Origin of the sequence: Pilibacter termitis (genome assembly GCF_900167335.1) — a bacterium.
Lineage (GTDB): Bacteria > Bacillota > Bacilli > Lactobacillales > Streptococcaceae > Pilibacter > Pilibacter termitis.
The window spans coordinates 1-53,015 of the sequence record NZ_FUXI01000011.1 but is presented as its reverse complement, the minus strand read 5'-3'; the positions used below and the strand labels follow the sequence as shown (position 1 = coordinate 53,015).

Annotated in this window: 47 protein-coding genes, 1 riboswitch and 1 other annotated feature; of the genes, 1 reads left to right on the top strand and 46 read right to left on the bottom strand. The window is 38.5% G+C overall.

The genetic code is table 11. From position 1 onward, the window contains the following. Positions 1-178: 178 nt before the first annotated feature. The 40 genes from B5D30_RS05895 to B5D30_RS05710 form a co-directional block, all read right to left on the bottom strand. Complete coding sequence (locus tag B5D30_RS05895; RefSeq protein ID WP_078807124.1) at positions 179-1,399, bottom strand: argininosuccinate synthase; 1,221 nt, start codon at positions 1,397-1,399, stop codon at positions 179-181. Positions 1,400-1,417: 18 nt separating this feature from the next. Continuing rightward, positions 1,418-2,275, bottom strand: coding sequence for an acetylglutamate kinase (gene argB, locus B5D30_RS05890; protein ID WP_078807123.1), 858 nt, complete (start codon positions 2,273-2,275; stop codon positions 1,418-1,420). Between the two features lie 10 nt (positions 2,276-2,285). Beyond that, positions 2,286-3,218 (bottom strand): ornithine carbamoyltransferase, encoded by a 933-nt coding sequence (gene argF, locus B5D30_RS05885; RefSeq protein ID WP_078807122.1) that lies wholly within the window; start codon positions 3,216-3,218, stop codon positions 2,286-2,288. Next, entirely contained in the window at positions 3,211-4,362 is a 1,152-nt protein-coding gene (locus tag B5D30_RS05880) for an acetylornithine transaminase (RefSeq protein ID WP_078807121.1), read from the bottom strand. The genes argF and B5D30_RS05880 overlap by 8 nt, the downstream gene beginning before the upstream one ends. 20 nt (positions 4,363-4,382) lie before the next feature. Next, positions 4,383-5,543 carry a bifunctional glutamate N-acetyltransferase/amino-acid acetyltransferase ArgJ gene (argJ, locus tag B5D30_RS05875; RefSeq protein WP_078807120.1) on the bottom strand — a complete coding sequence of 387 codons (1,161 nt, stop codon included), beginning with the start codon at positions 5,541-5,543 and terminating at the stop codon, positions 4,383-4,385. 170 nt (positions 5,544-5,713) lie between these two features. Next, positions 5,714-5,916, bottom strand: a binding site (T-box leader). Between the two features lie 82 nt (positions 5,917-5,998). Beyond that, on the bottom strand, positions 5,999-7,030 hold the full coding sequence (argC, locus tag B5D30_RS05870; RefSeq protein WP_078807119.1) for an N-acetyl-gamma-glutamyl-phosphate reductase: 1,032 nt from the start codon (positions 7,028-7,030) through the stop codon (positions 5,999-6,001). Positions 7,031-7,069: 39 nt separating this feature from the next. Next, entirely contained in the window at positions 7,070-7,921 is an 852-nt protein-coding gene (gene pheA / locus B5D30_RS05865; protein WP_078807118.1) for a prephenate dehydratase, read from the bottom strand. Beyond that, a complete protein-coding gene (locus B5D30_RS05860) occupies positions 7,918-8,436 on the bottom strand; it encodes a shikimate kinase (RefSeq protein WP_078807117.1) in 519 nt (172 codons plus the stop codon). The genes pheA and B5D30_RS05860 overlap by 4 nt, the downstream gene beginning before the upstream one ends. Positions 8,437-8,535: 99 nt before the next feature. Then, positions 8,536-8,673: a hypothetical protein gene (locus B5D30_RS13575; protein WP_159443221.1), complete on the bottom strand. Its 138-nt coding sequence runs from the start codon at positions 8,671-8,673 to the stop codon at positions 8,536-8,538. Between the two features lie 481 nt (positions 8,674-9,154). Further along, positions 9,155-9,310, bottom strand: coding sequence for a hypothetical protein (locus B5D30_RS13570; RefSeq protein ID WP_159443229.1), 156 nt, complete (start codon positions 9,308-9,310; stop codon positions 9,155-9,157). A gap of 74 nt (positions 9,311-9,384) precedes the next feature. After that, positions 9,385-10,665: a 3-phosphoshikimate 1-carboxyvinyltransferase gene (aroA, locus tag B5D30_RS05855; RefSeq protein ID WP_078807116.1), complete on the bottom strand. Its 1,281-nt coding sequence runs from the start codon at positions 10,663-10,665 to the stop codon at positions 9,385-9,387. A 23-nt stretch (positions 10,666-10,688) separates the two neighbouring features. After that, entirely contained in the window at positions 10,689-11,786 is a 1,098-nt protein-coding gene (locus tag B5D30_RS05850) for a prephenate dehydrogenase (protein ID WP_078807115.1), read from the bottom strand. 22 nt (positions 11,787-11,808) lie between these two features. Further along, entirely contained in the window at positions 11,809-12,975 is a 1,167-nt protein-coding gene (aroC, locus tag B5D30_RS05845; protein WP_078807114.1) for a chorismate synthase, read from the bottom strand. 51 nt (positions 12,976-13,026) lie between these two features. Beyond that, a complete protein-coding gene (aroB, locus tag B5D30_RS05840; protein WP_078807113.1) occupies positions 13,027-14,097 on the bottom strand; it encodes a 3-dehydroquinate synthase in 1,071 nt (356 codons plus the stop codon). Between the two features lie 88 nt (positions 14,098-14,185). Next, positions 14,186-15,205, bottom strand: coding sequence for a 3-deoxy-7-phosphoheptulonate synthase (gene aroF, locus B5D30_RS05835; RefSeq protein ID WP_078807112.1), 1,020 nt, complete (start codon positions 15,203-15,205; stop codon positions 14,186-14,188). A 674-nt stretch (positions 15,206-15,879) separates the two neighbouring features. Beyond that, positions 15,880-17,127: a glutamate-5-semialdehyde dehydrogenase gene (locus tag B5D30_RS05830; protein ID WP_078807110.1), complete on the bottom strand. Its 1,248-nt coding sequence runs from the start codon at positions 17,125-17,127 to the stop codon at positions 15,880-15,882. Between the two features lie 11 nt (positions 17,128-17,138). Further along, positions 17,139-18,731 carry a DNA/RNA helicase domain-containing protein gene (locus tag B5D30_RS05825; protein ID WP_078807108.1) on the bottom strand — a complete coding sequence of 531 codons (1,593 nt, stop codon included), beginning with the start codon at positions 18,729-18,731 and terminating at the stop codon, positions 17,139-17,141. Positions 18,732-18,748: 17 nt separating this feature from the next. After that, positions 18,749-19,546, bottom strand: coding sequence for a glutamate 5-kinase (gene proB / locus B5D30_RS05820; protein WP_078807152.1), 798 nt, complete (start codon positions 19,544-19,546; stop codon positions 18,749-18,751). 7 nt (positions 19,547-19,553) lie between these two features. Beyond that, a complete protein-coding gene (locus B5D30_RS05815; protein WP_078807106.1) occupies positions 19,554-20,714 on the bottom strand; it encodes an aminotransferase class I/II-fold pyridoxal phosphate-dependent enzyme in 1,161 nt (386 codons plus the stop codon). Positions 20,715-20,730: 16 nt separating this feature from the next. Further along, complete coding sequence (locus B5D30_RS05810; RefSeq protein WP_234984626.1) at positions 20,731-21,855, bottom strand: M20 metallopeptidase family protein; 1,125 nt, start codon at positions 21,853-21,855, stop codon at positions 20,731-20,733. Beyond that, a complete protein-coding gene (locus B5D30_RS05805; RefSeq protein ID WP_078807104.1) occupies positions 21,836-23,185 on the bottom strand; it encodes an aspartate kinase in 1,350 nt (449 codons plus the stop codon). Before B5D30_RS05805 ends, B5D30_RS05810 begins: the two co-directional genes overlap by 20 nt. A 71-nt stretch (positions 23,186-23,256) precedes the next feature. Further along, positions 23,257-24,243, bottom strand: coding sequence for an aspartate-semialdehyde dehydrogenase (locus B5D30_RS05800; protein ID WP_078807102.1), 987 nt, complete (start codon positions 24,241-24,243; stop codon positions 23,257-23,259). Between the two features lie 45 nt (positions 24,244-24,288). After that, positions 24,289-24,984, bottom strand: a complete 696-nt coding sequence (gene dapD / locus B5D30_RS05795; RefSeq protein ID WP_078807150.1) for a 2,3,4,5-tetrahydropyridine-2,6-dicarboxylate N-acetyltransferase — start codon at positions 24,982-24,984, stop codon at positions 24,289-24,291. Positions 24,985-25,051: 67 nt separating this feature from the next. After that, a complete protein-coding gene (gene dapB, locus B5D30_RS05790; RefSeq protein ID WP_078807101.1) occupies positions 25,052-25,762 on the bottom strand; it encodes a 4-hydroxy-tetrahydrodipicolinate reductase in 711 nt (236 codons plus the stop codon). Between the two features lie 509 nt (positions 25,763-26,271). Next, positions 26,272-27,147, bottom strand: coding sequence for a 4-hydroxy-tetrahydrodipicolinate synthase (gene dapA, locus B5D30_RS05785; RefSeq protein WP_078807099.1), 876 nt, complete (start codon positions 27,145-27,147; stop codon positions 26,272-26,274). A gap of 319 nt (positions 27,148-27,466) precedes the next feature. Beyond that, positions 27,467-28,279: a diaminopimelate epimerase gene (gene dapF / locus B5D30_RS05780; protein WP_078807097.1), complete on the bottom strand. Its 813-nt coding sequence runs from the start codon at positions 28,277-28,279 to the stop codon at positions 27,467-27,469. Continuing rightward, positions 28,266-29,525 (bottom strand): diaminopimelate decarboxylase, encoded by a 1,260-nt coding sequence (lysA, locus tag B5D30_RS05775; protein ID WP_078807096.1) that lies wholly within the window; start codon positions 29,523-29,525, stop codon positions 28,266-28,268. Before lysA ends, dapF begins: the two co-directional genes overlap by 14 nt. Positions 29,526-29,605: 80 nt before the next feature. Next, a riboswitch (Lysine riboswitch) is annotated at positions 29,606-29,764 on the bottom strand. Between the two features lie 145 nt (positions 29,765-29,909). Further along, a complete protein-coding gene (locus tag B5D30_RS05770) occupies positions 29,910-31,076 on the bottom strand; it encodes a phosphoglycerate dehydrogenase (RefSeq protein WP_078807095.1) in 1,167 nt (388 codons plus the stop codon). 9 nt (positions 31,077-31,085) lie between these two features. Further along, the gene (gene serC / locus B5D30_RS05765) at positions 31,086-32,174 is read right to left on the bottom strand and encodes a 3-phosphoserine/phosphohydroxythreonine transaminase (protein WP_078807094.1); all 1,089 of its coding nucleotides are present in this window, start codon (positions 32,172-32,174) and stop codon (positions 31,086-31,088) included. A 915-nt stretch (positions 32,175-33,089) separates the two neighbouring features. Then, on the bottom strand, positions 33,090-35,477 hold the full coding sequence (locus B5D30_RS05760; RefSeq protein ID WP_078807093.1) for a homocysteine S-methyltransferase family protein: 2,388 nt from the start codon (positions 35,475-35,477) through the stop codon (positions 33,090-33,092). Between the two features lie 10 nt (positions 35,478-35,487). Beyond that, entirely contained in the window at positions 35,488-36,177 is a 690-nt protein-coding gene (locus B5D30_RS05755) for a methionine synthase (protein ID WP_078807091.1), read from the bottom strand. Between the two features lie 34 nt (positions 36,178-36,211). Beyond that, on the bottom strand, positions 36,212-36,868 hold the full coding sequence (gene serB, locus B5D30_RS05750) for a phosphoserine phosphatase SerB (RefSeq protein WP_078807089.1): 657 nt from the start codon (positions 36,866-36,868) through the stop codon (positions 36,212-36,214). Positions 36,869-36,880: 12 nt separating this feature from the next. After that, positions 36,881-37,459, bottom strand: a complete 579-nt coding sequence (gene pdxT, locus B5D30_RS05745) for a pyridoxal 5'-phosphate synthase glutaminase subunit PdxT (RefSeq protein WP_078807088.1) — start codon at positions 37,457-37,459, stop codon at positions 36,881-36,883. 21 nt (positions 37,460-37,480) lie between these two features. Next, on the bottom strand, positions 37,481-38,356 hold the full coding sequence (gene pdxS / locus B5D30_RS05740; protein ID WP_078807086.1) for a pyridoxal 5'-phosphate synthase lyase subunit PdxS: 876 nt from the start codon (positions 38,354-38,356) through the stop codon (positions 37,481-37,483). 273 nt (positions 38,357-38,629) lie between these two features. Continuing rightward, positions 38,630-39,490 carry a cysteine ABC transporter substrate-binding protein gene (locus B5D30_RS05735; protein WP_078807084.1) on the bottom strand — a complete coding sequence of 287 codons (861 nt, stop codon included), beginning with the start codon at positions 39,488-39,490 and terminating at the stop codon, positions 38,630-38,632. Positions 39,491-39,523: 33 nt separating this feature from the next. Further along, positions 39,524-40,261 (bottom strand): amino acid ABC transporter ATP-binding protein, encoded by a 738-nt coding sequence (locus tag B5D30_RS05730; RefSeq protein WP_078807083.1) that lies wholly within the window; start codon positions 40,259-40,261, stop codon positions 39,524-39,526. Beyond that, complete coding sequence (locus B5D30_RS05725) at positions 40,258-40,935, bottom strand: amino acid ABC transporter permease (RefSeq protein ID WP_078807082.1); 678 nt, start codon at positions 40,933-40,935, stop codon at positions 40,258-40,260. The genes B5D30_RS05730 and B5D30_RS05725 overlap by 4 nt, the downstream gene beginning before the upstream one ends. Continuing rightward, positions 40,916-41,563 carry an amino acid ABC transporter permease gene (locus B5D30_RS05720; RefSeq protein WP_078807149.1) on the bottom strand — a complete coding sequence of 216 codons (648 nt, stop codon included), beginning with the start codon at positions 41,561-41,563 and terminating at the stop codon, positions 40,916-40,918. The genes B5D30_RS05725 and B5D30_RS05720 overlap by 20 nt, the downstream gene beginning before the upstream one ends. Before the next feature lie 235 nt (positions 41,564-41,798). Beyond that, positions 41,799-44,063: an ABC transporter permease gene (locus tag B5D30_RS05715; protein WP_078807081.1), complete on the bottom strand. Its 2,265-nt coding sequence runs from the start codon at positions 44,061-44,063 to the stop codon at positions 41,799-41,801. Next, positions 44,063-44,758 (bottom strand): ABC transporter ATP-binding protein, encoded by a 696-nt coding sequence (locus B5D30_RS05710; protein WP_078807080.1) that lies wholly within the window; start codon positions 44,756-44,758, stop codon positions 44,063-44,065. The genes B5D30_RS05715 and B5D30_RS05710 overlap by 1 nt, the downstream gene beginning before the upstream one ends. Before the next feature lie 100 nt (positions 44,759-44,858). Between B5D30_RS05710 and B5D30_RS13565 the strand changes: the two genes are divergently transcribed. Further along, positions 44,859-44,996, top strand: a complete 138-nt coding sequence (locus B5D30_RS13565) for a hypothetical protein (RefSeq protein ID WP_159443228.1) — start codon at positions 44,859-44,861, stop codon at positions 44,994-44,996. A 164-nt stretch (positions 44,997-45,160) separates the two neighbouring features. Here B5D30_RS13565 and B5D30_RS05705 read toward each other — a convergent pair whose 3' ends face one another. The 6 genes from B5D30_RS05705 to B5D30_RS05680 form a co-directional block, all read right to left on the bottom strand. Then, positions 45,161-45,772, bottom strand: a complete 612-nt coding sequence (locus B5D30_RS05705) for a response regulator transcription factor (RefSeq protein ID WP_078807079.1) — start codon at positions 45,770-45,772, stop codon at positions 45,161-45,163. Continuing rightward, positions 45,747-47,540: an ATP-binding protein gene (locus B5D30_RS05700; RefSeq protein ID WP_078807077.1), complete on the bottom strand. Its 1,794-nt coding sequence runs from the start codon at positions 47,538-47,540 to the stop codon at positions 45,747-45,749. The genes B5D30_RS05705 and B5D30_RS05700 overlap by 26 nt, the downstream gene beginning before the upstream one ends. Positions 47,541-47,687: 147 nt before the next feature. Continuing rightward, positions 47,688-49,199 (bottom strand): glycerol kinase GlpK, encoded by a 1,512-nt coding sequence (glpK, locus tag B5D30_RS05695; protein WP_078807075.1) that lies wholly within the window; start codon positions 49,197-49,199, stop codon positions 47,688-47,690. A gap of 122 nt (positions 49,200-49,321) precedes the next feature. Continuing rightward, on the bottom strand, positions 49,322-50,356 hold the full coding sequence (locus B5D30_RS05690) for an FUSC family protein (RefSeq protein WP_078807074.1): 1,035 nt from the start codon (positions 50,354-50,356) through the stop codon (positions 49,322-49,324). A gap of 72 nt (positions 50,357-50,428) precedes the next feature. Beyond that, a complete protein-coding gene (locus tag B5D30_RS05685) occupies positions 50,429-50,674 on the bottom strand; it encodes a type B 50S ribosomal protein L31 (protein ID WP_078807073.1) in 246 nt (81 codons plus the stop codon). An 88-nt stretch (positions 50,675-50,762) separates the two neighbouring features. After that, a complete protein-coding gene (locus tag B5D30_RS05680) occupies positions 50,763-52,610 on the bottom strand; it encodes a DUF4435 domain-containing protein (protein WP_078807072.1) in 1,848 nt (615 codons plus the stop codon). Between the last annotated feature and the right edge of the window lie 405 nt (positions 52,611-53,015).

The following is a 53,015-nucleotide window of genomic DNA, read 5'->3' as shown; positions in this document are numbered from 1 at the left end:
AAGTAAACGGCACGGCTCACTGCCACAGACTTCAGAACACCCCTCGTAGCTTTTCTTTGTCTAGCTGTGAGGGGCAGAAGTTTGGTCGCTGTTCGCAGTGCCACTTGAAACTAAAGTTTCAAGCAAGTAAATGTCACGGCTCACTGCGACAAACTCCTGAACGCCCCTCGTAGCTTTTCTAGTTCAACGTAATTTTTGTTTGTGTGTTTTTTTCTTGTACTTGGGCGTTTACCTTTGTTGGTAGGCCGTATAGTTTGATAAAGCCGATTGCTGCGTCTTGGTCAAATTCGTCTGCTGAAGTGTAGGTTGCAAGATTTTCGTTGTATAATGAGTTTTCTGATTTACGACCTTCACAAATGGCATGACCTTTGAAAAGTTTTACTCTTACAATTCCGCTCACATTTTTTTGCGTTTCATCAATATATGCTTTCAGTGCGTCTGTTGCTGGATTATACCAGAGTGCATTGTAAATATGGTTGGCTAATTCATTTTCAATGACCGCTTTGAAATGACTCACTTCACGAACAAATGTCAAATCTTCCAAGTCTTTGTGGGCTTTCATAATTGTCAGTGCTGCTGGGCATTCATAGACTTCACGTGATTTGATTCCTACTAGACGGTTTTCAATATGGTCAATTCTTCCAACCCCATGCTTACCTGCAAGAGCATTTACTTCTTGGATAAGCTCATGAAGTGGCATTGCTACACCATTTACTGCAATAGGCAAACCTTTTTCAAATTCAAGCTCAATAATTTCTGGTACATCCGGTGCATCTTCAATGGCAACAGTCATCTCAAACGCATCTTCTGGACAAACTTCCCAAGGATTTTCTAAAATTCCTGCCTCAATCGCACGTCCCCAAAGGTTCATGTCAATAGAATATGGATTTTCCTTGTCTGCTGGTACTGGCACACCATGTTTTTCAGCATAATCAATTTCTTCCTCACGGCTCCATTTCCATTCACGAACTGGAGCGACTACTTCGATATGCGGAGCAAGCGAGTGAATCGCCACATCAAAACGTACTTGGTCATTTCCTTTACCTGTGCAACCATGAGCAATCGCTGTCGCCCCTATTTCTTCTGCCAACTCTACAAGTTTTTTGGCAATAAGTGGACGAGAAAGTGCTGAGATGAGTGGATATTTTTGCTCATAAAATAAATTCCCTTTGATTGCATACCCGACATACTCCTCTGCAAATTCCTGTCTTACGTCTAACACATAGCTATCAACTGCCCCGACTGTCAAGGCTTTTTTCTGGATAAAATCAAGGTCACGCCCTTCACCGACATCTAAGCAAACTGCGTAAACATCATAATTTTGTTCAGATAAATATTTAATTGCGACCGAAGTATCCAGTCCTCCAGAATATGCTAAAATCAATTTTGTCTTTGTCATAGTAATTTCCTCCGTTTTTTATTCGTCTTTTTTTATCAACGTTCCAATGCCCACATCGCTAAAGAGTTCCAGTAAAATGGAATGTTTAATTCTTCCGTCGATAATGGTCATTTCTTTTAGTCCATTTTGCATTGCATGAATCCCTGCTTGTACTTTTGGAATCATACCTCCTTGAATTGTTCCGTTTGCAATAGATTCTTTTACTTCGCTAACCGTCATTCGTGGAATAAAGGTTTCTGGGTCGTCCTTGTCTTTCATTACGCCACGCACATCTGTGAGCAAAATAAATTTTTCAGCCTTTAGAGCAGCTGCAATCTCAACTGCAGCAGTATCGGCATTGACATTGAGTAAGTCGCCGTTTTTATTCATCGCAATCGGTGCGATAATCGGAATAAATTTATTAGAAAAGGCAATTTCAATAACTTCTGGGTGAATGTTGGTAATTTTACCGACATAGCCGAGTTTTTCATTCAACTGAGTTGCCTCAATCATGCGACCGTCTACACCAGAAAGTCCTAATGCTTTGGCTCCTTTTTCAGATAAATATTGCACCAAACTTTTATTGACTTGCCCAATAAGCGTACTTGCAACAACTTCCATTGCCTCTTTTCCTGTCACACGCAAACCGTCTAAAAATTGGTGTTCAATTTTATGCAAATCAAGAGCTTTAGAAATCGCCGCTCCGCCACCGTGTACGATAACTACATTCACACCAATCATTTGTAAAAGTATGATGTCTTGCATGACACTTTTTTTCAATTCTTCGTTGCTCATTGCACTACCGCCATATTTGATGACAATGGTTTTGCCGTCAAAGCGTTGCATATAGGGCAAGGCTTCTATTAGTATTTTTGCTTGTAGCTGTCTTTGTTCCATTCTTCTCCTCCTACGCTATCAACAATTTATACAACAAAGCATTTTGTGCGTGCATTCTGTTTTCTGCCTCTTGGTAGATGAGCGAATGTTCACCGTCTATAATAGATGACGTAACTTCTTCTTCACGGTGAGCAGGTAAGCAGTGCATGAAATGATAATCACTTTTTGCCACTTTTACCAGTTCATCATTCACTTGATAAATCGTTTGGAATGCTTTCTCTCGCTCGTTTTGTTCGTGTTCACTTCCCATGCTTGCCCAGACATCTGTGAAAATGAAATCGGCATCTTTACACGCAACAAATGGATCTGTTGTAATTTCAATTGTTGCACCACTTTTTTCTGCAAGTTTCATTGCTTTTTTCACGATTTCCTCTTGTGGCTGATAAGCCGTAGGGGTGGCAATGGAGACGTTGATTCCTAAGATTGCACTTCCTAAAATATATGAATGTGCCATATTGTTTCCGTCACCAATGTACGCAATTTTCAAGTCTTCTAAACTTCCTTTGACTTCAAGCATTGTCTGGAAATCTGCTAAAATTTGGCAAGGATGATGACCGTCAGTCAAACCGTTGACAACGGGAATACTTGCGTGTGTCGCTAATTCTTTGACCATTTCATCACTAAATGTACGAATCATAATCGCATCAGCATAGCGACTCATTACATTTGCCGTGTCAAGAATTGGCTCTCCACGCCCCATTTGCGTGTTTTTAGAATCTAGGACAATCGCGTTCCCGCCTAAGCGATACATACCACTTTCAAAAGAAATCCGTGTACGTGTTGAAGATTTTTCAAAAATCATGATTAACGTTTTCCCTTTTAAAACTTCGCTATATTTTTCACGATTGTTTTTCATATCAATTGCCGTGTGTAAAATGTCTAAAAATTCTTCTTTGTTCAACTCCGTTAAGTCTAGTAAATCTTTGTTGTATAAGCTATTCATTCTCTATTTCCTCCAATACTTGAATAATTGCTGCAAGTCCACTTTGTAATTCTTCGTTTGCAATCGTAAGGGGTGGCAATAAACGTAACACATCATTTCCTGCGCTTAATGCTAAAACGTGTCGTTCTCGTAATTTTTGCAATGCCTTTTGCAGAGTGTCGCTTGAATCTAAAGCAATGCCAATCATCAATCCTTTTCCACGAATGGCTTTTACGTGTTTGTTTTTCGCCAAACCTTTTTGTAAAACGTCAAATGCCAAGGTACTTTTTTCTTGAACTTCTGTTAAAAATTCTTCTTGGTTGACTAGCTCAATCACTTTTTCTGCGACACTTAACGCTAGACGATTGCCACCAAAAGTTGTACCGTGGCTTCCTTGTGAAAATACTTCGCCTAATTCTTTTTTTCCAAGCATGGCACCGACTGGCACACCATTTCCCAAACCTTTTGCAAGGGTGAAAATGTCAGGAGAAATGCCGTAATCGCACCAAGCATAAAACGTACCTGTTCGTCCAATTCCTGTTTGTACTTCGTCAATGATAAGCAACGCACCATTGTCTTTTGCCACCTTCGCCAGCATTTGCAACCACTCTTTTTCTGCAGGAAGAACGCCGCCTTCGCCTTGAATAACTTCCACCATTACTGCCGCTACACTCTCGTCAATCTTCAACAAATCATCGAAAGAATTGTAGGTTAAATAGTCAAATGTTGGTAAAAGTGGAGCGAAACCTTGATGAATTTTTGCTTGCCCTGTTGCACTCATTGCACCAAACGTTCTGCCATGAAATGATTGTTTAAAGCTAAAAATTTTCTCTTTTCCTGTCGCTTTTCTAGCAAGTTTTATCGCCGCCTCGTTCGCCTCCGCACCGCTATTGCAGAAAAATGCTAGATAATCTTGCTCTATCGCTAGTAGTTTCGCCACTTTTTCTTGCAGTTCGCTCTCATAGAGGTTCGGAATATGCCAAATTTTCTCCACTTGGTCGTGCAATACTTTGACTAATTCTGGGTGGTTATACCCTAAATTTGTCACCCCAATGCCACTTGTCAAATCTAAATACTCTACGTTTTCTTTATCAAAAATTTTTGTCCCACTTCCTTTTTGAAACTCCAGTGGTAATCTTGCATAGTTTGGAAATAAATCGCTCATATTTTCCCCTCTCTTAATCACTATGTCGTGTAATGTCCGTTAATTTCAACGTATTCTTCGGTTAAATCACAACCATAAACGGTGTGTTCTTCTACTCCTGTATTCATCATCACCGTTATCTTAATTTCATCATTTTTTTGCAAATATTCCTTGGATTTTTCGAAATTTTCTGTTATCTCCTGTTGATTCTGAAAGATGATATGCTCCCCTAACTTGATAATGAGCTTATCCTTATCCAAATGAGCCTCTTCAACTTTTCCGATTGCCATAATAATTCTACCCCAGTTTGGGTCAGCTCCATAGACAGCGGTTTTCACCAAAGGAGAATTAACAATAGACTTTCCAATTATTTTCGCCTCTTTCTTTGAGATACAATTGGTTACCGTCACCTCAATCGTATGTTTTGCCCCTTCTGCATCTTTAACAATTTCCTTGCAAAGCGACAAACAAAGCTCGTCTAATGCTTTAGCAAATGCCTCTTTTTTCACCTCGTAAAGATTGCTTGTCATAAGTGCTACGGTATCACTTGTCGAAGTATCTGTATCAATGCTCATGCTATTAAAACTTTTCTCAACGCTATTGGAAAGTAACTCATGAATCTCCTCTTTTTCAACCACCGCATCACTCATTAAATACACGAGCATAGTTGCCATATTCGGCTCAATCATGCCACTTCCTTTGGCAATTCCTAAAAGTGTCGCCCCGCCAACTTTGATTGAGTGCATTTTCACTTTCGTGTCCGTTGTCATAATTGCCTCGGCAAATTCTTTTGCATTTAGCCGTGAAAGATTGTCACCTACCCCGTCCATGCCTGTGAGAATCGTATCAATTGGCAATTGAGGACCAATAATTCCTGTTGAGGAAGGAAGAATATTTTGGCTTGGAATTTCTAGCTCGTTTGCTAATTTGTCCACTATTTTCTGAGCGTTCGCTCGTCCTACTGCTCCAGTTGCAACGTTGGCAATCCCGCTTGTGACAACAAATGCTTGTAGACATTTATCTTTAATTGCCTCTCGACCTATCGGAATTGGCTCTCCGCAAAATTGGTTTTTTGTAAACATTGCACTTGCACTACATTCTTCTGGCGAATAAACCACGCCGAAATCTTTTTTTTGTTTTTTAATGCCTATATGTTTCCCTAAAAAGTAAAAACCTTTTGGGATTGCAATCGTGTTTTCCATGACTGTCTCCTCGTTCTTTCGATTTTTTTGTTTTTTCTTCTGTTTTTTTATTATCCTAAACTTCCTCGTCGTTTTACGGATATTTCCATGTGTTTCTTATTTGCTAGATTCATTGTTTGTTTCATCAAAATCTCCTCCTATACTAAAAAGTCCCTCAGCATACAATGATGCTAAGGGACGAAAGTTCATTTTTCGCGGTACCACTCTTGCTTGAGCTATAAAAGCTCATCTCTGGCTTGTAAAGTAAGCAACCCTCCGCTTATAAAAAGCAGCTCTCGAAAGTGCGGTTCATTTACGTCTGTTTGTTAATCTCACACCAACATTAACTCGCTAGAAAACATCTGTAAACTACTCTCTTTCTCAAAGAAAACGTATATTTAATAATATTTCTTTATACTCTAATCGTTTTTCTTGCTCTTGTCAACAAAAATTTGCAACTTTTTTATTAAATAACATCAAGGGAACACTGGAGCAAGCTGTAAACCTAGTGTTTCATCCATTCCAAAAAGCTGATTGAAATTCTGAATTGCTTGCCCTGCGGCACCTTTTATCAAGTTGTCAATCACTGAAACCACCGTCAAAACGTGTGTCGTAGAGTTGTAACTAAGCCCTATATCACAATAATTTGAGCCTACTACCTGTTTCATACTAGGTAAGGTATTTTTATTTTGCAGGCGAATGAATTTTTTCCCCTTGTAAACACGTTCATACCAATCATAAATGTCCTGCTCACTGAGTTCTTTTTTCATCTTAATATAACATGAAATAAATATCCCCCGAGTCGCTGGAACGAGCGTTGTTTGAAATTGAATGTAAGGAATTTCTTCATTCCACGTCTGTAATTTTTGCACAATTTCTGGAATATGCTGATGTTGATTTTGTTTGTAGAGGAATAAATTGTCCGAAATAAAACTAAAATGCGAGGTCTCTGACAATTTTTTTCCCGCACCTGACAAACCACTTTTCGCATCCACAATAATACTTTCCACATCAAACCAGTCCGTTTGAGCAATCGGGTGAAGTGCTAACAACGTTGCAGTTGCGTAACAACCCGGATTGGCAATATAGTGTTTTTCTGCACGCTCAAGGTCTGCCAAGGAATATTGAGCTTTATCCAGATACTTCTGCTCACAAGCGGGAGAATGGTACCATTTTTCATATTCTTCTTGATTTAACCGAAAATCTCCTGACAAATCAATGACAGGAAAATCGGCTTGGATAAAGGAAATAGCATCTTTTTTACTTACACCACTTGGGGTAGCAAAAAAGACAGCATCATTTTCTTCCATAATTTTCTTGGCATCAAACACTTGAATTTCTTGTTCACAAATAGAACTTAAACTTGGATATTGCTCGTTCATCAGTTGACCAGCAGTAGAATGTGCGTAAAGCCCATTGATTTCAACGCTAGGATGTGTCAACAATAGACGAACTAGCTCGACACCGCTATATCCAGTAACACCGACAATTGCGACTTTTTTTTTCATAAATGCCTCCTGAGTTAGTTTTAAATTCCCCCTATTATATCACACACCATAAATCGTATGTATCCCATATTTCCCAAAAATTTTCACTTCACCGCCTAGTAGACGGATTTCTTCTAAGGCAAACTCAATTAGCTCTAGTGGTTTGTCTACCACTAGGTCGATAAGGAAAAAATATTCTCCTAAGGACGTTTTTAATGGACGTGACTCGATTTTGCTTAGATTGATTTCTCGCCAACTGAAAGCGGAAAGAGCTTTGTAGAGGGAGCCGGGCATATTGCTTGGCATGGTAATGGCAATGCTCATTTGCTCACGTTCGACAGGAAGATAAGGCAAATGTGCCTCGTCTTTTCCGATAATCCAAAATCTTGTGTGATTACTCGCAATGTCTTGGATATTTTCTTTCACAATCTCCAAATCATACTTTTCAGCCGAAGCTCGCGGGGCAATCGCAGCAATTTTCTCCTGCGGATGTTCTGAGACAAAACTTGCTGCATAGGCAGTTGAAGGAGTTTGCTCCAAATCTGCATTTGGGAAATATTGACGGATAAACTCTTGTGATTGAGCCAATGCCTGAGGGTGCGAGAGAATTTTCGTTACTTCTTCCCAACGCTCCTTATTTTCCTTGCTAACCATTAATTGCTGATAAATTGGCAAGACAATTTCCGCCCCGACAGGAATGGTGCTTTGGTGAAATAAATAATCTACCGTTGTATTCACAGAACCTTCCAATGTATTTTCAATCGGCACAATCGCAAGGTCTACTTCGTGAAATTCCACCGCTTTGATACAGGCGGGAATGGAGCGATAAGGCACTAAATATTCACTAGGAAACGCATTAACCGCCGCCGTATGTGTAAAAGAACTTTCTGGACCTAAATAGCCAATTTTCATTTGTTCACCTCCTCGTAAATTTCATTTTTTTGAAACAAAATTTCTTCTGCTATTTCTTCAGGTGTTTTATTTTTCGTTTCAATAATCACACTTGCACTTTCCTCATAGAACGGCAATCGCCCTTCAAGAAGTGCCTGTATCTCCTCAGGTGTTTTATCTTGAGCAAGCGGACGAATATTTTTCTTATCATTTTGCAAACGTGAAATAAGCTCGTTTGTGTCAGTCGATAAAAAAATAACATCTTTTCTATTTTTCAATAACTTGCGATTTTCCTCACGCAACACAATCCCACCACCTGTGGAAATGACTGCTTGAGCGTGGCTGTATTTTGCCAATAACTCACTTTCTTTCTGGCGAAACGCATTTTCTCCGTGCAAAGCAAAATACTCCGAAATGCTCATTTCAAGATTTTCCACTAATTTTTCATCAAGGTCAAACTGTGGAATGGCTAATTTTTCAGCTAAAATTCTTCCAACGGTTGTCTTTCCAGAACCCATAAAGCCAATTAAAATCATTTTTTCACCGTGTTTTCCTTTTGTTCTAATTACAGGGCACCTCTAAAAACTCACGATTATCCAAAATTGCTAGTTTTCCGATTTTCTTCGTCAGTCTCCTCAACCTTGTCTAGCTAGGAGGGGCAGGAGTTTGGTCGTTGTTCGCAATGCTACTTGAAACTTCGTTTCAAGCAAGTAAATAGCATGGCTCACTACGACAAACTCCTGAACACCCCTCTTAGCTTTTCTATGAACCACATAGCTTTCGTCGATTTCCTCGAAAATCGAAAAACTAGTTAATTTTGGCTTAACCGGAGTTTTTAGAGGTGCCCTACATTATTTTGTTAATTATTCACAATATCGCTCGAAACTGCGTTTTAGATAATGTTCAAAACGTACTGATTCGCTTTTCTTTGTCTAGCTGTGAGGAGCTGAAACTTGGTCGCTGTTCACAACAGCACTTGAAACTAAAGTTTCCAGCAAGTAAATGCTGTGGCTCACTACGACAAGTTTCAAACCGCTCCTCTCCGCTTTTCTTATTGTCTAGCTACAAGGGGCAGGAGTTGGGGGACTGCTCTCAACGTCGCTCGCAACGTAAGTTGCGAGTAAATAAACGACGTGGTTCGCTGTCGCCAACTCCTGAACGCCCCACTTCGCTTTTCTATGTCTAGCTACAAGGGGCTGAAGTCTGGTGGCTGTTCACAGTGCCGCTCGAAACTTGCGTTTCGATGCTAGTCTTTCAAGAATCTTTGATTCTTAGAAAGACTGTATGCGAAACGAAGTGTAGTAGCAAGTAAACGGCACGGTTCACTGCCACAGACTTCAAAACGCCCCTTTTCGCTTTTCTGTGTCTAGCTACAAGTGGCAGGAGCTTGGTCGCTGTTCGCAACAGCACTGGAAACTAAAGTTTCCAGCAAGTAAATGCTGTGGCTCACTACGACAAGCTCCTGAACGCCCCTCTTCGCTTTTCTATGTGTACAATTTTTCTAAGTCATTGAAGAAATTTGGGTAGGAGACTGCTATTGCTTCTGCTTTTTCTAGTTCGATTGTTCCTTCTTTGACGAGTAGAGCGGCGATTTGTAACATCATTCCAATGCGGTGATCGCCATAGCTTGTTACCACACCGCCATTCAATGCAGTTTTTCCTTGAATAATCATTCCGTCATCTGTCGGCGTTATATTTGCTCCAAGGCGATTCAATTCGTTTGCCACCGCATCAATTCGGTTGGTTTCTTTCACTTTTAGCTCCTCGGCATCTTTAATCACGGTCACACCGTTTGCTTGTGTTGCCATTAAGGCAATAATTGGCAGTTCGTCAATCAATCGTGGAATAATTTCACCTTTAATCTCAATTCCTTTCAAATTACTCGTTTCCACGGTAATTTTACCAGACTTGTTATTTTCTCCTACTTCTTCAATGGTAATTTTCCCACCCATCTCCTTGATAACATCAATAATTCCTGTACGTGTTGGATTTAATCCGACATTTTCAAGTGTTATTTTACTATTTGGCACAATTAAACCAGCCACTAAAAAGAAAGCGGCAGATGAAATGTCCCCCGGCACAACCACTGTTTGTCCGTGAAGTGTTTGAGGGCCTTTGATACGAATTTCTTTGTCGTCCACTTCAATTGCCCCACCGAATTGCAAAATCATGTCTTCCGTATGGTCACGAGTTTTTTCTTTCTCAATCACCACCGTTTCACCGTTTGCTTGCAATCCCGCAAAAAGAATCGCAGATTTCACTTGAGCACTGGCAACTGGCATTTCATAGCGAATAGGCTGCAAATTTTCTGAACCCGTAATCGTAATTGGTGGATATTCTCCGCCGTCTTTTCCTGTGCATTTTGCCCCCATTTTATTGAGAGGGTTCATCACACGAGCCATTGGTCTTTTGGCAATGGAATTATCGCCATACATTTCCGTTGAAAAATTACTTCCCGCTAAAATGCCACTTGTCAAACGAATTGTCGTCCCAGAATTGCCGATATTTATCGCTGCACTCGGTTTTTGCAACCCTTCAAATCCTTTGCCGTGAATGGTAATCACCTCACCATCATCTTCAATTTTCACCCCTAACGCACGAAAAGCCTCCAGCGTACTCAAACAATCTTCTCCACGTAAAAAATTGTGAACACGTGTTACACCATGAGCAATCGCACCAAACATAATGCCTCGATGTGAAATTGACTTGTCACTCGGCACACAAAGCGTTCCTGATAATCCTTGTTTATTCGTTGTTAACTTCACAATATCATTCCTACTCTCTAGTTTTATTCCTCATAACACAAATAGCTCGTTTCATTTCGCAAAATTTCCATTGCACGTTTCAAATCGCCTTGTCGCTTAAACGTTAATTGCAAAATACCAAAAATATCTTCTCTCGTTTCAAGGATTTTCAGATTCACCAATGATAACTCGTGTTTTCCTAAAATCCCTGTCACTTCGGCAATAACCCCGGGAATGTCTGGCACGTCCACGAATAAATCATAAAACGCTGGCAACGCCCCTTCTTTATGCACGGGCATTTGATTTCTCGTTTTCTTTGCCGTGGCAAAAAATTCAAAAATCGCCTCTTGATTTTCCATTTTCAGCCATTTTTTCACGCCATTCATCACTTCTTGCCATTCTTCGATTAGCTCGAACAGCACTTCTTTGTTGTTTAGCAAAATATCCGTCCACATTCTAGGATCAGAGGAGGCAATTCTCGTTAAATCACGAAACCCACCCGCTGCCAAACGCTTTGCTCCTTGATGTTGTTCGTTAAACTCCTTGCTTTGATTAACCAAACCTGCTGCAATCACATGAGGAAGATGACTCAACATTCCTGTAATTTTATCATGTTCTTCACTCTCAAGCGTGACAAATTTCGCTTTTGTACCTGACAAAAGTGTTTGCAACTCCTCTATTTTTTCTTTTATCGTATCTTTTTGCGGAGTCAAAATATAATAAGCATTTTCAAATAACCGCTCATCTCCTGCTGAAACACCCGACTTGTGCGAACCAGCCATTGGATGTCCACCGATAAAATTTTTCAGTCCTAATACATTTGCTGTATCGACAATTTCTTTTTTTACACTTCCCACATCACTTATCAAAACATTCGATTGCAGGGGGAGTTTGCTCAATTTGACCAACTGACTTTTCACTGTTTCAACAGGTGAGCAAAGTAAAATAACATCAGAAATAGGGGCAACGTCCTCGAGTTTTCCACCTATTTCATCAATCATCCCTCTTTTCAAAGCAAATTCTTCTGAACTTTTTTGAATATCCAAGCCAATAATTTTCACATTTGGATGTTCTTTTTTTATCGCTAGAGCTAAAGAAGAACCAATTAGCCCTAAACCAACGATAAGCACTTTCTTTCCCATGTCGTCACGCTCCTAAAATAGTTTAAAACTGCTGAACATAACGACGATAGCTTTGAATTTCAGCTTTCATTTGCTCAAAAGAATCACTATCAAATTTTTCTATGAGGGCATTGGCAATTTCTGTTGCGACCACTGCCTCGCAGACTACACTTGCTGCTGGAACAGCGGTACTGTCTGAACGTTCTACGCTTGCTTTGTACGGCTCTTTCGTATCAATGTCTACACTTTGCAAAGGTTTATATAGCGTTGGGATTGGTTTCATCACCCCACGAACGATAATCGGCTGACCATTTGTCATGCCGCCTTCAAACCCGCCAAGATTATTGCTAAGTCTAGTATAGCCAACTTCTTTCTCCCAAACAATTTCGTCCATCACTTCACTGCCGAATTTGTTCCCCATATCAAATCCCGTACCAAATTCAACCCCTTTAAACGCATTAATACTCAAAACTGCTTGTGCAATTTTTGCATCTAGTTTTTTATCCCATTGCACAAAACTACCAAGTCCAACAGGCACCCCTGCTACTAGCACTTCAACAACGCCACCAATCGTGTCGCCGTTTTGCTTTGCTGTATCAATCAAGTTTTTCATTGACTCCTCAACACTCTCGTCAATGATACGCACTTCGGATTGCTCGGATTTTTCTTTAATCTCTTGAACACTTATCCCTTCTGGAATGGTCACGTTGATTCCACCAAGCGTTACCACGTGACCTGCTACTTCTATCTCAAGCTCACGCAATAATTTTTTCGCTACTGCACCAATTGCCACTCGCATAGTCGTCTCTCTTGCTGAGGAACGCTCCAAAACATTTCGCAAATCGCTATGACCGTATTTAATCCCACCCACTAAGTCAGCGTGACCCGGTCTAGGATGTTTCACTCGGCGAAGTTTCGCATCCTGTTCAGAAACTTCTTCAGACGACATAATCGTCTGCCAATTTTTCCAATCCTTGTTCTCCACAATCATTGTAACAGGAGAGCCAAGCGTTTTGCCGTGACGAACACCAGACGTAAATCGTACTCTGTCACTTTCAATTTTCATTCTTCCGCCTCTGCCATAGCCTGTCTGACGGCGGGCTAACTCAAGGTTAATATCTTCCGCACTAAGTGGCAATCCCGCAGGAAGCCCTTCAATAATAGCGGTCAATTCTGGTCCATGGGATTCTCCAGCTGTAATAAATCTCAAATTCCTACACCTCATCTCTTATTTCAAAGAAAGCCTTTGCGTTTTTGGAAATTAGTTGCTTTCAACTTCCAAATACTCTCGCATTTCTTCGGTATGAATATTTACAATCTTCGCCTGACCAATGTTTTCAAGCAAAATAATTTTCAGTTTTGCACCACGTGTTTTTTTGTCGTGGGTTAAGGCTTGGAAAAGTAATTCTTTCTCCCAATTTTCATAAGAAATTGGCAAACCAAATTTTTGAAGTTGTTCGATTAACTCCCTCGTTACACCTTTTGGTGTTAATCCTTTTTGCTCAGCGATACGGTTGATTTGCACCATGCCAATCGCTACTGCCTCGCCATGACTTACTACACCATACCCTGCTGTATTTTCAATCGCATGACCAATCGTATGCCCAAAATTCAAAATCAAGCGAATCCCGTTATCCAATTCATCTTCTTCAACAACTCTACGTTTAATCTTCAAACACTCGGTAATAATTTCCACTGAATGTTGGAGCAAATCTGCTGGGCTTTCTAATTCGTTCAACTTTTCCCAAAGATCTTTGTTGGCAATTGCAGCTGATTTTACAATTTCAGCAATCCCCTCTTTTACTCGACGAGATTCTAAAGTATTTAAAGTATTTGGGTCGATTAATACGCCGTCAGGTTGCCAAAATGCACCGACAAGATTTTTTGCATTTTTTGTGTTCACACCTGTTTTTCCGCCGATACTACTGTCAACTTGAGCAAGCAAGGTGGTAGGAACTTGTAAAAAATGAATCCCTCGCATATAAGTTGCAGCCGCAAATCCCGCCAAATCTCCAATAACTCCGCCACCAAGAGCTAGAATACCGTCTGTTCTCGTAAATTGATTTTCTGACAAATGGTCATAAATCTTCTCCGCATTTGCCAAAGATTTGCTCGGCTCTCCAGCTGCCACAACAAATTTTGTCGCCTCAAAGCCTTGTGCCTTTAATTGCTCCAAAACAAGCGAACCGTAAAGAGCGTCAACTGTCGTATCTGTAATAATGGCTATCCTTTGTTTTTTCCAAAGAGAAGAAACCCATTCTCCTACTTGCAAAAGACTATTCTTTTCAATGATAATTTTGTATTCATGATTTGGTAATTGAACACTTAGCATATCGTTCCCCCTCGCCTTTAGCTGAAAGTCTTGCTTACTCTCTAAAAATAACAAAGAGAGTAAGCAAACTAACAATAGTTACAATATATTACAATGCTTTAATTTCCTGCATTGCTTTTTCCATAATGTGTACTTCTTGCATCATTCTCATGTAAGTTTTTTCATTCAATGATTGCGGTCCGTCACTCCAAGCATTTGCTGGATCTGGGTGGATTTCGACAATCATTCCGTCAGCACCAGAGGCAACACCTGCTCTTGCCATAGGTGGCACCAAATCCCAAATTCCCACACCATGACTTGGGTCAACAATGATTGGGAAATGACTTAATTTTTTCATCAATGGTACAGCACTCAAGTCAAATGTGTTACGTGTTGCAGTTTCGTAAGTACGAATCCCACGTTCAATGAAAATGACATTGCTATTGTTTTGAACGGCAATGTACTCTGCTGCGTTCAACCATTCATCAATCGTTCCAGAAATCCCACGTTTTAAACCAATTGGTTTCCCAGTTTTTCCAACAGCACTCAATAACTTGAAGTTCTGCATATTTCTCGCACCGATTTGCAAAATATCACTGTATTCTGCAACCATGTCGATATGTCCTTCGTCCATAACTTCTGTGATCACTTTCATTCCAAGTTCATCAGCCGCTTGGCGAATGTATTTCAACCCTTCTTCTTCAAGTCCTTGGAAAGCGTATGGTGAAGTTCTAGGTTTAAATGCTCCACCACGCAAAATTTTCGCTCCGCCAGCTTTGGCAATTCTTGCACATTCACGAATTTGATCCAATCCCTCGATTGAACAAGGACCTGCCATTGTCACAAATTCCCCTCCACCAATTTTCACACCGTCAACGTCCACGATTGTGTCTTGTGGGTGAAATTCTCTTGAAGTCAATTTGTAAGTATGTGAAATACGCACCGTATTTTCAACACCTTCGTAGCTATTGAATGCAACATCTTGCATTTTACGTGTGTCGCCTAACAATCCGATAACAACTTGTTCTTCGCCACGATTGATTTGAACATCTAATCCTTCTGCCTCTACACGTTTAATTACTGCGTCCACTTGTTCTTTTGTTGCGTTGTTTTTCATAATAATAATCATAATTTTTTATCCTGCTTTCTTTTTTTTAATTTTTTTATTACACGTTTTGTTCATTTTTTTAGAGCAAGCTCTAAATTTCCTTCCTTTCTCCCTATGAATAAGAAAACATACTCTTAAACCTAGAAATAACAAAATAATAATTCTTCGTTTTTTCAAGTTCGTTCTCTGTTATCCTTATACAAAAAGCAAGCTACCTCACGTAAATTTTAGAAAAAATCTACGGCGATACCTTGCAAAAAGATAAATGAAAAAGCCACCATAGATTTTTTTATCTACGTGGCTTGAAAGTCATAGGGAAAATCCTTAGCCATCATAGATACAAACTTACGTTTTCGCCGTTTGTATCCATGATTTCACATGAACACAAACTATCTAAAATAGCTAAAGTAATACTTATTCAGTTGTGATTGTTTTTGTGTAAGATTTTTCATAATTTCCACTCCACATACTGTTTTATTTTAAGGATTGATATAACTATATCTCAACTTTTATTGGTTGTCAACTATTTTCTATTTCTTTTTTTAACATTCTCTATTAACAGAAAATAGAAATAAAAAATTCCCTTATACCATAAAGAAAACGAACCTTTTTTAATACCTCATGTCTATACATTGAATTAAGGAAAACTATCCATTCGATAGCTTTCCTTAATTTTTTAGGTCAAACGTTTCTCATCACCCACGAATTTGTCCGTTGCCATAAATAATGTATTTTTGGCTCGTCAAAGCGGGTAAGCCCATAGGTCCACGTGCGTGAAGTTTTTGCGTAGAAATGCCGATTTCTGCTCCAAATCCAAAAACAAATCCGTCAGTAAATCGAGTAGAGGCATTGACGTAGACTGCCGCAGAGTCAATTTCCTTGAGAAATTTTTGTGCAAACGTATAATTTTCCGTCACAATCGCCTCGCTATGACTGCTAGAATAGTAGTTGATATGTTCAATTGCCTCGTCAAGATTGCCAACGGTTTTGATTGCCAAAATATAATCTAAAAACTCCGTCTTATAATCTTCTTCTGTCGCTGGAACGGAGTGTTTCAAACATTTGCCCGCTTTCTCATCTGCTCTCAATTCAACGGAATATTTCGCAAGTCTCTCCTCCAATTTTGGCAAGAAAGCGGGGGCGATTTTTTCATGAACTACGAGCGTTTCCATTGAGTTACATACGCTAATTCGTTGAGTTTTGGCATTTTCGACAATATTCAAGCCCATTTCAATATCGGCAAATTCGTCAATATACACGTGACAATTGCCCACACCTGTCTCAATCACTGGCACACGTGCCTCACGTTTTACAGCCTGAATGAGACTGGCACTACCACGAGGGATAAGGCAATCTAGAATTTCCGTTGCGGTAAACATTTCCTGTGTACTCGCTCGTGTCGTATCATGAATAAGCTGAATACATTCACACGGCAAACCGCACGTTTCAAGCGTTTCCTGCATAATTTTCTCAAACGCACGATTCGTATAAATCGCCTCTTTTCCGCCACGAAGAATCACGGCATTGCCAGACTTAAAGCACAATGCTGCCGCATCAATCGTCACATTTGGACGGCTTTCATAAATCATGCCAATCACACCAAGTGGCACACGTTCTATACCAATTTTCAAACCGTCCTCATTTATCCACATTTTTTCGACAAGACCAATTGGATCTTCTAAATCAATGATTTTCCGAACGCCTAAAGCAATGTCCTCCAATCTCTCCTGCGTCAAATGCAAACGGTCAAGCATTCCCTCACCCATTCCATTCTCTTTTGCGACAAGAATATCTTTTTGATTCTCCTCAAGCACCCACTCGCTTTGTTCAAGTAAAGCCTCAGAAAGCAAACGTAAATAATTATTTTTCTCTTTTGTCGTAAGCGTGGCGAGAATTTTACTCGCTTTTTTTGCTTGGGTTCCTTTTTGGGTTGTTTCGGTCATTTGGTTGCTCCTTATTTTTTTTCTGAAGTCACATAAGTAAGTATAGATGAAATTTTCTCAAACATATCTTCATTATTTACTATACAAATTAGAAGTTTCTTTCTTACTCTTGATATATTTTGAAAAAGCATATTCCTACCAGAATAATAAGAATTAGCATTGCAGCAAATTCCATATTTTGTTTTTTTTTCATTTAATCTATACTCAAAATGTTGATCAAGCATCACCAACACATTATCAAATTCTTGCCCTATTACACGATGAGAGTTCTTCTTAACTGTGTCATTCTTATCTGATATTTCTTTTAAAGGATTGTCTCCATGGATATCTGCTGTGAATCTAATAGATGTATATTTTCTTTCCTCTGCTTGACAAATAAATTCTTCCATTCGCTGATAATTGTCAAAATATTTTATTTGTATTTCATTCTTATTATTTTTAATTCCATTAATTTCATTCAAATCAACAGGTAATGAAAACAAATATTGAATAAATTTCCTCATGCTAATGTTATTCCTACGTTTTTCCTTTAACTCTCTTTTATATTGACCATTTTTCTGTATATAGTCTAATAACTTATTTTTTATTTTTGCTTTATCTTCACTTATTTTCAATGTCTGTTCACTATCAATAGAAAAAATAAATTTTTTATCATGATTCGAAAGTTTCTCCTCAAGAATTTTAAACTGTTCTTCTTTCAGACGTTGTGTTTCGTCAATTAGTAGGAAATCAAAGTTTTCTTCTTGCAAAACACTCTCTATTGACTTAATCCCCCTTATATCAAACCCTTTCTTTTGGAGTGCTTCATGTCCTTTATTTAGGTATCCACAATGAAAAATTTTTACCTTTGACAAGTTGTATTCTGGATTGCTAATTAGCTCTTTTGCAATATCATAAAGCAAGAGTGATTTTCCTGTTCCAGCTTTTCCTTCGATCATGTGAACCGATTTATCCCCCTTTAGTATTTCTTTCTTCATTTGTTGTTGCTCCTTTGTCAATAGATATTTACCGTTATAAAAATCTTCTACATCATTAAAAGGAGAAACTAAGTAGTTATCAATGTTAAACAAAAGATTATAATCTTGAAAATTTGGTTTATCATATTTTTTTTGCTCCTTTAGATCATCTATAAAGCTGTAATTTAGCTCAACTTCCGATTTTTCGACTTCTCCTGTCTTTGAAATATATACTTTAATAAAAGTTTCAGTATCCGCCGAAAAAGAATAGAAATAAATAGGTTTTCCCAAAAACGTTAGATAAAAATAATTATTTTTTAATTGTTCTAACATTTTTTCTTCAGTGGCAGAAGATTTTAATTCTATATTTACAATACTATTTTCCCCTATCCTAAGTAAATCAAATTCTTTACCTATTTGAGGTATTACGTAACCAAAATTAAAGTAATCTGTTTCTAATAACAAATCTACCTCAGAAACTTTGTTTTTTAATAAAAATGAAATAAATGAATAAAAAACCTCTGCTTCACTTTTTGCACCATACTCTTTAGAACCATTGTTTTTAAACTCTACTCCATATGTGTCTATTATCCTCTGTGTATCAAACTCGCATAATTCAATTCCCTTTTTTAATGTTAAAAAATCCATTTTATTCCCTCCATGTATTATTTACCAAAAAACGTCCCAATCTCTTCCCCAGCAACCACATCAAACAAAACTCGTGGTTCGACGCCGCTTGTTAAAATCATGCCTTTTTCGTTGTTCAACAGCAATTTTGCACATTCTAACTTGCTGAGCATACCGCCTGTGCCAAATCTTGAGCCACTTCCTCCTGCTTGTTTCATGATTTCATCAGTGATTTTTGGTACGTGGGAAATCAATTTCGCACGTTTGTTGGTCAACGGATTGTCCGAATAAAAACCGTCAATGTCGCTTAGCATAATCAACAAATCCGCATCTGTTAAATTTGTAACAAGAGCTGCGAGCTTGTCATTGTCGCCAAACTTCGTCTCGTGATCTAGCTCATCTACACTAACCGTGTCATTTTCGTTGATAATCGGGATAATTTTTTCCTTGAAAAGCATTTCAAAAGTGTTGGTTACATTTTTTCGACTTTCTGGGTACTCAAAAACATCTTGTGTCAGCAACACTTGCCCAATCACTTGGTTGTAGCTGGAAAATCTTGCGTTGTAAATGTTCATCAGCTCCATTTGCCCAACGCTTGCAACCGCTTGTTGCATGGCAATTTCTTTTGGACGCTTGTCCAAACCAAACTTAGAAAGCCCTGCCCCCATTGCTCCACTTGACACAAGAGCGACTTCATAGCCCTTATGCACCAAATCACTTAGCACAAAGGCTAAATCATCAATCGCCTTGAGGTTCATTGCTCCCGTGCTGTAAACAAGGGAGCTTGTACCTACTTTAACAATTACTCTTTTTGCTTTTTTTACATTTTCTCTCACCATAATCTTACCTAGCTTTTCTCAAAAATTCTCCAAATTGAGCAATAAATTGCTCTAAAACGTCCATGCTACTTGCGTAGGAAATACGGAAATATCTATCTCCACTTTCTCCGAAAGAAATGCCGGGAATAATCGCCAATTTCGCTTCATTGGCAAGTCGTTTACCAAATTCCCAACTGTTTTCAGAATAAATATCAGGGATTTTACAGAACAAATAAAACGCACCGTCTGGCGAAACATATTCCACATCTAAACGAGAAAGTTCTTTCATCAAGTAATTTCTTCTCACCAAATATTCCGCACGCATTTTCTCCACATCTTCTTGACACTCTGTAAGTGCAACAATCCCCGCTTTTTGGCTCATCGTTGTCGCAGCCGTCACCAAATATTGATGTACTTTGATAATTTCGTCAATGATTGTTTTTCTGGCAAAAATAAACCCAATTCTCCACCCCGTCATCGCATGAGATTTCGATAAACCATTTAGCACAATCGTTTTTTCTGGCAAAAATTCTGCAATAGATGTATGTTCTTTTTCATAAATCAACTCAGAATACACTTCATCACTCACAATGAAAATTTCTTTTTCACTCAACGCTTCTGCAATCGCCTTGATTTCGTCTCTTGACAAAACTTTCCCTGTCGGATTGCTCGGGTAATTCAAGATAATCGCCTTGATTTTTTCGCCATATTTTGCAAAGGCAGTTTCTATCTGCTCTTTTGTCAATACAAAATTCGTTTCACTCGTATCAATGCCAACAAGCGTTGCTCCTGCAAGTGTAATCGTTGGCTCATATCCGGGATAAGCAGGGGTCGGAATCAACACCACGTCCCCTTCTTCTAAAATCGAAAGTAAGGTTGCTGAAATCGCCTCGGTCACCCCAACTGTCGTTAAAACTTCCGTTTGAGCATCATAGCTTAAATTGTATTTTTCCTTTTGAAACGCACAAGCTGCCTCACACAAGGCAGGCAAACCACGCATTCCTGTATAATGTGAAAAATTTTCCGAAATAGCTTGAATCCCCGCCTGTTTAATTTTCTCAGGCGTATCAAAATCAGGCTCGCCCAACGTGCATTTTAAAATATTGGGAATACTTGAGATTTCTTGGTCAAACAAACGAATGCTTGACACGTGAATATTCTCTAATCTTTTTTGAAATGTTGTCATATCTTCTCCCTCAAAATCAGTAATTTTCTATCTCTAATAACGCTTTGTAAAACTCTAATCCATTGTCTAATACATCCATGTTAAAGTCAAATTTTGGATTGTGCAACGCTGGCACATCTCCCACACCTAAAAAGAAAAAGACACACGGGAAATGTTCAGTGTAAACACCAAAATCTTCTGCTTGTAAAACAGGGTGTTCAAGAACTCTCAATGTTGAGATTGATTTTATTTTATCAAATAGCTCTGAATTATTCAAAACGGCAGGGTAGCCGTCATTGTAAATAAACTCTATTTTCGCTTGAAATTCTTCTTCAAAACGATTGGCAATTTTTCTCAAAGAATCTTTGATTTCTTGCTGATGAAGTGGACTATACGAGCGAATACTGCCTTTTATCGTCACTTCTTGAGCTAATACATTGCGAATCACACCGCCGTGTATTTCGCCAAATTTTAGCAAGTGGAGCATTTCTTCTGGCAGTTTTTTCTCATAATCATAAATTTCACTCATCAAGCGAACGGCAACTTCTAGGCTATCAATCCCCTCAGAACTCGAGGCGATATGTGCAGACTTTCCAAAAATTTGAATATCCGTTTCACTACTTTGAGCCATAAGCGGGCCTGATTTAGAAAAAACAGCTCCTTCCTCAAGCGTTGGCCACAGATGAAACCCGAAAATCGCCTGCACTTGATAGTGTTGGAGAAGTCCTGAGTCTAAAATACTTTTCGCTCCTCCTGCAATTTCTTCTGACGGTTGGTAAATCAATACGATATTGTATTTCATTTTCTCACGATTTTTGGCAATATAATCCGTCAAACCTAAGAGCATCGCCATATGTCCGTCATGCCCACAAGCGTGCATAAATCCCTCTCTTTTTGAGGCGAACGGCAATCCTGTTTCCTCCAAAATTGGCAAAGCGTCAATGTCCGTTCGAAATGCAATTGTTTTTTCTTTTTGATTGTCAAAATATAACACCAAACCTGTTTCGCCTACTTCATGCACAACAGCTCCGCAATTTTTTACTTGTTCGTACAAATACGCTTTCGTTTGAAACTCTTGAAAGCCAATTTCAGCGATTTGGTGAAGATTCATTCGATGATTTTTCATGCTTACACTACTTTCTTTAGTTGAAATACGTCTCATACAACGCACGAATTGCCGCTTTTTCCTTATCTGATTTTATCCCAAACATAACGGAAACTTCGCTACTTCCTTGGTTGATTAGCTCAAGGTTAATTCCTCTTTTTGACAAAGCAGTCGTTCCTTTTGCTGTCACCCCAATTTTTTCACGCATTCCCTCACCAACAATCATCAAAATAGAGAGATTATGCTCAAAATAAATTTCATCTGGAGCTAATACTTTCTTTATTTCTTCTAAAATCAACTGTTCTTTTTCTTCCGTCAAATATCGCTCACGCATAATAACGGAAATATCGTCAATCCCTGAAGGCATATGCTCAAAACTAATGTCAAATTTCTCCAAAATTTCTAGCACTTTTCGACCAAAACCTAATTCTCTATTCATCAAATATTTGCTAATATTCAAAGAGGCAAAACCGTCATCACCTGCGATTCCAACAACCGCAAGCTCTTTTTCCGTTCGACTTGCCAAAATTTTTGTTCCTGCGTGTGTTGGGTTATTTGTGTTTTTTATCACGACAGGGATTTTCGCTTGATACACAGGGAAAAGTGCCTCATCATGAATAACGGTGAATCCCGCATAAGCAAGTTCTCGCATTTCTTTATAAGTCAACTCCTGAATACTCATTGGCTCATGGACTACTCCGGGGTGAGCAGCAAAAATACCGTCCACATCTGTAAAGTTCTCGTAAAGTTCCGCCTCTACTCCTGCCGCTAAAATAGAACCTGTCACATCACTTCCCCCACGAGAAAACGTGCAAACATTGCCCGTTTCTGTCACACCAAAGAATCCCGGAATAACAAGCACTTCCTCAAAATTTTTGAGTTTTGCAAGATTGGCATAGCTACTTTCTAGCACACGAGCATTTGACGGCTCGCTTGTCACGATTAACCCTGCTTCTTTTGGTGAAATATAACGAGATTTCACTCCTCTTGACTGGAAAAAGACCGCAATTAATTTCGCTGAATTGTCCTCACCTGCCGATAAAAACGTATCACGCAAATAAGGATTGTCTCCTCTTTCTAACGTTGCCAGTCCTTTGATAGATGTGGCAATATCTTCTAAGACACTTTTCTCAATTTGCAATTCTTCGACCATTGATGCATAACGCTGAATAATTTTTTCAATAATTTCGGTTGTATCTTGCTCACTTTCGTACAAGTCGTAATACTCAATAAGCAAGTCAGTTACTTTAATATCTGCCTCCGTCACTTTTCCCGGTGCAGAAACAATGACAATTTTTCTTTTTTCGTCACTTTTCACAATATCTAAGACTTTTTCTAATTGCACAGCGTTCGCTACGGAACTACCGCCAAATTTCACTACTTTCATAAATCTAGCCCCCTCATTTTAGTTATTGGGTAGTCCTACATATAAAAAATCGTAGAACTACCCGTATTTTGTTATTTTTTTGAAAAAATCGCATGAGCAATTTGGACTGCGTTTGCTGCTGCACCCTTGCGAATATTGTCAGCAACTGTATAAAGTAAAAGTCCATTTTCACAAGAAGTATCTTTGCGAAGTCGTCCTACATAGACCTCATTCGTTCCATTTGCCAGCGTAGAAGTTGGGTATTGATGTTTTGCTCCGTTATCCACTACGACAATTCCCTCGTAGTCTGCTAGAGTTTTGCGAACTTGCTCTAAAGTAAATTCTTTCTCTAATTCAACAGCGATACTCACGCCATGACCATTTCTCACAGGTACACGCACGCACGTTGCGGTAACTGGAAGAGTATCGTCATGCAAAATTTTCCTTGTTTCATTGATCATTTTTCGCTCTTCTTTTGTATAGCCGTCCTCTAAAAAGACATCAATTTCAGGGATAGCCGTCTCGCTAATTGGGTAAGGATAAAATTCTGGGTCTTCACCTTTTTCAGTACGTTCTAAATCTTGAATCCCTCTAATCCCGCTACCAGAAACCGCTTGGTAAGTGGAATAGCTCACACGTTTTAATCCAAAGACATCTTGCAAGGCCTTGAGTGGCAAAACAGATTGAATGGTTGAGCAATTAGGATTGGCAATCAAATTATTTTTGCTGAAATCTTCCAAATTGACTTCAGGCACAATCAAGGGAATTTCCACATCTTCTCGCCATGCAGAAGAATTGTCAATCACGACCAAACCTTTATCTCTTGCAATCGGTGCAAATTTCTTTGAAACCCCTGCACCTGCTGAAAAAAGTGCCAAATCAAAGCCGTCAAAGGAATTTTCCGTTAATTCTTCAATCACATATTCTTTTCCTTTAAACAACACCGTTTTGCCTGCGGAACGAGCAGACGCCAAAGGTTTTAATTCTCCGACTGGAAAATTCAATTCTTCCAGCACTTTCAACATTGTTTGTCCTACTAAACCACTCGCTCCAACAACACAAGTTTTTACATTTTGCATTTTTTATTCCTCATCATTCATTTTTATTTAAATTACTTTCTCTTATTATAACTCACGCAAAGCACTAATGAGTGCAGTATTTTTTTCTGTTTTTTCGTCTACTTTTTTTAACACTCTGGCAGGAATCCCGCCGACTACGACATTTTCTGGTACATCTTCTAACACGATTGCTCCTGCTGCGACAACGGAATTTTTACCAATTTCCACCCCTTCTACCACGACCGCATTCGCTCCCACTAGCACGCCGTCATGGACGATAACTGGCTTGGCACTGGCTGGCTCAACCACTCCCGCTAACACTGCACCCGCTCCAATGTGACAATTTGCACCAACTGTTGCACGTCCGCCAAGCACTGCATTCATGTCAATCATCGTGCCACTTCCGATTACTGCTCCAATATTAATCACAGCCCCCATCATGACCACCGCATTTTCGCCGATTTCCACCTGATCACGAATAATCGCACCCGGCTCAATTCTCGCCTTGATGTCTTTCATATCAAGCAATGGCACAGCGGAATTTCTCGTATGGTTTTCAATTTCAATTTCTAAAATTTTCTCTTGATTTTCTTCAAGAACAGGTGAAATTTCCTCATAATCTCCAATCACTACACAAGAAGTATCCTCGCCAAACACTTTAGCATTTGGAAAGTGAATTTTCTCCTTTGTGTTCAAGTAAACCTTCACAGGTGTTTTCTTTTTGGCTGTTTGTATAAATTTAATTATTTCTTCTGCGTTCATTGTTGTTCCTTTCTGCGAGCTTCGTCCGCTCAAAGTCTTTTCTGCGAAATCACTTATAAAATCTTCTTTATTTAAATAAAACATCTTCCATTGTATAAAGTCCGTTTGGTTTGCCTACTAGCCAAGTTGCTGCATGAACTGCTCCTTCTGCAAATATTTTATTGGAAAATGCCTCATGCTTTACACTTAATACTTCGTCTATTCCCATGAAACATACTTCATGCTCTCCAGAAAGTGTGCCACCACGAAGAGAATGTACACCAATTTCTTCTTTTACTCTCTTAGAACTCCCTTCTCGTCCATAAACAAGCTCTGCCTTGCGATCGTTGAGTATCGTATTCAAAAATAAATTCGCTGTACCGCTTGGAGCGTCTACTTTTTGATTGTGATGTTTTTCTATTACTTCCACATCCCAATCCAGCAACACACGGTTTGCCTCTGCAACTAATTTGTTCATCAAAATCACACCGAGCGAATAATTTGCACTATATATCACAGGAGAATAATGTGCCATTTCCTCGATCATTTTGAAATGTTCATCACTCAATCCTGTTGTACCAATGACTACTGCCGTGTTATTTTTCTTCACATACTCAAGAATTTTAGAAATATTATTCGGGTGAGAAAAATCAATCATTCCCTCTATTTTTTCATCAAAAGCAAGTGGCTCCTCTGTAAATAAATCATTCGTTGGCAATACAAGTGTTTCGCCATTTTTCTTAACTACTTCTTGAATGACACCACCTGTTTTCCCGTTTCCTATTACTGAAAAAATCATTTTGTCTCCTTTTTTATTTAGCTACGAGGGGCAGGAGTTAGGTCACTGTTCGCAGTGTCGCTCGAAACGAAAGTTTCGAGCAAGTAAACGACACGACTCACTGTGACAAACTCCTTAACGCCCCTCTACGCTTTTATTTTTATCTAGCTATGAGGGGCTGAAGTCTGGCAACTGTTCACAATGTCGATAGAAACTTACGTTTCTAGTAAATAAACGACATGGTTCACTGTTGCAGACTTCAGAACACCCCTCTACGCTTTTATTTGTCTAGCTACGAGGGGCAGGAGTTAGGTCACTGTTCGCAGTGTCGCTCGAAACGAAAGTTTCGAGCAAGTAAACGACACGACTCACTGTGACAAACTCCTTAACGCCCCTCTACGCTTTTATTTTTATCTAGCTATGAGGGGCTGAAGTCTGGCAACTGTTCACAATGTCGATAGAAACTTACGTTTCTAGTAAATAAACGACATGGTTCACTGTTGCAGACTTCAGAACGCCCCTCTACGCTTTTATTTTCCCCTCAGGTTTTCAAATGCGTTTTTTACGTATTTTTCGCCTTCTTCTGTCATTTCTGCTAATGGTAAACGTAGTCGTCCCGCAGGAAGTGAGGCATAATTCATCACTGTTTTTAAGGGAATTGGATTGGTTTCAATGAATAAAGCGTTAATCATCTCTAAAAATTTCAGCTGAATTTTTCTCGCCACTTGAATATTCCCTTTTTGAAATTCTTCCACCAAATCATGTGCTGCTCTTGGGTGTAAATTGCCCCAAACAGTAATCACCCCATGAGAACCTAGCGAGAGCATGGGCAAAATAATATCATCATTGCCACTATACATCACGAAATCTTCACTCAAAAGACTTGCAATTTCCGTTGCATAGCGAATGTCGCCACTTGCCTCTTTGATCCCTTGAATATTCGGGTGTTTTGAGAGTTTTTTAACAATATGAACGGGAATGTTCATGCCTGTTCTCGCTGGCACATTGTAAAGTACGAGTGGTGTTTTCACACTATCCGCAATCGTTTCAAAATGCCTAAGAAGTCCTACTTCGTTTGTTTTGTTGTAATAAGGAGTAATCACAAGAAGTGAATCTGCTCCCATTTTTTCATATTTTTGAGCTAAAGCGACACTTTTCATTGTATCATTACTTCCTGCTCCTACCATGATATGCACTTTCCCTTTTGCTTTTTCAATTGTTAGAGCAACAATTTTTTCTTGTTCCTCCAAACTTAAAGTCGTACTTTCCCCAGTTGTTCCAAGCACTAATAATCCGTCCGTTTTATTGGCTAAATGATAGTCAATTAAAGATTCTAGTCCTTTGTAATCAACTGAAAAATCCTCGTTCATAGGGGTGATGAGTGCTACGATACTTCCTTTTATCATTTGGTTGCTCCTTTCTTCGCGTTTACTCCGTAAACGCTCGAAACTTGACTTTCGCTCCGCTTCAGCCAAGCTGGGTCACTCGCAAGCTTCGTCTGCTCGAAGTCTTTTCTTCGCGTTTACTCCGTAAACGCTCGAAACTTGACTTTCGCTCCGCTTCAGCCAAGCAGGGTCACTCGCAAGCTTCGCCTGCTCGAAGGCTTTTCTGCGGGGTTAGCTTAGAAATTTTTGTTTTTAAGGAAAAATTTCGTATTCCAAAATTTTTTGTTTTTTTCTCCACATATTCGCAAATTTCGAGTGTTTTTTATTGTCAATTTTAGTATTACTCATTTGGTAGTTTGTATTCTTTTTCGTATTCAAATTCCGCAGGACCTGTCATGTAGATTTCTTTTTCGCCTGAGATTTCAAGTGTTCCTTTTTCTAAATGAACGGTAATTGGCGAGTGTTTGTCTACTAATCCGAAACGTTTCGCAACAATTACGCTCGCACAACATCCTGTGCCACAAGCTAGTGTCCAACCTACACCTCGCTCAAAAGTTCTCACGAGAATTTCTTTTTCATTGAGAATTTGCACAAAATTAACATTTGTCTGTTGTTCAAAAAGTGGGTGGTGGCAAATTTCTTCTCCTGTATTTTTTTCAAGTTCCGCTAGAGCGTCCTCTACGAGTACCACTGTATGAATCGTACCAATAAAGCAACTTGTAATCTCCACTTCTGAGTTAGAGAGTTGAATTGTTTTCTTGATAATTTCTTCGTCTGTCTTGGCAAATAATTTTTCAGGTGAAAATGTCGCCACGCCCATATTTACCGTACAGGAAAATGGCTCTTTTTCTTGCACTTGAATAAACATTTCTCCTGCTAAAGTTTGCACGGGAAAGGACAATTTTTCCTCAATTCCCTCATCTAGCACGTATTTGGCGAAACATCGAATCCCGTTGCCACACATACTAGCACGACTGCCGTCTTTATTGTAAAAAATCATTTCTAGCGGATTTTCTTTTACAGAAATAAATCCGTCTGTATCAAAATTTTCTTCACTGCAAAGTTCTTTTGAAAGTGAGGGATAATCAAGAGAAACTTTATCTTTTATCACGACAAAATCATTGCCTAGACCGTTGTATTTACTTACTTTCATAGACGACTTCTCCTCTTAACAAATCTTCGTAGCTCTCTCGTTTGACAACTATGCGGCTTTCTCCTTTTTTGACAAAAATAACTGCGGGTCTCGTTGCTCTGTTGTAATGACTGCTCATAGAAAATCCATACGCTCCTGTGGAATAAACGGCTAAAATATCTCCTGTGGTCACTTTGGGTAATTTCGTTTGTTGAATAATAATATCACCCGACTCGCACATTTTTCCTGCAATCGTCACCGTTTCTGTTTTTTCTACGTCCAATTTGTTTACTACATCACAACTATATTCTGCTTGATAAAGTGCTGGACGAATGTTGTCCGTCATGCCGCCGTCTACAAAATAATACTGCTTATTTGGCGTTTTCTTTTGATAACCTATTGTGTAAAGCGTAATCCCTGCCTCAGCTACCACACTCCTCCCCGGTTCAATGATTAACTCCCGAATCATCACGTTCTCTTTTTCCAAAATCTCCTCTGTTTTTTCAATGAATGCTTTCATATTTTCAGCAATCGGAATTGGTTTATCCGCCTCTGTATAAGTCACTCCAAAACCACCACCAAGATTTAGCGTCAAACTCTCATCGAAATCTTTTAACACATGAACAAGTTTCTCAATTTCTGCAAACCATGCCGTCAAATCAAAAATCTGCGACCCAATATGTGCATGAAATCCTTCTAGTTCAAGAAATTCACTCTCTTGAATAAGTTGTATCGCCTTTTGACAATCTACGCTCTCATAACTCATTCCAAATTTTGAGTCGATATGAGCCGTCACGATATATTCGTGCGTATGAGCGTCAATTCCAACATTTAAGCGGAGCATCACTTGTAAATTTCTCTTCTGCGTTTTAGCAAGTTCTGACAAAAATTCTACTTCCATCAAATTGTCGGCAATCACGTGTTGCAATCCATTTTCTATCGCAAATTCTAATTCGGCAAATGATTTATTGTTTCCATGGAAATAAATATTCTCAACAGGCATTTGAGATTGAAGAGCAGTGAAAAATTCTCCGCCACTTACCACGTCCAAACAAAAGCCAAAGGAGTGAACCAAATCAATCATTTCAATTGTTTGAAATGCTTTTGAGGCATAAAGTATCTTCGTTTTGAATCGTGGCGATGTGAAGTTTTCTTTAAATTCCAATAGCTTCTCTTCTATCTTCTCTTGGTCGTACACGTACAATGGAGTGCCATATTCCCTTGCCAATTCTGTTGCTTTTACACCTGCAATTGTTAATTCGTTCATGTAATTCCTCCCTATTGCGTTTTTCATATAATAAAAGAAAGTAGCACGTATGCTACTTTCCCTAGAAAATTCTCTTTACTAGAAAAAATAGCATCCCGCTTTTGCGACAGTTTTATAGGTATTTCCTATAACCCCAATAAAAGAAAATGTCTTTTCCTTTATTTCGGCAAATCAGCCTCCACTTGTTTCAACGGCACCCCTCCACAAGTCTCTTCTTTTTTGCAACCTCTATTTTTTATCTCTTATATTTCTAACTATTCTCCATTATTTTAACTTATTTGTCAATACATTTTTTGTAAAAAAATCAAATAAATGTAGAATTAGGTTGTTCTAATGAAAATATTCGCTTATCAATCATTCTTTCGTAAGCAATAGAGGTTTTTATTAGCCGATTAAACGCACACGAATAATATGCTCAATCGCCTCAAGCTCGCTTTTTATTTGTTCGACTACTGTTCTATCGCCTTCTTCTAAGTCTAGCATTGTTACTGCATAGTCTTCTTTTGAGCGATTGACTAATTCAGCGATGTTGATGTCATGCTTGGCGACAAGCGTTGAAATTTGCCCAAGCATATTCGGTACATTGCGGTGAAATGCCACTAAACGATACGGTGCTTTTTGATGAACAGAAATGCTCGGGAAATTAACAGAATTACGAATTTCACCCGTTTTAAAGTATAAATTCAACGTTTCAGCAGCCATTACTGCACAATTTTCTTCCGCTTCTTCTGTTGAAGCACCTAAATGTGGGAAAACAATAACTTGTTCTTTGTTCATGATTTCTTCCATTGCGAAATCTGTCACATATTTAGCGATTTTTCCACTGTCGATTGCTGAGAGAAGGGCGGTATTGTCAACCAATTCACCACGAGCAAAATTTAAAATTACTGCTCCGTCTTTCATTTGAGCAATTTGTTCGCTAGAGATATACCCTTTTGTTTCAGACGTAAATGGCACGTGAATTGTTAAGAAATCCACTTGTGCTAATAATTCTTCTAAACTATTGACACGCTTAATCGCCCGACTAATTTTCCACGCTGTATCAACACTCACAAACGGATCAAAACCTACTACTTCCATGCCAAGTGAATTTGCCGCATTTGCCACCATAACACCAATCGCACCTAACCCAATAATACCAAGTCTTTTCCCTGAAATTTCTGTTCCTGCATAATTTTTCTTGCCTTTTTCAGCGGTTTTTCCAACTTCAGATCCTGCTTGCGTTTGAATCCAAGCACTCGCTGGAATGTATCCTCGTGTAGCAACGAGTAAACCTGTCAACACTGCCTCTTTTACAGCGTTCGCATTTGCTCCCGGTGTATTAAACACCACAATTCCACGCTCACTTGCCTCATCAACAGGGATATTATTCACCCCAGCCCCTGCTCTAGCGATAGCTTTCAAATGACTTGGCAATTCTACATCGTGCAAATTTTCACTACGAATAAGGTACGCACTCGCCTCTGCTCCTGTATCTACTGTAAACAAATTCTTATCAAGCTGTTCTAATCCAACTTTGGCAATGTTATTATAGCTTTTTACTTCATACATTCTACTCACCTACTGATTTCTATTTTCAAATTCTTTCATAAATTGAACTAGCTTTTCTACACCTTCACGCTCAAACGCATTGTAAAGACTTGCACGCATTCCACCAACAGAACGGTGTCCTTTGATACTCTCAAATCCTTGTGCTGTCGCCTCTTTGACAAATAAAGCGTCTAACTCACTTGTCGGTGTAACAAACGGAATATTGTTTAGTGAGCGATATTCTTTTTTGACTGGAGAAGTGTAAAACTGACTGCTGTCAATAAAATCATACAAAATAGCCGATTTTTCCCTATTTTGTTTTTCCATTACTTCTACTCCGCCAAGTGATTTCACCCATTCAAACACAAGTTGTGACAAATAAATCGCAAATGTTGGAGGTGTGTTGTAAAGCGAATGGTTGCTTGCTTGGATTGCATAATCAAGCATAGAACTAATCACTGGTGCAGTATTGAGCAAATCTTCTCGAATAATCACAACCGTAAGTCCTGCTGGTCCAATATTTTTTTGAGCTCCTGCATAAATAACACCAAACTTGCTCACGTCATATTTCACCCCGAGAATATTGCTACTCATATCCGCTACAAGTGGCACGTCCACTTCTGGCAAGTCAAAATAAGCCGTTCCCTCAATCGTATTGTTCGTTGTAATGTGTAAATAAGCAGCATCTTTCTCGATTTTCTCCGTTGGAATAGCTGGAATATGTGTAAACTTATCCCCCTCGCTACTTGCAAGTTCGATAATTTCGGCATTGATACTTGGAGCTATTTTTTTCGCCTCGCTTATCGCTTTTTTCGCCCAAGACCCACTATTAACATAATAGGCTTTTTTGTCTTTGGCAAGATTCAATGGCAACATAGAAAATTGCAAACTCGCTCCGCCTTGTAAAAATAACACTTTGTAATTATCAGGAATTTCCATGATTTCACGCAAATCGCTTTCTGCTTTTTCAATAATTCCTTGAAAAAGTTTCCCACGATGTGAAAGTTCCATTACACTCATACCACTTCCCTTATAATCAAGCAACTCCTCTTGTGCTTTTTTTAATACCTCTTTAGGCAATACTGCCGGTCCTGCTGAAAAATTATACACCTTTACCATTTTCATTTTCCTTTCTTTTTTCGAACTGCGAAGTGCAGAAGTCTGGTGGCTGGTCGCAATGCCACCTGAAACGCTGTTTCAGGCAAGTAAATGGCATGGCTCACTGCCACAGACTTCTTAACGCACTTCTTCGCTTTTCTTGTCTAGCTATGAGGGGCTGAAGTCTGGCAACTGCTCACAATGTCGCTCGAAACGAAAGTTTCGATGCTAGTCTTTCAAGAATCTTTGATTCTTAGAAAGACTGTATGCGAAACGAAGTGTAGCAGTGAATAAACGACATGGTTCGCTGTTGCAGACTTCAAAACGCCCCTCTCCGCTTTTCTTGTCTAGCTGTGAGGGGCAGGAGTTGGTCGCTGTTCGCAGTGCCACTTGAAACTTCGTTTCAATGCTAGTCTTTCAAGAATCTTTGATTCTTAGAAAGACTGTATGCGAAACGAAGTGTAGCAGTATATAAACGACGTGGCTCACTGCGACAAACTCCTGAACGCCCCTCTACGCTTTTCTCTGTCTAGCTACGAAGTGCAGAAGTCTGGTGGCTGGTCGCAATGCCACCTGAAACGATGTTTCAGGCTAGTAAATGGCATGGCTCACTGCCACAGACTTCTTAACGCACTTCTCCGCTTTTCTTGTTTAAGTTGAAAATAACTCAAACCCTCTATTTATTATCTTTTTAAACAATCTATTTTCAAAATCATACCAGAATGTTCAGAATGTTTCAATGCGTTTTTGAAATTTTTTCAAAAAAAGTTCACTTAAAATCTTTTTTTCCATGAAAACACGAAAGTTCTCTGGGAAAATGGTTCGAGGGTTAGAATTTCCAACACTCGAACCAATTCCAAAAGACAATCCGTATTAGGACACCGCTTAAAATCAAACGAGCAATTTAGGATAAGTGGGTGTTTTTAGAGGGGAACATTATTTCCCAAACACACTTTCCGCAATTCTCACGCCTTCCATAGCGTCCTTGCTGTAAAAATCTGCACCTACAAATTCTTTGTATTCTTCGTTTAATACAGCACCACCAACCATAACTTTACACGTACACCCCGCCTCACGCAATGCAGTAATCGTGCGTTTCATATTTTGAACGGTCGTTGTCATCAATGCAGAAAGTCCGACAAGTTCAATTTTCTCTTCCTTGACACTTCTCACCACTTCGGCAACTGGGACATCTTTTCCTAAGTCAATTATTTGATAACCGTAGTTTTCAAGCACCATTTTCACAATATTTTTCCCAATATCGTGAATATCGCCCTCAACCGTTGCAAGCAAAATTTTTCCTTGATTGCTCGCTTTTGCTCCGTCACGTAGGAGTTTTGCTTTCAAAACTTCTTGAGCATTTTTCGTTGCCTCGGCTGATTGCATGAGTTGCGGGAGGAATAACTCTCCTCGCTCAAATTGGTCACCCACCACATTTAATGCTGGCACAATCGCATGGTCTACAATTTCAAGAGGGGTAAAATCATCTAAAAGTCTCGCCGTTTCTTCAGCCGTAAGCTCTCGTCTACCTGAAATAATCATTTCTTTTAATGTTAGTTTTTTATCATTTTTTTGCTCAGGAGTCGTCACATTTTTATTTCCTATGCTAATCGTAGAATTTTGTGCATTGGCGATATATTCTGCTGACTCTTTATCTTGATTCGTAAATACCTTTAGGCTGCGAACAATATTCATCATGAAATCATCAAGCGTGTTCATAATCGGTGCCGTAAGTCCTACACCAACAGCTTGTGTCATAAACACACTATTGAGCAAAGAACGATTGGGTAAACCAAAAGAAATATTCGATAAACCAATGACTGTTTTCACACCTAGTTCTTCCGTTACACGTTTAATTACACCAAGCGTTACTTCTGCCTGCTCCTGTCTAGCACTTACTGGCAAGGCAAGCGGATCAATCATTACGTTATTCCGTGAAATTCCATAGCTTTCAGCCGTCTCAACGATTTTTTTCGCCACATTAAAACGTTCCTCCACCGTTTCTGGAATCCCCGAGTCGTCCAAGCACAATCCCAACACCACGCCACCATACTTTTTGGCAATCGGAAAAACACTCTCCATACTCGAAGTTTTTCCGTTGACAGAATTAATCAAAGGCTTGCCGTTGTAATGCCTCGCCCCACTCTCTAGTGCGGAAACTTCGGAAGAATCAATTTGTAGTGGAACAGTGATTAACCCTTGCAATTCACTGACCACTTTTTTCATCATTTCTGCCTCGTCAATTTCTGGAAGTCCCACATTGACATCTAAAATATCAGCCCCACTCTCCACTTGAGCAACTGCCTCTTTTAAAACATAAGCTAAATCCTTGGCACGAAGTGCTTCTTTCAACCGTTTTTTTCCAGTCGGATTAATTCTCTCACCAATAAGCGTAAGTTTTCCATGCTCAATGAAAACAGTCTGTAAACCACTTGTAACAGCTGTAACACACTTTGGTGTAAGGAAAACTAGCTCTTGTTTATCTACAATTTCACGTAGTTTTTTTATAAACTCTGGCGTTGTACCACAACACCCACCGATAATCCGAACCCCTTTTTCAAGCAATTTTTTGGCAAACTGAGCGTATTCTTCTGCTGAAATTTTGTAAACGGTCTGTCCGTTTTCCATGCTCGGAAGTCCTGCGTTCGCCTGCACCATAACAGGAACTTGAGCGTATTCCAAAATTTCCTCCACGATTCCTGAGAGTTCTTTTGGCCCAAGCGAACAATTAACCCCGAGAGCATCAATCCCCAAATCTTGAAGTGCCAATGTCGCTGTAACAGCATCACACCCGACAAACGTTCGTCCGTCCTCTTGATAGGTCATCGTCACAAAAATCGGCAAATTGGTATTTTCTTTCACAGCTAAAATTGCAATTTTCGCCTCAAGTAAATCGCTAATCGTTTCAACGAGGATAACGTCAGCTCCTGATTTTTCAGCAAGAAGTGCTTGTTCCTTGAATAAATCATACGCATCATCAAAGCTCAAAGTTCCCATTGGAGCCAAAAGTTGCCCTGTTGGCCCCATATCATAAGCAACAAATTTTGGATTCGCACTTTTTGCCAATTGAATGGCTTGTGGAATGATTTCCTTCAATTCCTCAGGCGTTATTTTCGTACGGTTTGCTTGAAATGTATTGGCTGTAATAACGTCAGCTCCTGCCTTTACATAGTCCTCATGGATGCTTTTGACAATTTCTGGATGTGACAAATTAAATAACTCAGGTTCCATTCCGATTGGCAAACCTTTTGCTTGCAATTGAGTACCCATTGCTCCGTCAAAAACTAGATGTTTTTCTTGGATATGTGATAAAATTGTTGACATTTTCTCCTCCTTAATTTTTTTCGACATTCAAAGACAATTTCTCAACTAGCTCAATACTTAAATCATCAGGTTCTCTTCTACGTGGTCGAGCAATTGTTTTGTCATCAAACAAACCAATAATAGCAGTAACAGATTTCCTTGGCACCATTAAATTGGTCGCTGTCAACGTAAGCCCTAGCTTTCTATTTGCCGAAATGCTTGCTAAAAACTCTGGTTGAACATCCAGTGGCAAATCACCATACCCCGGCGAAAAACGGCGGTTTAATGTCCAATTTTCACCCACATCGTCATCAATTTCCACTTCTGCCAAATCGCAAACTTGCTCAATCATCTCCACACAACACGCATCAAAGACGAACGCTTTCGTCATGTCCGTAATTTCATACTTCCTCGTTTGTCTCTCGGCTTCAATGCCAAGCGTTGCACCAAGCAATGCCACTTTCTTCGCTCGTCGCAAATGATTATAAATATGTTGACCACGAAGTATGAGATTACTCCCACCTATTTTGATTTCTCTCTTTTCATCATCTGGAAGGCAATCAAATATCTGATACAAATAACGTGGTTTACTTACCTTTTGCACTTCAATCATCAACTCTTCAACGATTGCCTCAACTTCTGCTGTTAATTCCTGCTTTCTTCTATATCCTAAGTAACGCAAAACTTCGGATTTTTTTAAGGGTAATATTGGGTTTGGCATGGTTTCTCCTTCTCTCATTCCACTCAACTATTTGCTATTTTTTACTCAACTCTGAATCCATGATGAGTGGCAGCACCTTCATCAAATCCCGCTCTAAAATACTAAAAGGTGCTGAGTTTTGGACGATTTCTTTTGCACAAAATGCAATGCCTACTCCTGCAGCTTGAATCATTGGCAAATCATTTGCTCCGTCACCTATTGCAACGGTGTCATTGAGTGATAACCCGAGCATTTTCGACCATTTTTTGAGTTTGACGAGTTTGACGTCTTTCGTCACAATTTCGCCTAGTACCTCGCCTGTCAATTGGTGATTTTCCACTTCCAAACGATTGGCTTTGACAAAGTCAATCCCTGCCAAATTTGCCAAGCGGTCTACTGTTTCGTGAAAACCGCCAGAAACTACACCTACTGCCCAGCCGTTTTGCTTGAGCGTTTGAATGAGTTCCATTGCTCCTTTTGTAAACGTGATGTTCTCTGCCACTTCGTCAAAAACCGTCTCTGGCAAACCAGCTAACAACTTCACTCTTTCTCTAAGAGCTTGCTCAAAATCTAACTCTCCGTTCATTGCTCGCTCCGTAATCTCAGCTACTTCCTTGCCCACTCCTGCAATTTCGCCAAGTAAATCAATGCCTTCCTCGTTGATAAGCGTGCTATCCACATCCATTACTAAAAGTCCTTTTATCGTTTGCATGGAATACTCCTTCTATTTCTTTCCCTCATGGATCATATCCAAAAAATATTGATGTACCGTCAAATCATTGGTCAACTCTGGATGAAACGCTGTGGCAAGACAATTTCCTTGCCGTACTGCCACAATATTTTCATCTACAACGCTCAAAATTTCCACATCATCGGCTACCGTTTTGGCAATTGGTCCACGAATAAATACCATTTCACAATCCTCGCCAGAAAATGTTCCTCTCGTTTGAAAAGAGGAAAGCTGTCTACCATAGGCATTTCTGCTCACCGTCATCTCTATCGCGGAAAATGGCACAACCTTTGAATTGTTCTCATGCTGTTCTATCGAACTTCCAAGTAAAATCATGCCCGCACACGTACCAAACACACACATTCCGTCATTTATCGCTTGGCGAATGACTTCATATAAGTCTAGCTCTTGCAAAAGTTTACTTATCACTGTTGACTCGCCTCCTGGGATAACGAGTGCGGTAACATCTGAAAAATCTTTTTTCTGTCGAATTTCTTTCGTTTTTTCTCCTAAGCGTGAAAAACATTTCCCATGCTCTTCAAATGCTCCTTGAAGTGCTAAAATTCCAATCATGCTCTCACCTCTAAAAATTCACTATTCCCCTCTAGCCGCCATTATTAGCTGAATTTCATCTTCATTAATTCCAACCATTGCCTCACCTAAATCATAGCTAAGCTCTGCTAACATTGCTGGGTCTTGGTAATTTGTGACAGCTTTAACAATCGCTTCTGCACGTTTTTTCGGGTTGCCAGATTTGAAAATACCACTGCCTACGAACACCCCTTCTGCTCCTAATTGCATCATAAGTGCTGCATCTGCTGGCGTTGCAACTCCTCCTGCTGCAAAATTCACCACTGGTAATTTTCCATTTTCATGCACGTATTGCACCAATTCAAATGGTGCTTGAAGTTTTTTGGCTGCATCATACAACTGGTCGCTTGGCAATGCTTGCAATTTCTTGATTTCGGTCGTCATCGCTCGGATATGGCGAACAGCTTGAACGACATCACCTGTTCCGGGTTCTCCTTTTGAACGAATCATGCTCGCTCCTTCTTCAATTCTTCGAAGTGCCTCACCTAAATTTTTCGCTCCACAAACGAAAGGAACTTGAAATGCTCTCTTGTCAATATGATACGTGTCATCCGCAGGAGAAAGCACTTCACTTTCATCAATATAATCAATTTCCAACGCCTCTAAAATTTGTGCCTCTACAATATGTCCGATACGCACTTTTGCCATTACAGGAATAGAAACTGTTTCTTGAATGGATTTTATCAATTTTGGGTCACTCATGCGTGAAACTCCACCCGCCGCACGAATGTCCGCTGGAATACGCTCCAACGCCATTACAGCCACCGCTCCTGCTTCTTGAGCAATGCGTGCCTGTTCTGGTGTCGAAACATCCATAATTACGCCACCTTTTAACATCTGTGCCAAATTTTTGTTCAATTCATAACGATTTTCTGCCATTTTCTTTCTCCCTTTTCATTTTTTTAATCACAAGATTTCCTTACTGTTCTAGCGACTCCCTACTTAAATCGCAATCAAGAATTTTCTGAAAAAAACTTTTCGTTATTTATCGCTAAGCACATAAGGACATCTCCAAAAGTTTAGAGATGTCCTTATTATACTAAAACAATACTATATATGGAACAATTTTTGCTTTATTTTTTCTTATACTTTGTGATAGATAAATATTATGACGTGCGGGATATTCACCCCGTCACCGATAATATTTGCCCATTACTCTTTCCCTTCCAACACAATATCTTCCGCCTTAATGCCCTCACCGAAAAATTGTGCCAACGTTTCGTTATAGTCTTTTTCAAAGAATTTTTCTTCGCCTAAAGTTTCAAGTTCTTTGTTCACCCAGTCTAAAAGCGAACGATTTCCTTTTTTTACGGCAGGGTTAATCGTATCTATATCGCCAAGTTCCTTAATTCCCACCTCGAAATCTGGATTTTCCTTAACCCATGCATAAAGATAGCTGTTATCATCTGCAAGTGCCGCCGCACGTCCGTCAGTCAAAGCCGCAAATTGCTGAGTTTTGTTTTCAAATTTTTCAAGCTGAACTTCTGGATAATTTTTCGTGAAATATGTTTCTGCGGTTGTTCCTTTGTTGACGATTAATTTTTTTCCGTCCAAATCTTTGACATCTTTTATCAACGATTTCTTAGGACTTGCCACACCTATGGCTACTTTCATGTACGGATTCGCAAAATCTACCACTTTTGCACGTTCATCTGTTTTCGTAAAATTCGCTAAAACCAAATCTACTTTATTTGATTTCAATGCGTCCACTCGTTCTTCAGCATTCACAATGACAAACTCTACATCTTCTTCGCTCCCTAACAAATCTTTGGCAATTCGTTTTCCTAAGTACACGTCATACCCTTGATTTTTTCCGTCCTTGTCAATATAACCATACGGCGTTAAATCACCAAATGTCGCAATTTTAATTTTCCCACGTTTTTTAATTTCCTCCACACTTGAAGGATTGCTACTTGCTTTCTCTTCTTTTTTCTCATTTGACGAGCAAGCCGCCAAACTTACAACTGCTACACCTAATGTTAAAATTCCTAATGCTTTTTTCCATTTCTTCATTTCTGTTTTCTCCATTCTTTTTTATAAGTATCTCTAAAAATCTAAGCTATTCAAAAAGTTTAAAATCCTTGGATTTTCTTGTTTGTCAAAAAATTCTTCTGCCGATTGTTCGGCAATAATGACACCTTCGTCCATGAAAATAATACGGTCTGCTACTAATCGAGCGAATTTCATTTCATGTGTAACAATGAGCATTGTTTTTCCTTCTTTTGCCAAATCTTGCAAAACAAGCAACACTTCTCGAACCATTTCAGGATCAAGACTTGCGGTGATTTCGTCAAATAACAATAATTGTGGCTCCATGATTAACGCACGCACAATCGCCACACGTTGTTTCTGCCCGCCCGAAAGCTCACGAGGATAGGAAGAGGCTTTTTCTCTCAACCCCACTCGTTCCAATAATTCTAAAGCAACTTTCTCAACACTTTTACGTTCTCGTTTTTGCACTTTCAGTGGTCCTAAAAGTAAGTTTTCTAATACATTCATATTTGGAAACAACTCATAACTTTGAAACACCATACCAATTTCCGTGCGATGTTTCTCCCACGCTTTTTCGCTTAATGTCAACTTGTTCCCTTGAAAAAAAATTTCCCCCTGCTCAATCGTCTCTAGTCCGTTCAACGTTCTAAGCAAAGTGCTTTTCCCACTTCCGCTCGCACCAAGCAAAACCAATACTTCGCCTTGCTGAATGGATAAGTCAACTCCTTTTAAAATTTCTGTCTCGCCAAATTTTTTGTGCAAATTTTTCACTTCTAATACAGTTTCACTCATGCTCTTCGTCCTTTCTCAAACCGCTTTGCCAAATAAGTCAACGGATAACACAATGCAAAATACAAAAAGAAAATAAATCCGTAAATCCAAAGTGGTGCTGTTGGGATTTGTAGAACGTAATTTTCATTGATTTGCGTGCCAACTTTGATGACTTCACTTACGCCAATCATTAAAAGAAGTGAGGTCGTTTTAATCACTCTCGTCACCAAATTTAACGTTGGAGCAATAGAAAAAGGAATCGCTTGAGGAAATTGCACGTAAAAAAATTGTTGCATTTTTGAAAGTCCTAATGCTCTTGCTGCCTCTAGTTGATGAGAGGGAATACTTATCAAACTACTTCGTGTGATTTCACTCATTTCTGCACTTATCCATAGCGAAAACACTAAAATGGAAACGGACGTGTTACTTATATGCCCTCCTGTCTGCTCTGGCAAAATATAATAGAAAACAAACAGCAACACCAAAAGTGGCACGATACGAAAAATTTCCAGATAAATGCGGAAAATCATCGTGAGTAAGCTATTTTTCACAGTTCTAAGAAGTCCAAAAAAAATGCCTAGAACAATTCCGATGACAAGTGAAAAACCTGCGATTTTTGCTCCCTCAAACAATCCTAAAAGAAGTCGAACGAGATTTTTTCCTTCAAAAAATAACTCAATGCCCGAATGTTGCAAAACGCATTCTCCTTTCAATCAACGTAATAATCCATGCAAGTGGTAATAAAATAACAGCATACGAAATTACCAATAGCAAAAGATATTCTTTTGTTAGATAGTACATTCCTATCAAATCTCTCGTTACATTGGTCAAATCCATAATCGAAATGGCAGAGAAAATGGAGGTTTCTTTCAAAAGAAAAATCGCATTTGCTCCAATACTTGAAACACTTCTTGTGAACCCTTGTGGATAGACGATATAGCGAGCTAGTTGCAAGCGAGATAAGCCAATCGCTTTCCCAGTTTCTAGCTGAATTTTTGGCACTTCTTCTATGCCAGAACGAATCGCCTCACTCATATAGCCACCGCCAAGAAACGTTAAACCAATCACTCCGACTATATTTTTATCAAGGACAATATTGAGTTTTGGCAGTCCGTAATAAAGGAAAAACAACTGAATTAAAAGTGGAGTATTTCTAGATAATTCCACATAAATTGCCGAAATTCTTTTCAATATAGGAATTTTGAAAAAGAAAATAAAGCTATTTATTACACCAACGAAAAAGGAAAACACAATCCCTAGCACACCCAATAATAAGGTAATTTGAGCTGCCCTCAAATATTCTGGCAAGGCATCTATCATCATCTGAATGTCCAATTTCTGCCCTCCTCGTAAAATAATTAGCCATAGGCTATTTAAAAAGTATAACAGAAATCCTTGTTTTTTATAGAAAACACGTGATAACTATTTTCTATCATATGATAAAAAATGAGACGAAATAAAAAAAGATTATACAAAATCGTTCGTTCCATGACTTCCTAAAAAATCAAAAAACGAACTTATTTTGTATAACCAAACTTTTAAAGATTGGCTTTCACTATCACTCCACCCCTTTTAACGCCTCTACCATATCAAGTTTTTGAATCCTACGACTAATCAATAGCGTTGTACTCATGGAGAAGATGACGACAATAAGCGTTGAAAACAAGAGATTATATCCGCTGACATACGAAGTATATTCTAATCGTGGTGTGCTAAAAGTGCGGACGTATTCGTTTAAAAACCAAATACCTAACGGAATACCGAGGAGCCAACCGATAAAGGTGGTGCCAAGATTTTCAAGCATGGTAATGTTTCGCAGTTCCCCTCTTCTAAATCCTAGAACGCTCAATGTCGCATAGTCTCGCATTCTCTCAACAAAATTAAGCGAGCCTAAATTATACAGCACGACCACCACTAAAAGAACGGCAAAGCCAATAATCATCATAAAAATACTCATCAAACTCTCAACAAAACCTCTAGCATTTTCCTCTTGACTGCTCATGTTTATCGTGGAGAGAATCATCTCTTCCTTGATTGTTTGTAAATAACGCTTGTCTTTGCCAACAAGCAGTGTGCTAGGAGTAAATACGCCATTCGCTTTTTCCCACGTTTCTTGTGTGAGATATGCTCCTTGATTGGTCTCACTTGTAATAATCCCTCGAATTTTAAACATATAGTTTCCATTCTTTCGATATGGAAAAACGTTCAAATTCTCTCCTACTTTCAAATTTGCACGTTCAGCAAATCCTTTTGTTACATAAATCCCACCATTTTCCACTTTTTTGCCATTTTCCGTTCGCATATTGACATAACTTCCCTTCCCCAACACAATCAATAAACGATTGAAATGGTCGTCTGGTGAAAATCTTGCTTGATTGATTTCTACCCACTGACCGTTTGGAAAAGCATTTTTCACCTCAGCATAGTTGTTCAACTGCAATCTTGTGGTATAACGAAAATCCTCGTGGTATGCTTTGTCAACCAGATGATGAATGGACTCAGGCATACCAATTCCTGCAATTAAGAGCATCATTCCACCTGCAACACCGATGATACCCATTAACATTCTCGCTTTATTCATCAAAGCATCACGAATTGCCCAGCGATGTTCAAAGGACAATCTCTCCCAAAAAACAGAAAATCGCTCAAGAAAAACTTTTTTCCCTCGCAGCGTTATATCTCCTCTTAAAAATAACGCAGGCAAACCAGAAATCGCCTTGCGACTTGCTAAGTAAGAGGCAACTAGACAAATAAAAATGACAAACAAAATCAAAAGAAACGAGCTAATAGAATAACTAATTTGCCAACTAGGAAGTGAAAACATTTCTTTTTGGGTGCTTAATACAAAACTAGACATAAAAGGGGCAAATATTGCTCCTACTAACGCTCCGCCACCTCCCACTAATAACCCAAAACTTGTGTAATGCACGCCAATTTTTCGATTAGTAAATCCTAACGCTTTTAAAATCGCAATTTCCTTTACTTGCGTCTCAATCATTCTGCGAATCGTTGTAAACATCGCCAAAATCGCTAGTAAAATAAACAAAAAAGAAAATAAATACGACAAATTCCGAATTTGTCCTACTCGATCAAGTGCATCTGAAACTTCAACTAATGTTTGTCGATCAAAATAAGAAACCATTTTACTGCCAAGCTGTTGTTCCAATTTCTCACGCATTTTCGGATTTTCACCCACTATTTCCACTACATTCGGCAAACCATTGTAGTCAAATGCTGTTTTCATTGTATTTTCAGAAATATACCCATACCCATAATTTCGATAATTCGGTGCAATAAATTCCGCCGTGCCTGTGTAATAAATTTTATCCGCCGATTGCACGAACCCAATAATCTCAAGATCCACGTCTTTCCCTTGAAAATTCACGTCAATTGTCTCACCTTTTGACAAATCGTTTTCCCTTGCATACTCCAAATTCAGCCAAACTCCGTTGGTTATCGTACTAGAAAATTTTTCCCCTTTTGCAATAAAAGGCTTGGTAATCGAGAAATCAAACGTCTCTAAAGAAAGAGTTTGCCCGCTTTTCTGCTCTACTTGAAGTTTCCTTTTCGCCTCTACCTTTTCTACTCCTTTTATCAATTGGATATTCTTCATATCCTTCTCTGTAAACCCTGTACTACTCACCCACGAGTTTGCAAGATTGGAAGAGGTGATAAATTTCTCCAAGCTCACTTCTAGCCCATGCCACGCACCTTGCAACCCTACGAAAATAAGCACACTAAGGCAAGACATTAGAAAAACAGAGAAAAATTGCGTCCAATTTCGACTTAGGTCACGTCTTAGTTTTTTATTTAAAAATCTCACTATAAATGCACCTCCGAAAGCTCTGCTGGCGTTTTGTTTTCTTCGATTGAAGAAACTTTTCCGTCATGCAAACGAATAATCCGATGTGCTAATTTGGCAAATTCTTCGTTGTGCGTAACCATAACGACTGCTACTTCTGAATTTTCCGCTGAAAAACGTAGAATTTCCATAATTTTCAACCCTGTTGCCGAATCCAATGCTCCAGTTGGTTCATCACATAAAAGTAACTTAGGTTTTTTCGCCAAAGCACGTGCAATCGAAACCCGTTGCATCTCGCCACCTGACATTTGATTGGGAAAATTCTTTCGCCTGTGAAGAAGTCCTACTTGCTCCAAACAATTTTCCGCAATCGCTAAATTATCGGTCAACTCTGCTGCTATTCCAATATTTTCTAATGCAGTCAAGCTAGGAATTAAATTATAAAATTGAAAAACAAATCCTACAATATCCCTACGATATTCCGAAAGTTTTTCATCTGTCAATTGTGTTATAACCTCATTGTCAAATAAAAATTCACCCGAACTTGCCCGATCCATTCCACCTAAAATATTCAACGCCGTACTCTTTCCTGATCCAGACGGCCCTAAAATAACGGTAAATTCACCTTTGTGAATCTCAAAATTAACATTTTCCAAGGCTTTCACCTCTTGACTTCCGATTTGGTAAGTTTTACTGATGTTTTTGAAAATTAGCATGAAATTCCTCCTGAAAAATTGATTTTGGGTACCTCTAAAAACTCCGCTTAAGCCAAAATTAGATAGTTTTCCGATTTTCGAGGAAACCGACGAAAGCTATGTGGTTCATCGAAAAGCTAAGAGGGGCGTTCAGGAGTTTGTCGTAGTGAGCCATGCTATTTACTTGCTTGAAACGAAGTTTCAAGTAGCATTGCGAACAGCGACCAAACTCCTGCCCCTCCTAGCTAGACAAGGTTGAGGAGGCTGACGAAGAAAATCGGGAAACTAGCAATTTTGGGTGAGCATGAGTTTTTAGAGGTACCCTTTTATACCTGTTAAAAAATCATACCTTCCAAAAAAGAAAAAAACATCCGTATTCCCCGAATGTTTTTCTGCGTTCTTCCGCATTTTTAAGGCTAACCTCTAAATAATTTTTAATCGCAATCCCTCACGAACCGCACCAATCCGAGAATTAACTCCGAGCTTTCGGCAAATATTGGAGACGTGCGTTTCTACTGTTCTACGACTTATATACATTTCCTTAGCGATTTGCTCATTTGTGAACTCCTCTGCCAGTAATTTCAACACCGTTTGCTCACTATTTGTCAAAAGCGGATTCTGGAGTTCGACAGCTAAAAATTCTGGAATAACGTGATTTCCCTTGGCAACATTGAGAATACAGGCAATCAATTCTTCATAACTTACTTCTTTCCTCAAAAAAGCTTTCGCACCAAGCTCTAATGCTCTTTTATGCAGCGTTTCATCATAAAATCCAGAAATCAAAATAACTTTACTCTCTCGTAATTTCTTTTCATTCAACGCATTGATTGTCTTTAACAAATCCAAGCCGTGACTATCCTTTAACATCAAATCCATTACAACTACATCAATTTCTTTATGTTGCAAACAAAGAAGAAAACTTTCCTCCTCTGTATAAGCACCGACAAGCTCAAAATTCGCCACCTGCTCGAGTTTTTCCGCCATTCCTTGTAAAACAAGTTTGTGGTCATCAATTAACGCTAGTTTTATTTTCATCTTTTTTCTCCTTGTTTTTTAAAACATTAAGCGAAATCTTTGTTCCATTTCCAACATCAACTGTCGTATTTCCACCTAATAATTTTATTTTTTCTTTTATTGCGTTCAAACCAAAATGATTGTTCCTATGTTTCTTTTCCTGTTCAATAAAATGTCCGTTATCTTTTACGGTAAATGTGTAAAAATCGCTAGTTTCTTTAAACACCAACTGAATTTCAGTAGCTTTTCCGTGTAAAATGCTGTTATTTATCAACTCTTTTAGCGAACGAAGAAGAAAATTTTCATATTTTGCAGGCAAAATAATGTCCGTTTGCTCAAACTTCACCTCAATTAACACAGGATATTTTCGCTGAAGTTGATGTGAAAGGTCAATAAGTGCCGATTTTAGCCCTAATTCTTCAATCATCAATGGATAAATATCCGAGCAAAGCTCTCTTAATGAGAACACTGCTTCTTCTATTACATCAAGCGTTTCTTTTTTAGAAACCTCTCCTTTTTCTTGAACTTCTCGAATAAAAAACATCAACTCCTGAATGGTCGTGTCGTGAATATACATAGAAATCCCCTCTCGTTCCTCCTCGGCAATCAAAAAAGTATCTAAAGAGGTTGTTGCAACGTTTTGTTTTTTCGTTATCAAAACAATTTCTATGAATAACGGCAACAAAAGATACATCAAGGAAAAAGCATAAATCATAACGATATAAAACGGAATATAGTTGCTCAATAAAATAAATAAGACGAGCATTATACTCAAAAAAACAGAAATGGCTAAATACAAAACTTTTTCCGATAAACCATAACGAAACAAGGTTCCTCTTGACAAAATTAGCCCATGTAAAAGAGCGAAAAATGGCAAAATGACAAACGAAAGCACGAGTGGAAACGGAGCTTGCCAACCAATTTGAAAAACGTAGCAAAAAAATAAAGGGAGAACGCTAAAAATACTAAGGACTCGTATATTTATTTGCGAAATTCGATTCAATTGTACGTTTTCTTTCATTCTATCACCGATTAAGACTAGACATAACTGAAAAAATAACACATAAAAAATCCCAATTGCTAGATAATTTCTGAAAATCATTGGAAGTGTAAACAAGAGATTCCAAAAAAATAACAGCAAATTAACAACCATAATACCAACTGAAAGCATAATGCTTTTACTCTTGCGAAAAAGAACACTTATTTTATAATTTTTCCTGACAAAAATACTAAGGAAAATTGGAAAAATAGAAATCATCAAAATGATAAAAAATCGCCCTATGTCATTGCCAATACTTGACGGAACAAGAGATAACACCGCAAATATTGCACTTACCAGAAAGTAATAAAAATAAATACTTCGTTTGCTAATCAACTGTTTTCTACTAAAAACAAGCAAAAAACTTGTAATTCCTGCACTTATCGCACTCAAAGATAAAAATCTTTGAAAATTTACATGATTTTTTCGCAATGAAATGCTTAAAATTTTTTCATTCCGTTTCACTTGCACGTTTTCCACTTGTTCCACTATCAACCATTTGTTGAGTATTTTATTTTTCCTTGGCTCTTGATTATCTAAGGATAATAGAATATCCCCCTTTTTTAACCCGCTTTTTTCAGCAGCACCACTCTTTTGCAAATTAACAATTTTCCACTCTCCCAGCTCATCTCTCACACTCAAGCCAACGTAATTTGTCTGAGAAACCGCAAAATAATAATAAACAAACAAAAAGAACGCAAGAAAAGCAAAAATAATCGACAAATGGAAATAATTCTTTTGATTTTTCATTCAATCCCCTTTTCTATAAAATGGTTTGTTTTTATTTTATGGGCATCTCTAAAAACTAACAAACATCTCCCATTCCGTCTTTTATTTGGTATAATAGAAAAAAACGTCAAGGAGAGTTTGTATGTTTACTCTATTCGGTGATTTTATTTAAAAACTACCTTTTTCTTCCTCATAAAACTGTGTCGCTCTCACCGCTCTTTTCCAGCCTTTATAAAGGTGTTCTTTCTGCTTTTCGTCCATAGTTGGCACAAATGTTTCGCTTGGTTCGTTTAGAGATTGGATTTCTTCAATATCTTTCCAAAAACCAACTCCTAAACCTGCTAGATAAGCAGCACCGAGAGCTGTGGTTTCCAAATTTCCTGCTCTTTCGATTTTTACACCTAAAATATCGGCTTGAAATTGCATTAAATAACGATTCATTGCAGCTCCGCCGTCAACTTTTAAAAGAGAAATGTCAAGATTGGTGTCAAGTTTCATCGTGTCAATAACATCACGCACTTGATAAGCAATAGATTGCAATGTGGCTTTGACAAAGTCTTCTTTTGTTATCCCTCGTGTAAGACCGAATACTGCTCCACGTGCGTTAGAATCCCAATACGGTGCACCTAATCCTGTAAAAGCAGGTACAATATACACCTCGTCCTCGCTTGTCGCATTGTTTGCCATTTTTTCCGATTCTGACGACCGTTTGAGCAATCCCATTCCGTCACGCAACCATTGTATCGCACTTCCTGCCACAAAAATACTGCCCTCTAGTGCATAATAGACCTTGCCGTTCAGTCCATAACCAATCGTCGTCAAGAGTTTATTTTGAGAAAAGTGGGGTTCTTCTCCTGTATTCATCACGATAAATGCACCTGTGCCATATGTGTTTTTGACATTTCCTTTTTCAAATGCAAGTTGCCCAAAAAGTGCTGCCTGTTGGTCACCTGCTATGCCTGAAATAGCTGCTTCTTCACCGTAAAAATGAAATCTTTTTGTTATTCCATAAATCTCAGAGTTACTTTTCACCTCAGGTAACATTTGCTTTGGAATGTTTAAAATAGACAGGATTTCATCATCCCATTCTAACGTTTGAATATTAAATAACATCGTGCGTGAGGCGTTCGTGCAGTCTGTCACATGAGTTTCTCCGCCTGTCAATTTCCAGACGAGCCATGTGTCAATCGTCCCAAACAATAACTCCCCTTTTTCTGCACGCTCTTGAGCACCTTCCACATGGTCAAGAATCCAGCGAACTTTCGTTGCAGAAAAATAAGCATCAATCACCAAACCTGTTTTCTGGTGAATCATTTTTTCATAGCCGTCTTGTTTCATTTTTTCCGCTAAATCAGCAGTTTGTCTGGATTGCCAAACAATTGCATTATAAATTGGTAATCCAGTTTTTTTATCCCAAATGACTGTTGTTTCACGTTGATTTGTAATGCCAATTCCTAAGATTTGTTTCGATCTTATACCGCCTTCGATAAAAGCACCTGCAATTACCGATTGAACAGAGTTCCAAATTTGATTGGCATCATGTTCCACCCAGCCTGCTTCTTTGAAAATTTGTGGCAATTCCTTTTGACAACTTGACACCTTCCTCCCTTTGCGGTCAAAAATAATCGCACGAGTGCTTGTTGTTCCTTGGTCAATCGCCATAATATATCGTTCTGTCATCGTTTTCTCTCCCTAGGCTTTCGTGCCTCTTTCTTTTTTTGATAAGGCTTACACACATATTTTACCTAAAGAGTGTAAGAGACGCAAGTACCAATTACAAAGAGGACACCTCAACAGATGTCCTAATATTCCATTTTACTTAATCTCAAGGCTTTGTGCATCATGCTAATCAAAAGAAATGCAATCACACTCCCGAGAATTACGCCTGTGAATCTGCCTAGCACTAGCTCGCTCGCACTTTGGTTGCTTGTCAATAGAGAAAGCAATAAAACCAGTGGATTGGTGAAGAAATTCGCAATCGTGTAATTTCTCGGCATAAAATATTCAATCAAAATATTTAAAAGAATGATGATGAACATCAAAGCGATTGTTGGAAGTTTTAAACTTATTAGCACGACTCCAAGGAATAATCCAATCATACTTCCGACAATTCTGCCTAAATATCGTCTTTTTATCACTTCAATTTCCTCACCTGCCAATACTGCTGCACAACTAATTAACACCCAATGCCCAAAATTTTCTTTTAGCAAGTAGGCAACGTAGCCTGCGACAAAGAGGATAAAGGAAAAATGAAGAGCATCAAGGAGAATTTTTGGTCGCTCATCAATCGTAACATAGAGCTTGTCCCGCCAATAAAGACGTTGGTGGCTCGACTTTTCATGCCTGAGTGGCAAATTTTCCAAAAGCGAAATCAAAAGTCCGTTGAAAATGCTGGATAGAATGCCGATAATAAGGCAGGAAGCGACATAGAAGATGTTGGTGGAAATCAAGTGCGTATTTCCGCCTGTCGCCAAGAGCATTAGCACAAAAAAGTGTGCGGGTTTGGGAATACGGTAGATTTTGACTACCATAAATCCAAAAAATGAAGTGATCGCAATCAAAAATGGAAAAATCCAAAACGCTTTGACCGAAAGCATACCCAAAATAAAACTTAGTAATATACATATTCCGTGTATGGATATGGCTTTAAGATTATAAGCTATACTTATGCGTTGAAATGCTAAAAAACTAAATGCTCCTAATATGCCAAATTGAGCAATGTGTAAGTTGTGAAATAATAGACCAACTCCCAATGGATACAAGACGGAAAGTCCCGCTCCAATCGGTCTAAGAACGGAATCTTGCACTTTATTTTGCTTGAATAATTCATATAACAATATACTCTCTCCCTATTTTTAAAGGTGTCCATATTAAAAAACAGCCACAAGGGCTGTTTAAGTGTACTGGAATTATTTTTTCCCGTATTTTTTCTCGAAACGAGCCACACGTCCGTCTGCTTGAGTGAACTTTTGACGTCCTGTGTAGAATGGATGAGAGTCGCTTGTTACTTCGACACGGATAACAGGGTAAGTGTTTCCGTCTTCCCATTCAATTGTTTCGCTTGAGTTTTTAGTAGAACCGCTAAGGAATTTAAATCCTGTTGTAGAGTCCATAAAAACTACTGGATGATAATCTGGATGAATATCTTTTCTCATTTTTTGCAATCTCCTTTGCCATGAGTTATTGTCTAACTCATAGTTATTTTTTACAACAGTAAGATGATAACATAGTTTTTTAGTTTGTTCAAGGAAAACTATTAAGAAATTGTGGAACAAGCAATTTTTCAGTTTCAAAATATCCTTTAAAATATTTTTCTCTTATCTTTTTTTGGAGTTCTCCATTGTTTATAATTTTGCTCATTGTTTTATTTTCAAAGTCACTATCTATTATTTTGTTTCCCAACTCTCCAGTAATTTCCTTATGCCCTAAATTGCATATTTCTATAAGCGATTGATAAACTTTTGTTTCTATAATCGCCTTAATTTCCTCTGAGGAATCGGTTATATCCTTTAACTTATTCACTAGAACTTCGATATTCTCTTCTTTTCCCTTTTTCGTATCATACATTTGTGTCTGCAAAACCTGTTCATAATTCTTTTTATCTTTATTACGGATAATTTGTTCTTGTTTCTCTGTTATTTTCTCTACAAACTTTTCCTTAAACTCCTTAATTCTTTCATCCATATCGTCAATAGCTTCCCCATCAAACGTTGCACGTATCACCTCTTCATCACACAGCAACATCTCAATTTCTAAGAATTTAGTTGTGAAAATATTGTTTTCCTTGAGTTTTTCTTTTTCTTCATCTATCCTTAAATCATTGTCAATAAGCCCGAACGCTGTGTTGCGTTGTGAAGTTTTATTATGATGTATTGTGTATCTCTTCACTTCGTTGCAACTTCCTACTGGAATAACGGAAAGCTCTGGAAACAATGCTTGGTAAATTTTATAATCAAAACTGCTCTTATCATTTCCTTCACAAAATAAAACATTCTGTTTCACACCCGCAAGCTCAATCGCTAAATGTTTTGGAATTTCATCTGAGATTTTTTCAAATTCCCATTTGTCTGGATAAGTAAATTCCTTTATGTGATAAATTTCCGCATTTCTGCTCTCGATAAAAGCCAAATTATGAGAAATGTATATAAATTGGCAGTCCTTTCGCTCTTCCTCCAACTTATTCCACAACCGATTATAAACCGCAGGGTTTAAAAACGTTTCTGGTTCATCAACGATAATCATCGCATCAGCTGGTGCCATAAGCACTTGGATAATGAAAGAAATACAGGCTTTTTCTCCGTCGGATAAATTGTCAACAAGTATTTCCTTTTCATTTATGATTGGTTGTAATACGCGAGCGTTAATATTTATTTGCCCATCAGCAAAAATGTCAACAAAATCAATAGATAGAAGTTCTTTATAGATAGCGGTAAATTTTTTAAAAATATTTTCATCTGTAACTTCTTTTCCTACTGCATTATTATATGCTTCAGTTATCATTCCTGCGATAAACATAGAAAATTTATCCATTATGCCAGAAACACCTTTTTCTTTTAAGCTATTAGAACTTACTAAAATCCGCTGAACTTGTTCTTTATTAACTATTAAATTCTCTCTACTAGCACGTTCAAACAATAATTTCTGAGCTGGAATGGCAACAATATTTTCCTCCAAGCTATCCTTAAAATATTGTGCAAAACTTGATTTTCCACTTCCATTGGATCCAATCAAGCAAATATTACTCTTTGTATTTAGCTTAAATAATCGGTGAATTTTCGATAGTGCTGGATTTAAATAACTAATTCTTCCTCTCAGTCTCTGAATACGACGACCAGAAGTATTAAGACTAGAAGTCTTAAATAACTTTACAATCATTTTCTTTAATCTATCATTGGATTGTTCATAAATTCTATCGTTTATGAATTTTGCTAATTCCTCTTCAAACTCACTCAACTCTTGCTTGAATTTCTTAAATTCATCAATATCTCGACATTCTCTTTGAACTTCATTTTCCTTAAATTCCATTTTTTTACAAAAAGAAATTTCTTCCAATAAACCATAAATTATCGCCTGAAACTCCTCTGTTTCCATAAATACCCCTCCTCATATTTTTTCTTTGATGATACACCAAAAAATTAAACTTGTCACTATGCAAAAAAGCACTACCTCCAAAAGATAGGCTCTTTGTCAAATCGTGTGGAAAGCATCTATTTTACAAAGCGTACCTAAGAGAGTTGGACATCTTGTCCAGCTCCTCTTTTGCGTCTACCAGAAATAGTTTTCTTGTAGCATTCTGCTCTGTCGAACCTAGCCAGTAGCACAATTATAGGTCGTTCAACATGCAAAACCTTGTTCACTTGACTATTCTCTTGTTTTATCTTTCACTGTTACACTTTAAATACTGAAATATCTATTCTAAACCACCTTACAAATCCCTGTAAGAAGACCACACTGAATATAGCTCCTCGTACGGAAATTCTCAAATCTTCTAAAACC

Excerpts from the sequence above, each read along its gene's own strand:
- dapD (WP_078807150.1), bottom strand. The coding sequence starts at position 24,984 with ATGAACGCAGAAGAAATAATTAAATTTATACAAACAGCCAAAAAGAAA.
- B5D30_RS05880 (WP_078807121.1), bottom strand. The coding sequence starts at position 4,362 with ATGAGCGATTTATTTCCAAACTATGCAAGATTACCACTGGAGTTTCAA.
- B5D30_RS05720 (WP_078807149.1), bottom strand. The coding sequence starts at position 41,563 with ATGATGATAGATGCCTTGCCAGAATATTTGAGGGCAGCTCAAATTACC.
- B5D30_RS05895 (WP_078807124.1), bottom strand. The coding sequence starts at position 1,399 with ATGACAAAGACAAAATTGATTTTAGCATATTCTGGAGGACTGGATACT.
- aroB (WP_078807113.1), bottom strand. The coding sequence starts at position 14,097 with ATGCTAAGTGTTCAATTACCAAATCATGAATACAAAATTATCATTGAA.
- B5D30_RS05735 (WP_078807084.1), bottom strand. The coding sequence starts at position 39,490 with ATGAAGAAATGGAAAAAAGCATTAGGAATTTTAACATTAGGTGTAGCA.
- argJ (WP_078807120.1), bottom strand. The coding sequence starts at position 5,543 with ATGGAAAACACGATTGCAATCCCAAAAGGTTTTTACTTTTTAGGGAAA.
- B5D30_RS05680 (WP_078807072.1), bottom strand. The coding sequence starts at position 52,610 with ATGGAAACAGAGGAGTTTCAGGCGATAATTTATGGTTTATTGGAAGAA.
- lysA (WP_078807096.1), bottom strand. The coding sequence starts at position 29,525 with ATGAACGAATTAACAATTGCAGGTGTAAAAGCAACAGAATTGGCAAGG.
- B5D30_RS05685 (WP_078807073.1), bottom strand. The coding sequence starts at position 50,674 with ATGAGAAAAGATATTCATCCAGATTATCATCCAGTAGTTTTTATGGAC.
- serB (WP_078807089.1), bottom strand. The coding sequence starts at position 36,868 with ATGCAAACGATAAAAGGACTTTTAGTAATGGATGTGGATAGCACGCTT.
- pdxT (WP_078807088.1), bottom strand. The coding sequence starts at position 37,459 with ATGATTGGAATTTTAGCACTTCAAGGAGCATTTGAAGAGCATGGGAAA.
- glpK (WP_078807075.1), bottom strand. The coding sequence starts at position 49,199 with ATGACAGAACGATATATTATGGCGATTGACCAAGGAACAACAAGCACT.
- B5D30_RS05705 (WP_078807079.1), bottom strand. The coding sequence starts at position 45,772 with ATGAAAATAAAACTAGCGTTAATTGATGACCACAAACTTGTTTTACAA.
- B5D30_RS05730 (WP_078807083.1), bottom strand. The coding sequence starts at position 40,261 with ATGAGTGAAACTGTATTAGAAGTGAAAAATTTGCACAAAAAATTTGGC.
- B5D30_RS05805 (WP_078807104.1), bottom strand. The coding sequence starts at position 23,185 with ATGAAAGTAGTGAAATTTGGCGGTAGTTCCGTAGCGAACGCTGTGCAA.
- B5D30_RS05850 (WP_078807115.1), bottom strand. The coding sequence starts at position 11,786 with ATGGGAAAGAAAGTGCTTATCGTTGGTTTAGGGCTAATTGGTTCTTCT.
- B5D30_RS05800 (WP_078807102.1), bottom strand. The coding sequence starts at position 24,243 with ATGCAAAATGTAAAAACTTGTGTTGTTGGAGCGAGTGGTTTAGTAGGA.
- B5D30_RS05755 (WP_078807091.1), bottom strand. The coding sequence starts at position 36,177 with ATGCCAAACCCAATATTACCCTTAAAAAAATCCGAAGTTTTGCGTTAC.
- B5D30_RS05810 (WP_234984626.1), bottom strand. The coding sequence starts at position 21,855 with ATGAGACGTATTTCAACTAAAGAAAGTAGTGTAAGCATGAAAAATCAT.
- dapA (WP_078807099.1), bottom strand. The coding sequence starts at position 27,147 with ATGATAAAAGGAAGTATCGTAGCACTCATCACCCCTATGAACGAGGAT.
- B5D30_RS05815 (WP_078807106.1), bottom strand. The coding sequence starts at position 20,714 with ATGACAACATTTCAAAAAAGATTAGAGAATATTCACGTGTCAAGCATT.
- pdxS (WP_078807086.1), bottom strand. The coding sequence starts at position 38,356 with ATGGCAGAAAATCGTTATGAATTGAACAAAAATTTGGCACAGATGTTA.
- B5D30_RS05770 (WP_078807095.1), bottom strand. The coding sequence starts at position 31,076 with ATGTATGAAGTAAAAAGCTATAATAACATTGCCAAAGTTGGATTAGAA.
- dapF (WP_078807097.1), bottom strand. The coding sequence starts at position 28,279 with ATGAAAGTAAGTAAATACAACGGTCTAGGCAATGATTTTGTCGTGATA.
- dapB (WP_078807101.1), bottom strand. The coding sequence starts at position 25,762 with ATGATTTTTTCAGTAATAGGAAACGGGAAAACAGGTGGTGTCATTCAA.
- argF (WP_078807122.1), bottom strand. The coding sequence starts at position 3,218 with ATGAATAGCTTATACAACAAAGATTTACTAGACTTAACGGAGTTGAAC.
- B5D30_RS05860 (WP_078807117.1), bottom strand. The coding sequence starts at position 8,436 with ATGATTTTAATTGGCTTTATGGGTTCTGGAAAGACAACCGTTGGAAGA.
- B5D30_RS05825 (WP_078807108.1), bottom strand. The coding sequence starts at position 18,731 with ATGGATTTTTTAACATTAAAAAAGGGAATTGAATTATGCGAGTTTGAT.
- B5D30_RS05710 (WP_078807080.1), bottom strand. The coding sequence starts at position 44,758 with ATGCTAATTTTCAAAAACATCAGTAAAACTTACCAAATCGGAAGTCAA.
- B5D30_RS05830 (WP_078807110.1), bottom strand. The coding sequence starts at position 17,127 with ATGACCGAAACAACCCAAAAAGGAACCCAAGCAAAAAAAGCGAGTAAA.
- argC (WP_078807119.1), bottom strand. The coding sequence starts at position 7,030 with ATGAAAAAAAAAGTCGCAATTGTCGGTGTTACTGGATATAGCGGTGTC.
- B5D30_RS05700 (WP_078807077.1), bottom strand. The coding sequence starts at position 47,540 with ATGAAAAATCAAAAGAATTATTTCCATTTGTCGATTATTTTTGCTTTT.
- argB (WP_078807123.1), bottom strand. The coding sequence starts at position 2,275 with ATGGAACAAAGACAGCTACAAGCAAAAATACTAATAGAAGCCTTGCCC.
- aroF (WP_078807112.1), bottom strand. The coding sequence starts at position 15,205 with ATGATTATTATTATGAAAAACAACGCAACAAAAGAACAAGTGGACGCA.
- B5D30_RS05760 (WP_078807093.1), bottom strand. The coding sequence starts at position 35,477 with ATGTCAACAATTTTATCACATATCCAAGAAAAACATCTAGTTTTTGAC.
- serC (WP_078807094.1), bottom strand. The coding sequence starts at position 32,174 with ATGGTAAAGGTGTATAATTTTTCAGCAGGACCGGCAGTATTGCCTAAA.
- pheA (WP_078807118.1), bottom strand. The coding sequence starts at position 7,921 with ATGAAAATTGGCTATTTAGGTCCAGAAAGTTCTTTTACACATACGGCG.